The sequence below is a fragment of the Spirosoma oryzicola genome (assembly GCF_021233055.1).
Lineage (GTDB): Bacteria > Bacteroidota > Bacteroidia > Cytophagales > Spirosomataceae > Spirosoma > Spirosoma oryzicola.
Window position 1 is genome coordinate 2,746,838 of sequence record NZ_CP089538.1, and the last position, 57,073, is coordinate 2,803,910.

Consider the following 57,073-nt stretch of genomic DNA (forward strand, 5'->3'; position numbering starts at 1 on the left):
AAGCACAAACGCATTCCTGCATTTACTAGAAGTTCTGTTCTTATCTCGTTTACCAAAGAGTAAGGATGTAACGTTTATTTTACTGGATTGACTATTTCGTAATACTAAGCTGAGCGACCTACCGTTTAATCAACAAATAGACGGTTTATCTGCTTATGAAAATCACCTACCTGTTAGGCGTACTTGCCTTAGTTGGCGCTACTGCTGCCTGTCAGTCCGACCGGGAAACAACGCAAACGCCCGCACCCGTAACCTCGTCCGTTTACAAAGAAGGGGGCGCTGGCGAAACCCTTGGTATGGCACCCGATTTGTCGGGGGCTCGGGCGGCAGTATCGACCTCAACCCAGCAGCAGGAAGTATTAACCTACATCAATCAGGCTCGCTCGAAGCCTTGTCAATGTGGGACAACCGTTTACCCGGCGGTTCCGGCCCTGGCGTTGAACAGCCTGCTAACGTCGGCTTCGGACAAACACGCGGTCGATATGGCGACCAACAATTACTTTAGCCATACCGGTAAGGATGGATCGCAGCCGTGGGACCGTATGACGCGCGAAGGATACAAATGGCGGGCGGCTGGCGAAAACATTGCCGCTGGTTACGCAACAACGCGTGCGGTTGTCGATGGCTGGCTTAAATCGGAAGGCCACTGCAAAAACATTATGAGCGCTAACTTCAAAGAAGTAGGCGTCGGCTACGGATACTCCGCCAGCAGTACCTACAAACATTACTGGGTGACTGATTTTGGTACGAAATACTAATTGAATAGACACTCGTTTATGTAGAAAACCCCCTGACTTCAATCAGGGGGTTTTTCTATATCCGTGAATTGCTTTGTAAAGCTTAATAGGTTGTCGTCCGCGCGGGCGGCCCCGCCGACACCACGGATGGTACCGCTGATCCCACGCCTATACGTGGGTTTGTCATTTCGACGATAGAAGCCATGCCAAAAGGAGTAAGAAAGACCATTTTAGACGACCTATTAAGCTACGAACTTCCGGCCCGAATTAACTTTACTTTTTCAGCGGGTGCCCCAGATAAATCAAAACCAGCGGAATCAGTAGAAACGGGATCTCAAGTAAAGCCGTTTTCAGATTACCTACATTCAGGGACAGCGCCATAATGAGTAGTATGATGCCTGCGTTGATGAGATTACCCGCAAAAAACGTCTGCGGAAACAGGACCAATAAGGCAACGCTTAACGTAAGTACGCTTATCAGATAAAGGATGGTTCTGTTGGTTCCTAATCCCAGCTCGGTAAGCATATCGGATGTTTCCGGTTTCATGGAAAGTCCTGCCCAGCCATGCCGTACACTCAGGATAACAGTGATGATCAGCAGTGCCCCGCTCAGTAGTTTCATGGCTGATTAGATCGCTTGACCGCCCGATACTTCAATGCGTTGACCGTTGATCCAGCGGGCGTCATCCGTACACAGAAACGCGACCACGCCCCCAATGTCGTCGGGCAAACCTACGCGGCCCAGGGCGGTCTGACTGGCTATTTGTGCGTTTAGATCCTGGTTATCCCGTACGCGCCCGCCACCGAAATCGGTTTCAATCGCTCCGGGAGCCACTACGTTCGCAGCAATACCTCGGGGGCCTAATTCTTTCGCCAGATAACGCGTAAGCACTTCGACCGCACCTTTCATGGAGCCGTAGGCCGATGAACCCGGATAGGTAATGCGCGCAAGTCCCGACGAAATGTTGATGATGCGGCCCCCGTCGTTGATAAACGGTAATGCTTTCTGGGTGAGGAAAAACACACCTTTATAATGAACATTCAGGACCGTGTCGAACTGTTCTTCGGTGGTTTCGGCAAATAAAGAATAGAGAGCTGTTCCGGCATTGTTGATCAGGAAATCAAAGCGGGGAGCGCCGTACGTATCGTTCAGGTAGGCGGTCACCTGCCCGAAAAAGCCGTCGAACGATTTCACGTTGCTGGCATCCAATTGAAAGGCGCTGGCTTTCTGGCCGAGTGCCTGGATTTCCGCTACTACTTTATCCGCTTCCTCCTGATTGCTGTTGTAGGTAAGTACGACATCAATCCCTTTTTTGGCAAGGTTGATCGCCATATTCCGGCCTAACCCTCGGCTTCCGCCGGTAACCAATGCGATTTTACTTTGTGCGTCCATATCGTTGTGATTTGAGTAGGACAAAGTTGGCGCATTATCTGGTTTAAGCAGTTGCAAGCATCAATCCATTGTTTGCAAGATTCAAATGCTGCCCCGTTTTCAGGCTCGGAAAGCGAGTGGAGAAAACGAGGTTTGTTTTCGGAAAAAGTTGGAGAAATGGGCGACTTCCTCAAAACCCAGGCTGTAGGCAATTTCAGTAATGCTCCAATCCGTTTTCTTCAGGAGGATTTTTGCTTCCTGAATGACTCGGCTACTGATCAGACTGGTCGTGGTTTTCCCCGTATTTTCTTTCAGAACTTTATTCAAATGATTGACGTGGACCGACAGTTGATCGGCGAAATCTTTAGCGGTGCGGAGGTTGAGCTTCTGGTGGGGCGATTCGATGGGAAATTGCCGCTCAAGCAATTCGATAAACAACGAGGAAACCCGTGCGGAAGCGGTATGAGTCGGGTAAAGAGCCGTAGCGGGCTGTAATTTCTGACCATAGTGAATCAGTTCCAGCACGTAGTTACGCAGTAGATCGTACTTGTAGGCGTAATCCGACGATAGCTCTTTGTGCATTTTCTGGAAAATATACAGCAACTCAGTAACCTCTTCGTCAGACAGTTGAAAAATAGGGTAGCCCCCCGGCTTGAAAATCGGTAGCTCGTCTAAGATGACGCTACTTTTTGACTGGACCAGGAAATCATCCGTAAAAATGCAGAAGAAGCCGGATTGGTTGTCGTCCTGTGGCAGGTAGTGATACGGGATTTTCGGCGTGGCAAACAAGAGCGCATTCTTTTCAATGTCGATAACCTTGTCAGCGTATTCCGCTTTATTGTGCCCAATGATCAGACTGATTTTATAGTAGGACCGCCGGTTGTAAGGCATAAACGGCTTCAGCTTGTATTTAGCGCTTATGTCCGCTATTTTGAAAACGTTGAAATGCCCGATCTCTTTGTTTATATCCTGGGGAATGAGATCCGAAATTTCTTTGTAAAATCCTTCCAGCGTTGTCGTTTCCATACCAGGTCCGATTTGTAAAAATCAAATGTACGTATTTTCGCTACTAGTCCGTATATTATTGCATAAAGCCGTGTTGGATGAGTGATGTCGGTTTTGAGAACCGCGCGGGCGGCCCCGCCGACATCACTCATCCAGCATCACATCACGTTTTTTTTGCGGATTCCGGACGATACTGTTTCTCAAAAACCGACCCGGTGAGAAATCTTAACGGTCAGGTTTAAGAACCTGACCGCACGCTAGTTCAAATCAGTTTAGCTATAAAACCAAACAGCCGGGCGTACTGCTAAGTAGCCCGGCTGTTTGGTGTATGGTTGTGATGATTATTTCGGCATCGCCAGCAGGAAACCAATCGTGAAGTTCGAATCCCAGTCGAACACGAATTGATCGCAGCCGGTCGCGTCGGCGATGGCTTTGTAGATGTTTAAACCCGCTTTCGACTTAGCGTTGTCCAGCTTGTAAGCAGAAGGTGCATCGAGAACCGTGTAGCGCTCTTTGCCTTTCCGAACCGCTTTGGCCAGTTCGAAGGGTACGCCACCGATGATAAAACAGGTTTTGCGATGATCGTCCGGTACTTGTTTTGCTTTGGCTTTTACTTCCGTAGCAACCGCTTCGTCGCTCGTGCCGTTCTGAAAATACTTGGCTCCGTACGTTTCCAACGCTTTGGTCGAACCACCTTCTTTCCATGAAATTTTGGTGTTTCCCGAACCGATATCAACAACGAATGAATTGCTCTCGTAATCGGCGGGCAACACCGACCGCAGGCCCAGCGAACCCTCCTGCTCCGGCGTTACGGTATTGACGAAGTAATTAAGCGATTTCAGCGCACGGATAATCTTCTGCGTTCCATCCGCTTTCACTGCGCCCGAGCTGACCACAAAGTGAATGTCGCGGCCACTCACGCCGAAGTCAAGCATTTTGCCGATGTAGCTTTTCAATCCCGAACGGACATCGTCGTCGGACGCCATATTCTCGATAACGAGGCTATTGCCAAATTCCGCTTTTTCGAGCTTCCAGTTTTTCTGATCGTCAACGCGAATAATGAACGAGTTGAATCCGCTGGCTCCCAGTTCGACCACGCCTTTTAACTTTCCACCGTTGGGAGCAGGAGGGGTATAATTGAACGACCGCCCGGCATTACTATTGCTAGATGCTTCATCCGATGACGAACTTGACGATGATCCATTGTCAGAAGCCGACGATTCATCCGACGAGGCTGTGGAGGTCTGGTCGTCAGACCGGGGAAGGGTAGCGGACTCTTCCGATTGTTTCGGGGATAGTTTGCGCAGGGCATCGTTGCCGCCAAAGTAGCGGAATCCGAAAAAGATAGCGGCTAAAATGAGAGCCGTAATAAGCAGCCGACCGGCTACGGTTAATCGTTGCATAGTTTTATTGAGTGATTGGGTGAATGAGCGATTGTGTGAAAAAAAAGCGGCTGAGTGATAATTCGCTGCATCACTCATTCACTCAACCGCTCGATGAAATTAGTCTAGCAAGTTCCGATAACCAGCATCTTTGGGAGGGTTCGGAGCCGTGATGACTGGCTGAGCGGGGGCGTCGAGCTGCACCATCTTGAACTCGCCTTTGTTGTAAGCTTCCAGCAAGGCTTCCCCTTTGTCGGACAGGATACCGTTCTGGATATCTACGCCATTGATGAAGTCCATCGACAGGTCCATCGCCCGTTTCATCTCGCCGAGTTTCTGGCTCATATCGTCCTGAATGTATTCCATCGACTGGTCGAAATAAAACTTCTTGTCCGGGTCGCCTTTGAAAATACTCACGGCAGTTTTTAGCGCGTTCGAGCTTTCTTTAACGATCTGGTATTCCGTTTCTTTGAGCCGGACTTTGATTTCGGTTTCTTTAATGATGTAATCGGCGCTCTGGTTTACTTTTTCCATGAAAGCCAGCACCTGTTTCATGTTCCGCTGAAGAGGCAGTAGCTTTTCGTTCATCTCCTGCAAGCCTGCGCCTTCGATGGTCGCCAGTTGAGCCGACTCGCGCATACCCGGCTTATCGCTCATCGAGTTTGCTTTGTTTGCTTCCGCAAATTTCTGCTTGATCGATTCGTTGTTTTCGTTGATGCGCTTGTTGAGTTTCACCAGTTGCCCCGCCAGCGTGTTGATCTGGCCCTGCATTTTCTGACGCTTGTCTTTTAGATCCTGCACGTAGATTTTCATGATGGCAATCGGGTTCAACTGGATGACCGTACCCGTAATGCTGCGCATCAACGATTTAAAAAGAAAGAACATCGCCGTCCGCACGTCGCGGCTGGTAAATAGAAAAATAAGAACGCCTAACGCGCCCAGTAGAAGCGCCAGTTCAAGCACGTTTGAGGTGGCCCGAATCAGAAATTCGAGAATTGCGTTCAGGTGATAGAGGCTGAAACCGGCAATGCCAGCCAGCACGATCATACCAAAAAGACCTTCGGGGCGGCTCCAGAACGAACGTTTTTCGGCGTCCGTACTGCCACCAAGTTGTGAAAAATCAGGAGTAGCCATGTATGTAGTAGTACGTTTAGGGGTTCTGCTTATAAGCTTATAATAGGCTCAGCGTGCGTTAGTCTCTGAAAACTAATGTCTTGAAAACAAAGTCCTTATTTCAGATACTGGGTTAGTTTCGCCATATCGCTTTTGATCTGCTCGGTGAAGTGCGCAAAGGTCACTTCGTAATTCTGCCGATTCTGCGTAATCTTCGCGCTTTGCTCGGTAATCTCTCCACCAATGGCCGACAGTCGGTCGTTGTTAGCGTTGATCTTCTGCTGAATCTCAACCAATTGTTTGGCCAGCGCTTCGTTTTCGGTTTGTAGCCGCTTTTCCTCGTTCTGCAAACCGCCAACCCGATCTGCTAGCGCCACATCGACGCTTTTGCTGAACGCATCGCGGTCGTTGTTGAGCGCTGCAATATACCCATTTGCCGTTTTGGTCAGTACCGAAATGTCGTTCGGCCCGCCAAGCGCTTTAAAACTCGCCCAGGCTGCCTGAAACTGTTTATCTTCGGGTAGTCCCAGATTGGACAGGCTTCGCAGGGTTTCGCTAAACTCAAAATAATCGGGACCGGGCGGGTTGTTCTGAGCCAGCACATTCGCCAGATGTTCCGCAAACTTCGAGTCTACGGTACCCGTCGGGGTTACCGCTGTGGGCTGCGTGGGTTGCGGATTGGGGGCACTGGCTGGACGTGGTGCCGTCGGGGCAGGGGTAGGTTTAGTGCCTGTGGCGATTCCCGGATCTTCTTCTTTTACGAAGAAATTCAAAATTTTTCGACCGAGCGATTTATCAGGTTCTGGCATAGTTTGTTTTCATTTCGGGGTCACCCGTGTGTGAAATACAGAACAATGTTACTAGGTCCGGACCGATCATGCGGTATGATTCTGGCCGAACGGTTGCCTAGCCTGATAATAAGTTCTAGGGCGGGCCGAATGTTTGATTAATCGTTTTAGAAAGCCACAAATAAGCTAAGTAGTGTAATCAAAATTTTTGTCATGCTGACGTAGGAAGCATCTTCGAAGGTGACCTTTTTGCCTGCTACCGAAGATGCTTCCTGCCGCACCGGCGGACCGGTCAGCATGACAAAAACGCTCTTATCATGCAAGCTAGCCTATCTATGCATGAATACTCATTCTTTCAGGTGATTCCGCATCCGTTCCTCAAACTTCTTTACTTTCGGTTCCGAAACCAGATGAATATACAAGCTGTACGGATGTTGCTCGTAGTAGTTCTGGTGGTACATCTCTGCCGGGTAAAACGCGGTAAAGGGAACCACCTGGGTGACGATGGGCGCTTTGTGATTGGCCGATTCACGCTGGATAGCGGCTTCGATTTGCGCTTTTTCGACGGAAGTGCGGTAAAAAACAGCTGAGCGGTAATGCTTGCCCACGTCAGGACCCTGCCGGTTAAGCTGGGTCGCATCGTGACCCGCGAAAAAAGCATCGAGTAGGGTATCGTACGAAAGTTGGCGAGGATCGTAATAAACCTGAACCGTTTCGGCATGGCCCGTCTGATCGGTGCCGACCTGCTCATACGTTGGGTATTCCAGATCACCACCCGCGTAGCCCGAAATGACCGCCCGAACGCCCTTCAATGATTTCATTTCTTTTTCCGTCGCCCAGAAACAGCCGCCCGCCAGCGTGGCAATGGCCTCGCCCGGTTTTAATGCCGGAAGTGTTGCCAGGCGGGTATCGACTGGATTGGTGTTCTCCGTAGCTGCCGTTGTCGGAGCCTGCTGGCAGGATAAAAAAAAGAGATTTGTTCCTAAGAACAGGCTTATAAAAACCCAGGCGTTTTTCCAGTACATCATAGCGTAAACCGTACCTATAAAACAGCGTAGCTCCGGTTCAGATTCCGGATCGGTGACCAAAACCTCAATTTTTATCCCATAAGCTGGACTCGCTGCCTGTTTGGAAACAAAAGAACGAGTACGCGGATGAAGACCTAACAATCAAATTGGATATCTCAACGCTCTATGAAAACAACGTACTGGCCAACCCGGCTCCTGGCGCTGGCATTTTTTGCCGCAATGGGCTGTAACACCAAAGACGAAGATGGTCAGGACCCGCTGCCGGGGGCTACGCTGACCGAAGTGGCAACGTCGCAGGTGCAGTGGACGGGGGTTGCCGTAGCGCGGGATGGACGCGTTTTCGCCAACTACCCCCGCATGGAAACCGACACCATACCGTACTCCGTCGCTTACGTAAGCGGAGCGCAGGCGACGCCCTTCCCCAATGCGGACTGGAACAACTGGAATCCGTCGCTGCCTCCGCAGGATCATTTTATCTGCGTGCAAAGTGTCCACGTTGATGATCAGAACAACCTGTGGGTGCTCGACCCGGCTTCTCCCCAGATGCGGGGCGTGGTGAAAGGTGGGGCCAAGCTGCTGAAGTTCAATCCAGCGACGGGTGCTCTTATTCAGCGCATCGTTTTCGAAGACGAGATGATCGTTTATCCGACCAGCTACTTGAATGACGTACGCATCGATACGCAGAAAAACTACGCGTACATCACGGATTCGGGCCAGGGTGCATTAATCGTGGTAAACCTAACTACGGGGAAAGCCCGGCGGTTGCTCAGCCGCAGTCCGACCACAAAATCGGAAGGGGTTGTCGTTACGGCCGAGGGACGCGTCTGGCGCAACAATGCTGGTAAGGTTCCTTCATTCGACGCCGATGGTATCGGTCTGACACCCCAGCGCGATTATGTATATTTCCACGCTATCACCGCGCGGCCACTGTACCGGATTGCAACGGCGGCTTTGCAGGACGAAAGCCTGTCGGAAAGCCAGCTGAACCAGCGGGTCGAAAAAGTACGGGATACGGACCCCGTTGACGGCATGTTGTTCGACCCAGCCGGAAATCTGTATCTGACGTACATTCAGCAAAATGCCGTTGAGCGGCTGACCCCCGCCGGTGATTTACAGCGCGTTGTCGAAGATACCCGCCTGAAATGGCCCGACAGCTTTGCGTACGATCCCGACAGTTCGGTGTACGTGACGACTTCGCAATTACACATCCCGCGTCTGGAGCGCACTGATCCGTATCGGCTGTTCAAATTCAAAGCGCCGAGATAAGCGTAAAAACAGATACGCATCGGTCGGTAGTCGTTCGTCAAATGTGGCTAACTTTGTTTCGTTTTAATTGACAAACGACTACCGACTTTTTTCATGTCGCTTACAACTTTAGGACTCGAACTGCCTACCGACCCGCGCTGGGTGAACATTGCCGAAATGAACATCGGCGAGATCCTTATTGATCACGCGTACTGCGAACAGAAAGCCGCTTCATCGTGCATTTCGCTAATTTTACAATACTTCGACAAAGAAGAGTTGGTGGAGGCACTGACGCCAATTGTTGCCGAGGAGTGGGGGCATTTTCAGCGGGTGCTGAAAGAGCTGCGCAAACGAAATATTCCGTTGGGTCGTCAGCGGAAAGATGAGTACGTGAACCAGTTGCGGTCCCGGTTGCGCCGGTCGACCAATGATCAGAAAGAGCAGTTGATGGATAACATGTTAATGAATGCGTTGATCGAAGCTCGCAGCTGCGAACGCTTCAAACTGCTTTCGGAAAACATTGCCGATGAAGGCTTGAAAAAGTTTTACCGTGAACTGATGATTTCCGAAGCGGGTCACTACCGTAATTTCATCGAACTGGCCGAAACGTACCTGCCCGCCGAACGGGTACGGGAGCGGTGGAAAGAGTTTCTGGCCGTGGAAGCCGACATCATAGCGAATCTGGACGTGCGGGGTGACCGAATGCACTAAAAATAGCTGAGCGGGAAAGAAAGCGGTCAGGCAGTGCCCAACAAGTTGTACCTTTACTGTCTGACTAACGAGTAATACCAGTTGACTTTTCTTCAACAAACCGCTCAACGCATATTTGACACGCACGGCCCTAGCCTTAGCGATGTTTGGGTTATTTTGCCTACGCGCCGGGCTGTTTCCGTCTTTCTGGAAGAATTGGCCGCGCTTTCGGATCGTCCGTTTCTGGCTCCTCATGCCTTAGCCGTCGATGATTTTATCACCCAGGCGGCTGGTGTACAGCTCACGGATTCGGTCAGTCTGTTATTCGATCTCTACGACGTTTTCCGGGAAATAGACCCGCTGGTTGAATTTGAGCAGTTTATCGGCTGGGCATCAGTATTGTTGACCGACTTTGACCGGATCGATCAGTATCTTATTAGTACGAGCGAACTGTTTAGTTACCTGACGGCGGCTAAAGCCCTTGAACGCTGGCAGGTCAACCAACCGTCGTCGGCTAAACCAATTGTTGAGACGCCCGGTACCGCCCGCTACTTCAAGCTCTTCGAAAATCTGCAAACGGCGTATCACGCCCTGCAAAAGCGTCTCATGGATCAGGGGCTGGCTTACCGGGGTATGGCCTACCGACAGTTGGCCCAAAACGTTGAATCGCTGATTCGGGATAATCTGGCGTACGAGCGCGTTTATTTCGTGGGGTTTAACGCTCTGAGCCGGGCCGAGGAACAGATTATCCGCGTGTTGGTAGATGCCAATAAAGCCGAGCTAATCTGGGATGCCGACCAATATTACATCAACGACTGGGGGCAGGAAGCCGGTGAGTTTTTGCGTCGCTACCGCGACAACGGCTGGTTATTCTCCAAACAAAACCGGGAAGATCTGGATCAGTTGTCCAACAACCTGCTCGGTACCGAAAAAAATATCCGCGTAGTAGGCGTACCCAACGCCAGTATGCAGGCGAAGGTAGCGGGCAAGATTTATCAGGACTGGCAGACTACAGGAGGCCATAAGTATAACACGTCACGGCCTAAAACGGCGATTGTGCTGGCTGACGAAACGCTGCTGATGCCTGTCCTGTACGCACTGGACGAGAGCGTGACCGATCTAAACGTAACGATGGGTCTTTCGCTGCGCAGTTCCCTGCTGTTTACGCTGGTCGATACCCTGTTCGAGATGCAGCGGACGGTGCACGAGTTCCGCACAAAAGATGGTCGTAACCTACGGATTCCGAAGTACCACCACCGGCACGTTGTCAAGGTGTTGAACCACCCCTTCATCAAACAGTACGAACGGATCCATGGGCTTCAATGGCCGGGTGAGGTGCTTGAATCAGGGGAGGTATTACCACCGGAACCGTTATTTCAGTGGATTGCCAAAACCATCGTTAAGGACCAGCGTGTATACCTGACCGAACGCGAGATGGCCGAACTGGGTCAGAATGATCCGCTGGTTCGGGTGTTGTTTTCGCGCTGGCCCAACGAAGAGCCGATAAAAGCGATCCAGTGCCTGTATGACCTGATTGAATTGCTGCGCGAGGTGTACCGAACCAGTCAGGATGCTATTGAAATCGAATACCTGTACCTATTTTTTACGCTGCTCAAACAACTGGAAGCCACGCTCGAACGGCAAGACCAATCCGTTCATGCCGACACCGCCGTTACGGTACGGAGCTTCCGGCAGTTTTTGTACGAATTGATCCGGCAGACGAGTATCCCGTTTACGAGCGAAGGCAAAAGCCAGTTGCAGGTGATGGGGATGCTGGAAACGCGGGCGCTCGACTTTGAACGGGTTATTATCTTATCCGTCAACGAAGGTATTCTGCCGCAGTCGCGCAAGTTGAATTCGCTGATTCCATTCGACATTGCCAGCGAGTTGGGCATGCCTACCTACCGGGAGCAGGAATCCGTCATGGCGTACCACTTCTACCGATTGCTGCAACGAGCCAGCGATATTGTATTGCTGCACACTACCTCCACCGACGCTTATGGCAGCAGCAAAGGAGAGCCTAGCCGGTTTATTCGGCAAATCGAGCATGAACTGGTTCCCCGTGCGAATGGTCTCATCCGCATTAGCCACCCGACGGTGCGCTTTGGTCGGGCGGGTACGGGGCAGGCGGTGGATACAACCGATCTAAGCGTCCCCAAAACGGATAGCGTTCGCGCGGATCTGATCAAGCTACTGACGACCAAAGGGTTGTATCCTTCGTATCTGAATCAGTTCGTTACCTGTTCGATGCGGTTTTATTTCAGCCGGATTGTGAACATCAGCGAGGAAGAAGAAATCGAGGAAAAGATGGGGGCGGCTGAGTTCGGTAGCTGGCTGCACAAAGTGCTCGAACGCATGGATGTGGATTACCGGCTCAAAGGCGAACCCGTTGACGAATCGATTGTCCAGAAACTGCTGGAAGAAGAGTTCGCCGTGTCCATGAAAGGTCGGGTAATCGAGTCGGGTATGAACCTGTTGCTGTACGATCTGGCTAAAAAACTCATGCTCGACTTCTACCGCCAGCAAAGCGAACAGACGGACCTGACGGTCATCGGAACCGAGCAAACCCTCGAAACCTACCTGACCGTACCGCTGTCAACCGGTGAATCGATTCGGGTGCGCATTGCCGGAAAGATTGACCGCATCGAGCGCGTTGGCGATCAGATTCGCATCGTCGATTACAAAACCGGCAAAGTCGATTTGCCCGAAAAAGCGCCCAAAGACCTAGCCGAAAAACTGTTGAACGACGGTCGGGAGGATAAAATGCGTCAGCTTTGGCTGTATCGGTATCTGGCGCTCAAAAACATCAACGATCACGGCGGCCTGCCCCGCGACCGGGCGAAACAAAATATCTATCCGGCCACGAACCTGCCTGTAGAAGCCGGATTTTACTCATTTCGCGATCTCAAGGGCGGATTTAAATCCAATCCGGTTGCCTTCGGGACGGACGATAGCCCGGCGCAGTACATTACCGATTCGGAAGCGCTGCTAAAGGCATTGATCCAAAAAATGCTCGATGGCGCGGAGCCGTTCCGCAAGACTGATCAGATTGAAGTGTGTCAGTACTGCGATTTTAAGGGGATCTGCGGTCGATAAAGCGCGCTTCTTTTGATCTGAAATTCGCGTAAAAACGATTGACTGTGCTGTGAGCCTTGTGTGCGGTCAGGTTCTCAAACTAGTATTGTCTGAAATCCGTAAAATGCTTGATATGATGCCGCGCGGGCGGCCCCGCCGACACCACCAAAGAAGAGAATAGGACCGGAGCAAACTCAACATTGTGGACAATACTGGTTCTCAAACCTGACCGCACACAAGGCTCACACGTTTTGTTATGATCCGAACGGCTGTCACCTTTCTTGGACAGGTCTTACCAGAATTTTTTCTCGAACGACATCTATTGCTCCGACTCAAACGTATGTGTAATAAAATGATAACTAGCTGTTTATCTGGTAGATAGCTTTTGTGGCGTCAATGGATACAAATTCGCTTGTTATCGTTTTGGTTCTTTAGATTATAGGAGCTAGTATTTACGTTTTGTCGCCTATTTAAACTTAAAACGTTATGAAAAATGTCCTCATGCTTTTGTTAACCCTGTGTGCTGCACAAATGCCGGGTCATGCACAAAACGCAAAGAATTTAACGCAGGCCATTCAATACATCAAACTGGCGAATACTCTTCGCGAAGTGGATAAGTCGCAGGAGTCCATTAGCCTGTTGCAACGGGCGATGCCAGCGGTTAAGTCGAAAAATTTATACTGGGAGGCCATTACCAATGAATTGATGGGCCTTTCGTTCAAGGATATTAAAGACACCACTAGTGCGCTTCGCTATCTGGAACTTGCACGAAGCCAGTACGCCAAGCTCAAATACGTAGCCAGCGGTTGGGCCGTCAACGAAGTGATCCGGGATATTTCCAGCAAAAACGTTTACGCCGGTATTCAGGTGGGCGCTGCGGGGGTGAAGGTAGCTATCTTCAAAACCAGGTACGAAAGCGATTTTTATGAGAAAGATATTCGCTCCAGCTTTACGATTCCGACCGAGGTGCTGGTTGCTGATGCTTCTAAATCGTTTAAAGGTGGTCAGGATGCGTTACGGATCGGCCTGGATTCGATCCGGCGGTACAACATTCCCAACGAGCGCATCTTCATCGTCTTCAACAGCGACGTAAACGAAGGATTGACCCGGTCGCCGGAAAGCAAATTGGCCCTCTACCGACAGTTGATGCGCGTGATTCCGAACGGAGCCGTTCAGATCGATACGACACTAACGCCCACCCGTGAAGCCCAGTTATTTACAGTAGGTGCGATTCCCCGTAAAGTATGGCCGACTACCTCGGCGCTCAATATCGGGAGCGCGAATACAATGGGTGGCTATTTTGACAAAGAAGCCAGCCGAAAGGATATCAACCAGGTCGATAAAGGGTTCCATGCCTTAGCCTTGCCCGTTGGGGTCAATACCCTTGTCAATCAGATCGACAGCAAGCGTTCGCTGGGGATGGATGCCTACAAGCGGGAAGCACAGCGAGTCGTTGATAATCTGGCTAACACTGACCTCAAGGCTCGTCTGAAAGAAGCAGGAGCCGGTCTACAGAATCACCAGACGGTAGGCGTTGGGGGCGATGTGGCGCTGGCACTGGTTACCTACCTTTATCCTGATCGGTCGAACGTAGCCGCTGTTGCCATCACTACTGAAGATGTTGAGCGATTCAAGCGTTTAGCCCTGACGGATTATAAAGCATTGATACAGCCTGATTTAGCCGATGTGACAAACCCTGACGTGCGCAGTAAAGCCGAAAAAGACGTAATTGCCCTCCAAAGTCAGTTCAATGAGAAACAGTTGATTGCCGGGGCGTTGTGGCTGGAAGCGATTATGAAAGCGTACAACACCGGTTCGGAACCGAAACGATTTGTGTTTGTCCGCAACTCGGATATTGGCTGGGTAACCGGTAAATTCCTGGAAACAATCAGCGGTGAATACGAATCGACCATTGCCAAAGGTAATCTGTATACGCGCTAGAACCTCACTGGGTGAGTGGTGTCGGCGGGGCCGCCCGCGCGGTTCTCAAAACCGACACTAATAGCTAACATAAAATGTTGGTTTTGAGAAACAGTATTGTCCAGAATCCGTAAAATGCGTAATGTGATGCTGGGTGAGTGGTGTCGGTTTTGAGAACCGTGCGGGCGGCCCCGCCGACACCACCGAAAACCGACACCACCCGTCTGCCGTTTATACTGTCTGAGAGAACAGGCGCGTTTGGGGTTGGGCGTAATTGAGCCGTTCATCGAAGGCCATGCAGATGTTGCGTAGAAATGGCCGCCCTTCTGAATGGACGCGCAAGCCTTCCACATCGTAATCCAGCAGTCCGTCGAGCCAGAACGATTCCAGTCGGGCGCTCAACACTTCCCATTCCTTTCTTGACCAGCTGCCCAGCGGCCATTGCGTCTGCCCCTGACACATGATGTTCAAGATCTGTCGGCGTAAAAACTGGTCCTGATCATCGAGGACGTGCCCCCGCAGCAGCGGAAGTTCTCCGGCATTGGCCCGGTTTATATACGTATCCAGGTCTTTCTCATTCTGGGCAAACGCCGACCAGACATCGCTGATGGACGATGCCCCAAGACCGAGCAACAGGCGCGTCTGGGTCGTGGTGTAGCCCATGAAGTTCCGATGCAGTGTCTTGTTTTTCAGGGATTTGTACAGGGAGTCGTGAGAAAGGGCAAAATGGTCCATTCCGATCTCGACGTATCCCGCCTGTTCCAGTAAGTCGCGTCCGGTTTCGTAGAGGATGCGTTTCTGATCGCCGGTGGGCAAATCCTTGTCCTGAAAACCCCGCTGTCCGTTGACGCCTTCGATCCAGGGGACGTGTGCGTAGGAGTAAAACGCGATGCGGTCGGGGCGGAGCGTCAGCGTTTTGTAAATGGTGTTGGTGATCGCATCGGCGGTCTGAAAGGGTAGCCCAAACATTAGATCATGGCTGATCGACGTATAGCCAATCTGCCGCGCCCAGTCCGTCACCTGCTTCACGTTCTCGAACGGCTGAATGCGGTGAATGGCCCGCTGGACTTTCGGGTCGTAGTCCTGCACGCCAAAGCTCACGCGCCGGAAGCCAAAATCGTAAAGCGTTTGCAAATGCTCGCGGGTGGTATTGTTGGGGTGTCCTTCCCAGCCATAATCGGTCGATTCGGCTGGCGTGGCCTGACTGAAAATGCCGGTTAACAAGCGGTTAAGCTGGTCCGACGAAAAAAAGCTCGGCGTACCCCCGCCCAGATGAAGTTCGGCAATGCGCGGGCGTTCCGATCCGGCACTCTGAAGTAGATCACAGTAGGTATTCCACTCGGTCAGCAGTGCGTCGACGTACGGACCTTCGACATTGTGGTTCCGGGTGATGCGCTTGTTGCAACCACAGAACGTACACAGGCTTTCGCAGTAGGGCAGGTGAATGTACAGGCTGATGCCCGTTGTGCTGTTGCTGACCGAAAAAGCCCGGCGCAGGTTGCGTACCCAGGCCGTTTCGCTGAACATAGATTCATCCCAGAATGGTACGGTTGGGTAACTGGTATAGCGCGGACCGGGAACGTTGTATTTCTGAATGAGTGCGTTCATAGCGATTCGTTGGTTCGGTAGACAAAGTTTGCCCGAGACGGCTACCCAAACGTTGAGCCGTATCAGGTCAGCGGCTGATAAACGTCAGGGTTTAACGCGCTGGCGGTTGCCAACTTGCTTTAAATTTCTGAGGTATGAATACGGCAACGATTGCATCAACGACCTGCTACCACTGCGGTAACGACTGCACCGATCACGACATCCGGTACGAGGAAAAGTACTTCTGCTGCGACGGCTGCAAAACGGTGTACAGCATCCTGAGCCAGCACCAGCTTTGTCAATACTATACTCTGAAAGAGAGCCTTGATGACCAGTCCAGATCAGGAGTCAACCATAAGGAGAACAGGGCCCGCACCACCCAATTCGATTTTCTGGATCATCCCGATATTGTAGCGCAGTTGCTGGAGTTTTCTAATGAGTCGGTCGCCAAGGTTACGTTTTACGTACCGACCATTCACTGTAGTTCGTGTTTGTGGCTGCTTGAGCACCTGTATCGAATCGACCCCGGTATTCAGCAGTCGCGCATTGACTTTCTGAAAAAGCAGGTTCACCTGACCTACCAGCCTAGTAAGCTAACGCTTCGGCAAGTAGTCGAACTGCTTACGTCGGTTGGCTATGAGCCGTTGATTAGCCTCAACGACGTGGTCAAAGAACAGCAAAAACCGTCATATCGTCCGTTGCTGTATCGGCTGGCGCTGGCGGGTTTCTGTTCGGGAAACATCATGCTGTTCAGCTTCCCCGAATACCTTGGCCTCGACGACCCGTCGTTCAAGCATTTGTTTGGGATTGTCAATATGCTACTGGCGATTCCGGTCGTGGCGTATTCGGCGTCAGGGTATTTCGAATCGGTTTGGACGAGCTTGAAGAAAGGCATGATCAACATTGATTTGCCTATTCTATTGGGTATTCTCGTGGCTTTCTTTCGGGGGAGTTACGAAGTGCTGTTTATCGATGGCGCGGGGTATTTCGATTCGCTCACCGGACTGGTCTTCTTTCTGTTATGCGGAAAATGGTTTCAGCAGCGAACTCACGAATTTCTGTCCTTCGAACGTGATTATAAGTCGTATTTCCCGCTGGCCGTAACGGTTTTGAAAGCGAGTGGTGAAACTGCCGTTCCGGTGGCGCAGCTGCGTAAAGGCGACCGAATCCGGGTGCGAAACCACGAACTGATTCCCGCCGATGGAATACTGTACAAAGGGCAGGGGATGATCGATTACAGCTTCGTAACGGGCGAGTCGGAGCCGGAATCCCGGCAACCCGGTGCGCTGCTTTACGCCGGAGGCAAGCAGATTGGTGAAGCCATCGAGCTGGAAGTCGTTCGGAACGTATCGCAAAGCTACCTGACGCAACTCTGGAACAACGACGCCTTCCGCAAGGGCGACAGTTCACGCATCCTGACCTTCGCTGATGCAGTCGGTAAGTACTTCACCCTAACGGTCATTACGCTGGCGACGCTCGTCAGTTTGTACTGGTACACCCACGATCCGGCCCGTGCCATCAACGCGTTTACGGCGGTACTGATCATTGCCTGTCCCTGCGCGCTCTCGCTGTCGTATCCGTTTGCGCTCGGCAACGGTCTGCGCAAATTGAGTAAACAAAAGCTTTACCTCAAAAATGCGGAAGTCATCGAGCAGATGGCCGCCTGCGATACAGTCGTTTTTGATAAAACCGGCACGCTGACGACTACGACACCAACCTTGGTAGTGGACTCGTTCGACCAGCCGCTGACCGCCTACGAACGGTCGTTGGTCGCGTCGCTGGTGCGGCAGTCGGCTCACCCGCTGAGCCGCAAACTGACTTCACACCTAACGGATGCCCTGCCGTTGCGGATTGACGGATTCACCGAAATTCCCGGCCACGGTATCCAGGGGCTCGTTGACGACTGGCTGATCAAAGTAGGTTCCCGCACGTTTGTCAATGGGGGAGACGATGCACCAACGGACGGACACCTGTCGACCGGCACAACCGTTCATCTGTCGATTGAAGGCAAATACCGGGGCTGTTTTTGCTTTCCGAATCAATACCGGCCGGGCCTGGATGCGATGCTGGATGCGCTGAAAACGACGCACGCGCTTTACCTGCTTTCGGGCGACAACGATACGGCCCGACCCGAACTGGCCCGCTGGTTTGCGCCGGATGCGATGACGTTCAATTGCCAGCCGCAGCAAAAACTTACCGTCGTTCAGCAGTTGCAGCAACAGGGGCGTCGCGTCATGATGATTGGTGACGGACTGAATGATGCCGGGGCGTTGAAACAGGCCGACGTAGGCATTGCGCTTACCGACGACACCATTCAGTTTACGCCCGCCAGCGATGCCATTCTCGAAGCGTCGTCACTGCCCAAACTGCCCGGTATGTTGCGTTACACCCGCTTCGGTATGCGGGTAATCCGGTTCAGCTTTATCGTGTCGCTGTTGTATAATTTTGTCGGGCTGTCCTACGCCTTGACGGGTAATCTGTCGCCGGTAGTAGCGGCTATTCTAATGCCCGTCAGTTCAGCGACGATGCTGCTGATTGCCACCATTGGCATGCGTTGGAAGAAGCTTAGCGTGTAGTCCCGGAGCAAGCGGATGACCGTCACCTGTTCGTGCTGAATCGCTATCTTTGGGGATGTTTTTTTCCTCGCGCGTCAATGGTCAGTTACTGGTTGTAGTCTTTGCCCAGTTTGCGGGTACGTCGCTTTGGTTTGCCGGTAACGCTATTTTGCCTGAGCTGCAACCGCTGCTGAAAGCAAACACGCTGATTAGCTGGATTACGTCCTCGGTTCAGATTGGCTTTATTGCCGGGACGCTGCTTTATGCGATACTCGCCATTCCCGACCGCTTTCGGTCAACGACTGTTTTTCTGGTGTCGGTAGGGCTGGCGGCACTGGCGAATCTTGTCTGGTTGATTTTTCCAATCAACGCAACACTCATTTTAGCCAGTCGATTTATGACCGGCTTTTTTCTGGCGGGTGTCTATCCCGTCGGAATGAAAATTGCCGCTGACCGCTTCAAAACCGGGCTGGGTCGGGCGATGGGCTTTCTGGTTGGCGCGTTGGTGTTGGGTACCGCTTTCCCGCATCTGATCCGGGGATTGGGCGCAAGTATACCGTACCGAACCCTCATGCTGTCGGTTAGTTTGTTAGCCGTTAGCGGGGGTATTTTACTGTTCCTGACTGTGCCCTCGGAACCAGCCCGGAACAGGAATAGTCTCTTCCGCTTTCAGGCGTTACTGGCCCTGGGTAGGCCCTCGGCCTTTCGACCGGCCATGCTCGGCTATTTCGGGCATATGTGGGAAGTGTACACCCTATGGGCTTTCCTGCCCGCTTTAGTCAGTTACTATAGCCAACTCCATCCCGACACACGAATAGACCATTCGGTATGGGCGTTTGGGGCGATTGCTTCGGGTGCTATCGGCTGCGTAGGAGGGGGTTACCTTGCCGGGCGAATCGGCAGTACGCGGGTGGCTCGGTATTTTCTGCTGATCTCAGCAATCTGTATTCTGCTGCTGCCGTGGTTGCTGGCCCTGTCTCCGTTGGGATTCGGATTGTTTCTCCTTGTCTGGGGTGCTGCCGCTGCGGGCGATTCTCCGCAATTTTCGACGCTTGTCGCCAGCCGGGCTACGATTGACAGTCGGGGCAGTATTCTGACGCTCGTTACCAGTTTGGGCTTTCTGCTGACAGTCCTGTCCATTCAACTGATGGCGTGGTTGCTGACCCACCTCGGTCTATCGGGCGAATTGTTTTACGTGCTGCTGCCTGGGCCACTGCTGGGACTACTAGCGATGCGCAAATGACCCGGCCATGTATCGGCAATCCGATCTGACCGGGTCATCTGGAGAATGTACGGGCTGTCGAAGGCTACATGTACGCTTCGTCGCGGCCAACGCGCAACTTGATCACGTTCAGCGAGTCCAGTATCTTGAGAAGCGGGTAAGCGGGATCAAATTCGTGCCAGCGGAAGCCGCCGAAGTTCGGGCGACCACCGAATTTGTGGTGATTGTTGTGGTACGATTCGCCCATCATCAGAAAATCAAAGGGCAGTAAATTCTTCGCGGTATCGTTTACTGTGAAGTTCGTGTAGCCGTAGCGGTGGGCGTACCAGTTGATAATCGCTCCGTGAACCGGTCCCATCAAAAAATGAACTGGTAGCAGCAGAAATAACCAAGGGGACACCGCAAACTGCACGTAAATCAGCGTGTAAACCGCGATCCAGGTCAGTCGCACCGGCCAACGGTCTCCGAACCGCTCCATCCATGCCCAGTTGGGCACCCCCTTTTTGAACCTGGCCGGAATCGAATCCCGGTTGTTCAGGATGTCGTTGTAATACTGCCGCGTCTTCCACATCATATCGAACAGATTCTTGGAAAACTCGGGCGAGTGCGGGTCCTGCTCGGTATCGGCGTGGGCGTGATGTAAACGGTGCATGATACCGTACGCGCGCGGACTCAGAAACGATGACCCCTGCCCAACGAAGGTCAGTACGTAAAAGACTTTTTCCCAGCCTTTGCTCATCGTGAACATCTGGTGGGCCGCATAGCGGTGTAAGAAAATGGTCTGCATCAGAACCGACAGGTACCAGTGCGCGAGGAAGAAAAAAAGAATAACCATCAAGGAAAAACGTAAGCCGGTGGGGTAAAACCAAGTGTGGATTAAAGCAGATTCAAGGTGACCATGACCGATAAAAACTGGTAGCATCCGGCCTGGATTCGGTTCAGGTCGTCGGTTAGCGCGTGGAAACGGGATTCGATGGTCGCATACAGACTGAACCGGGGCTCCCGGCAGCTCTGCCGCTGGGTATGCGAACAATCCATCGTCTGACAGATTGTATCCAGTCGCAACCGTTGAAAGCCGCTTTTCAGGTGGTTCAGATCGCCGTAATAATTGACAGCGCGGTGGCGCAGACTTTGGTAATTGTGGTGTTCCAGTAAATCGTTCAGGAGAGCCAGGAGCTGGTCAATTTCCTGTTCGTGCTGAGCAATGGTAGCAGCCCAGGTCTGGTGTTGGGTGCGGCAGGTCTGAACCAGCGCGGATTCTTCGCCCAACGGCGCGTTGATGGGTGTATCGGTCATGGCGTAAACGAGAGAGGTGAGAAACTTTGTGGGGTAAAAGTAGACGGTTCTTCGAGCCTTATTCCTGACGGCTGTCAGCAGACCGGCTGAGTTTAATCACCCCGATTTCTGCTTGAATTTTATCAGCCGTTCGCCTGACGAATCTCATAGATCGCCCGCCCAATTACCCACACTTTTGAGCCAGCAAATCGATACGCCCATGAGCATTATCTTTTTTATGATTGGCATTAGTCTGCTGCTGGCCCTGGGTTTTTTAGGCGCTTTTCTGTGGTCGATGCGTACCGGTCAGCAGGATGACCTCTACACCCCGTCGATCCGAATGTTGCTCGAAGACGATGCGCCCGAGACCAGTCAACCTCAATCTAACGCTTAGTAACCCCTGTACTCGTTCAGCTATGAATGTTTCGTTTAATCAATCCACTACGCTTACGTCGCCCGAGCGTGACAAGTCGGGCCGATTGACGCCTGGCCAGGCCGATATCGGTCATCAGCCGCCTGGTCATGAAACGCCCGTCGAGCGATTCGCCTACGACAACCTGATTGTCCGCAATTTTGCCGTAGCAACCGTTATATGGGGCATCATCGGTATGCTCGTCGGGGTGCTGATTGCCAGTCAGTTGTTTGCGCCCGCCGTCAACCTCAACAACCAGTACACAACGTTTGGCCGGATTCGTCCGCTGCACACCAACGCGGTCATTTTTGCCTTTGTCGGTAACGCCATCTTTATGGCCGTTTACTATTCGTTGCAGCGGCTGTGCAAGGCGCGCATGTTTTCGGATGCACTGAGCAAAATTCACTTCTGGGGCTGGCAGCTGATTATCCTGTCGGCCGTGGTTACGCTGCCGCTGGGCTTTACTACCTCGCACGAATACGCGGAACTCGAATGGCCCATCGACATTGCCATCACGCTGATTTGGGTGGTGTTCGGTATCAACATGTTCGGCACCATTATCAAACGGCGCGAACGGCACCTGTACGTGGCAATCTGGTTTTACATTGCGACGTTCGTCACCATCGCGGTCCTGCACATCGTCAACTCGTTTGAGATGCCGGTTAGCCTGTTCAAAAGCTATTACCTCTACGCCGGAGTGCAGGATGCGCTGGTGCAGTGGTGGTACGGGCACAACGCGGTCGCGTTCTTTCTGACGACGCCTTACCTGGGGATGATGTACTACTACCTGCCCAAAATGGCGAATCGCCCCGTTTATTCGTACCGACTGTCGATCTTACACTTCTGGGCCTTGATTTTCATCTACATCTGGGCCGGTCCGCACCACTTGCTGTACAATTCCGTACCCGACTGGGCGCAGTCACTGGGGACCGTGTTCTCGATCATGCTTATTGCGCCATCGTGGGGTGGTATGATCAATGGTCTGCTGACCCTGCGGGGTGCCTGGAACAAAGTGCGTGAAGATACCGTCCTGAAATTCATGGTGGTCGCCCTGACCGCTTACGGGATGGCAACGTTCGAAGGGCCGATGCTGTCGCTCAAAAACATCAACGGCATTGCCCACTTTACCGACTGGATCGTCGCACACGTGCACGTGGGGGCGCTGGGCCTGAACGGTTTCCTGACGTTTGCGGTGCTGTACTGGCTTATTCCGCGTATGTACCGTACGCCCTTGTATTCGCAGAAATTGCTGAATGCGCACTTCTGGATTGGCACGCTGGGCATCCTGTTCTACGCCGTACCGATGTACATCGCGGGCTTCACACAGGGGCTGATGTGGAAAGAGTTTACGAATGAAAGCGTTCTGAAATACCCGACGTTCCTCGAGACAACGCTGCAAATTCTGCCGATGCACAAGATGCGGGCCATTGGTGGTGGCCTTTACCTGATCGGGGCGATTCTGATGGCGTATAACCTGTTCAAAACGATGGCCGTCGGTAATCTGGTTGTCAACGAAGAGGCCGAAGCGCATGCACTGTCCAAGGTCTACAAACCAACGGGTTCGGATACGTTCCGGCACCGTTGGATCGAGCGTCGGCCTTTCCAGCTGCTGGTCGCGTCGTTGCTAACGATTCTGATCGGTTCGATGGTTGAGCTGGTTCCAACGTTCATGGTGAAGTCGAACATACCCACCATTCCGTCGGTACAGCCTTACACCGCGCTTGAGGTTCAGGGCCGCGATCTGTACATCCGCGAAGGCTGCGTAAACTGCCACAGTCAGATGGTCCGTCCGTTCCGCTCCGAAACCGAACGCTACGGTGAGTACTCCAAAGCGGGCGAGTTCGTGTACGATCACCCGTTCCTGTGGGGAAGCAAGCGAACCGGACCGGATTTGCACCGCGAAGGCGGGAAGTACCCGGACTCATGGCACTACCACCACATGAACGAACCCACGTCGATGTCGCCGGGCTCTGTAATGCCTCCGTACCCCTGGCTGATTACACAGCAACTCGACATCTCCAACACGTCGGCTAAACTGAATGCCCTGCGTAAAGTAGGTGTTCCGTACGACGATCAGGCGATTTCGTACGCCAACGACGACCTTAAAATCCAGGCCGATCAGGTGAGCGCCCGTTTAGCGAAGGAAGGAATCAAGGTTAAATCCGACCGGGAGATTGTGGCCCTTATCGCGTACCTACAGCGGTTAGGAACGGATATCAAGAAAATGGAAATGACCGATAAATAGCGGTGGGCAGGGGTTGCGGGGATAGCAGGGACAATAACTACCCCGCAATCCCCGCCATTCCCAGCACCCCCCGCAATCCCCTGCTATCATGTTCAAGCAATTCATCTCAACACTTCCCGGAGCAGACATCTACATGGTCGGCTCGTTCCTGACGTTTTTCGTCTTTTTTCTCCTGGTCGGTCTGTACTTACTGCTGGCCGACAAACGCCATCTTCGGCAAATGGGCAACCTGCCGCTTGATGAGTCGTCCACCCACTAACACTACGTACTACTCATGAATCAAATCGTATTAGTCGGTCGTGTCCTGATGATTCAGGAGCCCGCTACATCCATGTGGGCTATCTCAACCGGTCAGGATCTGGCGTTGCTCGTCTTGGCAATTGTCGTGCTGGTCGGCGCGGTGCTGGTGGGAGCCGTAGCCGTGTACCTGCTCGTTATCCTCAAAAAAGTGCTGGAACCAACGGAAGCTACTAAACCGGTTGATACCCGGACCTGGTGGCAACGGGTATCGGGTCTGCGTCCATTGAGTCAGGAGAAAGAGCTGGAAATGGAACACGCGTACGATGGTATCGCCGAGCTGGATAACCCAACGCCCCCCTGGTTTATGGGCCTGTTTTATGGAACAATTGCCTTCGCGGTCATCTACTGGCTGGTCTTTCACACCTTCCGTACGGGCAGTATCATGGAGCAGGAATACACGCAGGAAGTAGCCATCGCCGAAAAAGAACGCGCAGCTTACATCAAACTCGTGGCGGGTAAGATCAACGAAAATACGGTGACCATGCTGACCGACAAGAAAGGGATTGAAGCGGGTCAGGCCTTGTTTACGCAGTACTGTACGGCCTGCCACGGTCAGAATGCCGAAGGTAAAGTCGGTCCAAACTTAACGGATGAGTACTGGCTGCACGGCGGCACCGTCAAAGACGTGTTCCATACCATAACGGAGGGGGTTCCCGATAAAGGAATGATCTCGTGGAAACGTCAGCTGAACCCGCTCCAGATTCAGCAGGTGACCAGTTATGTACTCTCGTTGCAGGGTACTAAACCGGCGGGCGCGAAAGAGCCGCAGGGCGAAAAGGTGGCACCCGCAGCTGCGCCGACGCCTAAAGTAGCCATGAACTAATCGATTGGTCATCCATTGTCACTGACGGCAAGGGCAATGAATGACCACCTATTGACAACAAAACCAATGAACTCCCAACTCAACGTTCAGGCACCGGACGACGGACCTATTCGTCAATTGACAACCAAACCGGCCGACAACCGCCAGTGGCTTTACCCGCGCGTGGTAAAAGGTCGTTATTACCGCTGGCGGACCGTCGTCGCCTGGGTTTTGTTGACCGCCTTGTTTGCCGGGCCGTTTCTACGGTACGATGGTCAGCCCTTGTTTCTGTTCAACGTGCTCGAACGGAAGTTTATCTTTTTTGGCGTAACCTTCTGGCCTCAGGATTTTTACCTGGTTGCCATCGGATTGCTGGCGTTCATCGTCTTTATCGCCTTGTTTACGGTTATTTACGGGCGTGTTTTCTGCGGGTGGGCGTGTCCGCAAACTATTTTTCTGGAGATGGTTTTTCGCCGGATCGAGATCTGGATCGAAGGCGATCATAATAGCCGCAAACGACTCGATGCCGCGCCCTGGACGACGGAAAAGATTGGAAAGAAAACACTCAAACACAGCCTGTTCTTTTTGATCTCATTCGCTATCAGCAATACGTTTCTGGCCTATACCATCGGTACGGATGCGTTGCTGGCGATCATGACCGACAACCCGGCAAATCACCTAGGCGGCCTGGCATCGATTCTGATTTTTACGGGTGTGTTTTACGGGGTGTTTGCCCATGTCCGTGAAATCGTCTGTACCACCATCTGTCCCTACGGTCGGCTGCAAAGCGTCTTGCTGGATAAGCAATCGGTGATGGTTACGTACGATGATGTACGGGGCGAGCCGCGCGGTAAAATCAAAAAGCACAACATTCGTACGGATCGCCAAACGCAGACAAACCGCCTGACTGGTAGGCCGGTTGCGGAGCGTACAACGGTGGCTGCCCGGCTGGATAAAGCCTTTCTCGAATCGGGCGTAACCGACGCGGGAACGGTTGAAACGGCTCCTGTCGTTGGCGATTGCATTGACTGCAAGCTGTGCGTGCAGGTCTGCCCGACGGGTATCGACATCCGCAATGGCGTTCAGATGGAATGCGTAAACTGTACCCTTTGTATCGACGCCTGCGACAGTATCATGGACAAGATCGAGCGGCCACGCGGTCTGATCCGGTACGATTCGCTGGAAGGGATTCAAACCCGTCGGCCCTGGCGGATGACCCCGCGCATGATCGGGTATAGCGTGGTGCTGGTTTTGCTGATGAGCGTTTGGGTGTTTCTGCTGGTGGACCGTAGTGATCTCGATACCACGATTCTGCGGGCACCGGGTCAGCTTTACCAGCGCGAAGCCGAACGTGGACCGATGGGCGCGATGGTATCGAATCTGTATCTGGTGGAACTGGTCAATAAAACGCATCGGACCAAGCCCGTCTCGTTTCGCGTAAATTTTCCCGGCGCTACGCTGCGGATGGTGCAGCCACTGACCGAAGCACCCGCCGATGAACTGACCAAAGGTATGTTTTTTATTTTGTTGCCCGAAAAGGCCATTCACCAAAGCAGTACAAAGCTTACCGTCGAAGTGGTCTCCGAAGGTACCGTGCTCGATGAGGTGGAAACCACATTTTTGGGGCCGGTAGAGTAGCCTGGGGCGCGGAGCAGAAAGATTAAACTCGCCGTTGCTCTTGGCCCACCAAACTGTCAATCCTATGAACTGGGGAAAAACAATCATTCTTGTCTTTGTGCTGTTTGCCGGATTTATCGGCACCATGGTGTACCGGATGACGCGCGAACGGGTCGATCTGGTGAGCGATAATTATTACCAGAACGAAATTGACTATCAGCAACACATCGACCGGGTGACCAACGCCCGGACCAACGATTCTGTAACGATGACCTATCAGGCCGACCTGGAGCGGGTAGTCGTGGTGCTACCCAGCGACCTTCGAAAAGGAGAAATTAATTTTTACCGCCCCAGCGACCGGCAGCAGGATTTTCGGGTCGCCATTCCCGCGAGACACGCCATTCGGCAGATTATTTCGACCAAAGACCTCGACAAAGGCATCTGGCGCGTTCAGTTCACCTGGTCGGATGGGCAGCGGGAGTATTACAAAGAAGAACAATTATTTCTGTAAACGATGTCGCCCTGGCTTGCTACCGCTTTCCTGACCGGTCTGATCAGCAGTCTCCACTGCGTAGGTATGTGTGGTCCGCTGGTGGCTGCGTTGCCCGTTGGCCGACTACCGTACCCGCACCGGTGGCAGGCCATCGGTCTGTACCATGCCGGGCGGATTGCCACGTACGGCGTACTAGGCACTTTTGCCGGGACCATGAGTCTGGGCCTGCACCTGCTCGGCTGGCAGCGACCACTGGCCATTGGCTGTGGTGTATTGCTGTTGATAAACTTCGTCTGGCGAAAAGGCGTACCCGCCCGCTTGCGCTGGTCCTGGCTGGATCGGCAGATTGCCCAGCGCTTTCGTCAGCACCTGCGCCAGCCGGGTAGAGCGGGTTTCGCCGGGCTCGGCCTGTTGAACGGCCTGTTGCCCTGCGGTTTTACCTACCTGGCGCTGGCCGGTACACTCGCTACCAACACGCCCCTGGCGGGGGCATCGTACATGCTCTTGTTTGGTTTCGGTACGTTGCCTGCGCTGTTGGGAGTCAATCTGGTTATGGGTTGGCTAACGGTGGTAGGTCGTCAGCGGCTGAACCGGCTTCTTTCGGTCGCTACAGTGGTGGTCGCGTTGCTGCTGATCGGGCGGGGTGTCGCTCAGTACCCGGCGCTGGCTCACTCGGTCGATTCCATTCCCATTTGCCACGGTCTACTGACGGAGTAAGGGGGTGATGTAGCCCGCGAACAACGGAGCAAATGGGCACTGACGAAGATCAGTTCGTGGGCTAATCACCATCAACCGCTAGCCTGGAGCGCCCGTGTATTTTTGATCGTACTCCAATCATTTCAGAAAAGTCTGGTTCTATGCATACACGAATAAGTAAGCTGTTGATTTTAACCTTGCTAATGGGCTGTTCGGCAGTTTTTGCGCAAACGATTGACTCGCCCAAAACGAATACCGCCACCAGCGCAGCCTCCGGTCAACCGTTGAAAACAAGCCTGCTGCCACCGATGCAGGAGATGGCCCAAAAGTTAAAGACGGTAAAAATCACTGGTGATCCCGACGCGGATTATATCACTCTGGCAAAAATTCATACGCAGGGGACGCACGATTTGTTGAAAGCCGTTCTGGAAGTACAGTCGGACTCGGCCTTGACGCAGGCGGCTAAAACCATGCTTTCCACCGCCGAGACGGATCTGGCGTCGCTGAACACGATTCAAAAAGAGCTGAAACCGGGCAGGGCGAATGCCGCTTTCGCGAAGCAGCAACGGCGTGTGGTGGCCGCCATCCAGGAAAAAATAAAGCAGTCGGCGTCGAGCTATAAACTGACTGATCAACCCGGTAAAAACCTGGCTATTGTATTAAAGGATCAGCGGCAGGATGCAGCGAATCTGGCAACCAGTTACCTACAGTTCGGGAAGGAAACGGAACTGCGCAATTTTGCCCAGCAATCCATTGAGAAAGTAAAACTCGATCTGGGTATTATTGAGAATCTGTTCAAGTAAACGAGGCCAGGGTTGCGACAAACGGGTTCGTGATAGCCAGTTTGCCGCAACCCTGGTTTTGTGAAAATGCACACGATTCATTACTACTGTGCGTATCAGTGGGTATCGATCAGCGCCATCAGGTTAGGGGCGTTGACAACGTCCTCTCCCGTCGGTGGAATACCTTCCTGCCGCCATAGTTCGATGCCCTGCTGTACCAGTATAAACGCGGGAAACTGTCGGACATCAAAGCTGCGAACGACATCGGGGTGCATGGTTTCGTCAATCTTTAACACGCGAACCGAGCTGCCCAATTTTTGCTGTAAGGGCGAAACCAGCTTCGTTACCGCCAGGCTTTGGCCAACGCTTTCCTGAGTAGGAGCTGCCGGAATAAAAACCAATAGGACTGCCGTTTTTGCCGGAATCAGTATGGGTTGATGGGTGCTTAGTGCCATGATAGCTGTATGCGTTCGCCAGTTGATGTCGAGATCGTAGAATCGACTGTAAAAATGGGATTTCCCGCTAGCACGCTGTATGATGGTGGTCAAAAAGTTGACTGATTTTCGACATATTTGCCCGAATAGACGTTAAGTTGGTGCGGTTCATTGCTTTCATTTTTCGAGAATAGACTCGCGTAGATGCGTTCCGCGCTTATCCCTCATAATCCGTTTGACTACACCCTCCATGAATCTAACCGACTTACTTTTTGAGCAGAGCGATGATTTTATCGGCGTCTATCAAACGGATGTAGAGCGGTTTACGCGGGTCAATCGGGCGGGTGCTCGTATGTTGGGGTTTGCGTCTGAACAGGCGTTTCTGGACAATCCGATCTGGTCCCGCTCGCTGCCTACGCCCCCGCAAACGAACGAACAACGCACGGCGCTCATCAACGAAATTGTTCACGCAGGGCAGTACGAACACGAAACCGAACTAAACCGACAGGACGGGACCCGATTCTGGGGTCGGGTGGTCATCACCGCCGTCAATGAAGACAAATCAACCTTACTCGTCCGTTTGATTAATCAGGGGCGGTTGCGTCAGGCCGAGCATGAGTTGGAACAAAGTGTCCAGCGCTACGAAGCCGTATTTACGAATGCCACCATCGGAATCATTGTTTCCAATCAGCAGGGCAAGATCGTCTCGGTGAATCGACTGGCGAAACAACTGTTCGGTTATCCAAACGATGAACTGATTGGTCAGTCAATTGATGTATTGGTTCCAACCCAAGTAAGTGAGTACCATGAACGACTACGGCAGTCGTTCAACGCGAATCCGCAGGTGCGGGCCATGGGGCACAACCGGGATCTGCACGCCCGGCGGAAGGACGGCTCCGTGTTTCCGGTCGAGGTTAGTCTGAGTTATTTTCGGCTGGATGATGATCTGCACGCCGTTGCCTACATCATTGATATCACGTTCAAGAAAGAAGCGGAACAGCAACTACTAGCCCACCGTGATCGCATCGAGCGGCTCAACGCCGATCTGGAGCAGAAAGTAGCCGACCGGACCCACGCCTTGATGAATACACTAGAACAACTTGAACAATCGAAGGACGAACTTGCGAAAGCTCTGACCGACGAACGGCAGTTGGGTGAGCTGAAATCACGGTTTGTGTCGATGGCGTCGCACGAGTTTCGTACCCCGCTCACCACCGTACTTACATCCGCTACACTCATCGAGAAATATCCCGGCAGCGACCAGCAGGACAAGCGCCTGAAACACCTTGAACGCATCCGCTCGTCGGTCAACCACCTGAACGACATTCTGGAAGAATTTCTGTCGGTCGGTCGCCTGGAGGAAGGCCGAATCGAACCCAACCCGGTGCAGGTCGACATCACCCGGCTGATTGGGGATACCATTGCCGACCTACAGGGTATGCGCAAAGCCGGGCAAACGATTCAGTCCCATATCCAGTGCATTGTTCCGGTTTGGGTCGATCCGTCGTTGCTGCGTAAGGTGCTGGTCAACTTACTGTCCAATGCAATCAAGTATTCTAAAGCCGATTCGGTCGTCACGGTGCGGGCAGATTGCACGGATAATCGGTTGACCATAACGGTAACCGATCAGGGAATCGGTATTTCGGCGGACGATCAGAAACACCTGTTCGAACGCTTCTTTCGGGCCAAAAATGTCGTCAATATTCCGGGTACCGGCCTGGGACTGCACATTGTAGCCCGCTATGTTGACTTAATGGGCGGAACCCTCGATCTGCAAAGTGAGCTGAACCAGGGAACGACCGTCACGATAACACTACCGTATGAAAACCTTACTGTTGATTGAAGACAACGACGACATTCGCGAGAATACCGCGGAGATTCTGGAGTTGGCGGGTTATGCCGTCTTAACGGCGGAGAATGGAAAGATCGGCGTCGAAAAGGCTCTAAGCCAACGCCCTGATCTGGTTATCTGCGACATCATGATGCCCGTGCTGGATGGCTATGGGGTGCTACATATTTTCAACAAAAATCCGCAATTGGCGGGAATCCCGTTTATTTTCCTGACGGCCAAAACCGAACGTACCGATTTTCGGAAAGGGATGGAGCTAGGCGCGGATGACTACCTGACCAAGCCGTTTGACGAAAGTGAACTGTTAAGCGCGATCGAAGGGCGGCTCAATCGCTTCGAGAAAGTCAGTGGGGGACAGACCCAGCCGCTCACTGCCAACTACGACCTGCAACACGACGGACTGAATCAGTTTCTGAACGATGCCCGACAGGTCGGTAATCTGGAAAGCTTATCGGCTGACCGTAAAACGCACCCGGTTCGCAAAAAACAATACATCTACACCGAGGGCGACGATCCGACGAGATTGTATTTGCTAAAGTCGGGAAAGGTGAAGACGGTACGGACCAACGCCGATGGGAAGGAATTGATCACGGGTTTGTACAACGCCGGGGAGTTTTTTGGGTATTTAGCCTTGCTGGAAAATACAGAATATACTGATTCGGCTATTACCCTGGAAGATTCCGAGCTGATTTATATTCCCAACGAAGATTTTAAGCAACTGCTATTAGCCAATAACGATGTCAGCCAGCAATTCATTAAACTCTTGGCTGGACGAGTCAGTGATCGGGAGCATCAACTGGTTGGTATGGCGTATAGCTCGTTACGACGGCGTGTAGCCGATACCTTGCTGCGGTTGCACGAGCAACAGGCCGCCGAGCACCCACAAGGATTGATTCAACTGTCGCGCGACGATCTGGCATCGGTCGTCGGTACGGCCACCGAGTCACTGATTCGTACGCTGAGCGAATTCAAACAGGACGGATTGATTGAACTGGTCGGTGCGGGTATCCGGGTGTTACAACCCGACAAACTTCGCCGGGCCAATTGGTAAGGTGTATTGATGGCACTTGAGGTGGTGTCGGTTTCTCAAAACCGACACGAGTTGCTGACGCCGTGGTGTCGGTTTCTCAAAACCGACACCACCCGGCACTACTGATAATAGTTAGTGCATTGGCTGATTCTGCTCATAGGCTACCTCCGGGTGGGTGACTAGTTTTGTTAAGTCTTACCACTATCCAAAGATGGCTTTATGAAAACGGTTTTTTTTCTGACTGACTGCTCGGTTGATTCCGCTCTTTTTGTGCGTCGCTGGCTCACGGACCAGAACGAAGCAGTAATCCGTCTGACGATCGTGCATCCTTATGATATTGAAGCTGGAGATGCGCTTACGAAAGAAACCCATCGAGTGGCTAAACAGCAGGCGGTAACCCGGCTGGCGCGTTGGCTGGACATGATTCCTGCATCAACGTCAGTCGAGTTAAAGCCGGAAACGCTACTAGCCTCGCCCGAACTGGCTGCCAAGATTCATCAGCATCTGCGCGCTTACGACTATATACTCGTTGATGAGCCAGCTGGAGTTTTGATGGCTTAGCGCATCTCCCTGGATAAAAATAGTCTTCAATAAGCCCGTGCTGACAGTACACGGGCTTATTACGTTGGCGGCCTACTTGTTCGTGACTGCCGCAGGTACGCCCGAGGGTTGTTTTTGAGGCTTTGTAGTGGGTCCTGAGATCGTTATTTTGCCGTCTTTCACCTGCATACGGTCGATGAACACAACCCGTTCGTCGCCGGTTTTTTCGGTTCTGCCGTGGTAGACACAAAACATTTCTTTACCATCCGGTGAGTACGTGACACTGTTATGCCCGGTACCCGTCACCTGGCCTCCTTTGTCGCTGTTTTTCTGCAAAACAGGATTGTTAGCCGCTTTTTTAAACGGACCCAACGGCGAGTTAGCCGTCGCGTAGCCAATGGCGTAATACTGACCGCCGAAATGATTGGCTGAGTACATGATGTAATACGTATTGTCTTTTTTGAAGGTCACAGAACCCTCGGTCCATCGGCGGTTTACTTCGCGGGCTGTAACCGACCGGCTTTCCCATTCAGACTGTTTATCGCTGAGTTGGACGGGGGGGCGCAGGAGTAAAACCGGTTCGCCGATGACGCCGGAAAAATCAGGCTTAAGTTCGACACCGTACACCCAACTTTCTTCAATCTCCTTGTACCAACCGTTCTTACGCGCTAGATCCGCCACTTCGCTTTCAACCGGGTGTTTGTAGCAGCAGCGTGAAAAATAGAGATAGGCTTTGCCGTTGGTATCGAAAAACACATTGGCATCGATAACGGGATAGCCAGGATCAAAAACGGGCTTGTTGGCCAGGTCGATAAAAGGGCCAGTTGGCTTGTCGGCGACGGCGACACCGATGCGAAAATTTTCGGCTTCCTGGGTGGGATTTTCCTTCCACTGAGCACTATAGAACAGGTAAAATTTACCATTAACCTCATACACTTCAGGCGCCCAGTAAGCACCTCCCCAGTTCGCTTTCGGGTCGCTCCAGCCATTTTTATTATCGTGGAAGTAAACCTGACCTTCGGCCTTCCATTTCATAAGATCTTTTGACGAATAAGCCGCAAAACCTTTGTCGGCACCTCCGCCCGTACCGTACATATAATACGTACCTTTTGAGAGCAAGATGTAAGGATCGCCAAATTGTACCGGTAGAGGATTGGCAAACGTGGCTTTATCAACAGCGATACGCTGTGCCGTTTGAGCAAGAGCCGGACGTAGAAACAGGCTGGCAAAAAAGAGGGATAGGAAAGCTACTTTTTTCATTACAACGATTTTTTTTTTTTTTTTCGTCAACGCCAGAAATTTCTGCATAGTTTCTGAATAAGCACGAATGGGGTAAATCGTAAAACCTTCAGGAAGATTGCTTTGCACAAGAGCCGTAAAAACCATGAAAAATGCTTCAAATTTTTTCTTTCTGAGATGATACTGGACCAAGTAAAAAGTTTGGGAGGTTTAAGAATAGGACAATCATCTACTATAACAAAGCGGTTTCGAACCATTCAGGTAGGGGTAAATGCAGAAAAGTATCTGACTGACAAGACAGAAAATTTTGCCGTTTTCATAACGGCCGGTTTTCAGGCTCATATCTGTGGTATGAGCCTGAAAACCGGCCGTTGGAAGGTATCAACCCGAGCCATTAACTCAACACAAGAAGCTGGACACCCTTAGAAACGATCAGGAACTGATGAGTGCGATTAAAAAGCCAACTCAAACGCACTTCCTATTTACGGCGAAGATAACCAGACGCTGCTGGGACTAGCTGCAAGCAAGGATGGAGTATAGACAATGAAAAGCCTTTCAAAGAGGCTATTGTTGATAGAAACGGCCTCAATACGATTGACCCAGAAAGTCGAATTATAAGGTGGTTAACTTGGAAAACAAAATTTATATCAATTCCCAGAGTTTCAACGAGTGGCAGTAGGCTGTTGACACCCGTGACCACAAGGCTTCGCTCGGGTACAGATCGAGTTAGACGACAATAAGACGCTGCCGACGCGGGACGAATTAAAGGTGTTGATTTAGACGGGTAATAATCGCACGATTTTAGGAAGTTTGTATCAACGTTCGTATGCATCACTTTCTGCCAGTCGTTAGAGTGAAAGCGATGCATGCATTTTTCTAGAAGTTAAAAATTAGTTCCTATGAAAAAATCGATTTTGTCTTTTCTTTTATTTACGATTTGCAATGTGTCTTTTGCCCAGTATCAAATACCTTCAAAATCGTTTCGTGTAGCCATTGAAGCTAATCACGTAGGCGGTAATGCATCTGGACAAGCCAAGGCAGTGAAGTATTCATATATCTATAGTGAACAGATTAAGTTAAGTAGATGGGACTATGAGATTAGTGTAGGTTACATCAACTATTATCGCAAAGAAAAATTCTCGCCATTTGATTATTACTACAAGGGGAACCATTCCCAGCGCGTAGTGGGTGATGCGAGCATCTTATACAGTATTCTCAAAAAAGAAAGGCACGCTTTTCGAATCGGTCTAGGTCCGTCTGTTTGGTATCAACGCAATGGTGATGTCACAAATTTATCGGCAACAACCAATGGTCAGCAAATCGAAAATCTTACCTTCAATAGAGTATATAGTTCTGAATTCAACGTTGGAGCCAATCTGAAAACTGATTACGAATACTTAATAACTCCTAATTTGATCGTTGGTCTCAGAGCTGGAGTAACCACCAACTTTCTAACTCCTGATGCAAGAGCTAGTCTATTGGGCACATTATCCTCTGTGGGGGTCAGCGTAGGATATCGTTTCTGATACAGAGAAAAATCCCGACGAAGAAAGTCAATCGGGATTAAGTAGTTGCCACACAAAAGGAGCTATAATGGTACATGTATTGAAGTGAAGCTAGAAGCTATATGTCCCTATATAATTTAGATTGCCCATCCGCAGATACTTCAATTCGTACGTCGTTATGGACGTTTCCTCCTGTGGCTTGTCGTGTTCTGTGTACCTTTCCATCAGGGGTCTTTTCGTAGACAACGATAAGCCCTCTTTCCTCTTCTAATCGCTGGAACTTCCCTTCAACGATCTTATCTATCTCTTCGTAGTAAGCCTTGGAAAACTGTAATTTGTTCTCAACTCCGGAACGAATTAATACGAGGACACCATCAAAGTAAGCGTATTGGGATGGAACACAACGGGTTGTGAAGTAGGAGTGACGTTCTTTGTCAATAAGACTTAGCAGAAGTTGGTGCCCATTTAGCTGTCGGTTATGTTGTAGAACAACGATACCTGTTGAATCTTTAATTAGATTCAATAGCCTACATTCAGCTATGTAAGTACGTAAATGCGTTGTTAGTTCTTTATCCTTAATTTCAGTCTTTGGAAGGACTTGAGCGAACAAGCTAATATTTAGTAGTGAGAGTAGTATAATAAGGTATTTCATAGTAATAAATGAGTTAAAAGTATTAGCGCCAAAAGTTTTCATTTTAACGCTGACACTGAAAAAATTACTGACAATCAATGCTTGGTGTGGACGATTCAACAGTGCTATTAGAATTACATGGAATTAAGTTTCACATGTAAGTATATAATGATTCGGTTTCGGATCACTAATGGCTATGGTATTCATGTCTTCAGCACTAAGTACATCGCTTGAATGATCAGGCCGGTTGATCCATGGATGTGTATGTACCGTACCTATGTGTTCTTGATGCTGTCTTGATAACCACTTGATGCGCATTTTGTAGGGTAGGATGTCTGTTTTCAATGGCTGACTGAAGACCGCGCTTGAAGCTTGTCAACCGGGCCGTTTACAACCGTTTACTAAGTATGGCTTTGGGGAGGTTTAGCCAAGATGTCTTACCTATAAAGAAAAAACGCCCTCAATTCGTCAGAAGAAGGCGTCTTTTACCCGTATTTGAATACAACCTGAATTGAAAAAAGTAATGTCGGCGCTACTCTTCAAGCGAGAAGCAAGTGGATCAAAATTGGTAAATAAAAAGAATTAATACAACTTTTTGGGTAAATAATATTTAAGACGTCAAATAGCCGGTTGCTCGGCCCCAAGATTTATTCGAGCCTACCTTATGCATCTGGTTGATTATCAGAGAAACAGATAAGAATTACTGGTTTGCTATTTCGAAGGGGACGAAATGTTTCTGATTTAACGGTAGATTCTCGGCTGTCCAGTCTACATCCCGCAGAAAAGCAGAGGCTCTTACCGGACAGTCGGCTACCCGGCAGTAGTGACAGCACTCCTTCACGCAGGGGTCAGTATGCACGAAGATCTCTACTTCGCCCTGAAAACCGTCTTTGAGCGTGTCTTCAAAATGATGCACTTCATCGTGCACCTGCGTCAGCTCCCAGTAATACGGTAGCGTTAGGTGACAATCAACGTGAAGGTCAGCGCCGTACTTCTGCACGCGCAGGTTGTGTACGTCGATCCAGGTGCGGTCTTTATGCACATTCAGCAAAGCGGTTACCCGTTCGAGGGTTGGTGCATCGGTTTCATCCATGAGCCTGGCCACCGACTGGCGAATGAGTTGAAAGCCGTTGTAAACAATGGCAAACGAAAGCAGCAAGGAGAGCGCAGTGTCGATCCAGAGTTTGCCCGTCAGCGCTACCAGCGTTACGCCGATCATAACCACGATACTACTGAACGTATCGGTAAGTAAATGACGCCCATCGGCGGTTAGCGCCAGCGAGTCGGTTTGTTTGCCCGACCGAATGAGCATGTAGCCAACAAAGGCATTCGCCAGCGCCGTCAGCCCCACCAGTACTAAACCCACATCCAGGTTGCTGAGCACTTTGGGCTCAAAAAAATTAAGAATAGCCTGCCAGAAAATGACAATACCAGCCGACAAAATCATGGCGCCTTCGAAACCCGACGACAAAAACTCAATTTTCCCGTGACCGTACGGGTGATTCTGGTCGCGGGGCTGACCAGCCAGATAGATACTGTAAAAGGCAAATCCGCTGGCAATGACATTGACAATCGACTCGATTGCATCGCTGAGGATGGCCGTCGAATAGGTCAGAAAATAAGCGGTAAACTTAAGGATCAGCAAGACGATGCTTAGTCCCAGCGACACGCTCATCCAGCGGTATTTTGTGCGTTGGTGGGTGCTCATCCAGCGTTACGGACAATGGTTAGAAAAGGACAAAGGTAGCAATTCGTAGCCGTATTGTTTGTACTTTCGTCCCTATGAACGAGACTGAAAACCCCTGGCAGACGCTGGAATCGTCGGTTAAATACGAAAATCCCTGGCTTTCAATTCGACACGAAGAGGTCATTACACCCGCCGGTACACCGGGTATCTACGGTGTTGTGAGCTTTAAGAACAAAGCGGTGGGTGTTATTCCGATTGATGCCGAAGGCAACACGTATCTGGTCGGCCAATATCGGTATCCCTTAAACGAATACTCGTGGGAAATACCGGAAGGTGGCTCACCGCTCGGTACCGATCCACTCGAATCCGCTAAGCGTGAACTCCGCGAAGAAACGGGGCTCGAAGCGCGCCAATGGACTAAAATTGCCCGTATCCATACCTCCAATTCGGCAACTGATGAGGAAGGGTTTCTTTACATTGCAGAAGACCTTGCGCAGGGAGACCACGAACCCGAAGAGACCGAAGACCTGCGTATCTGGAAGCTGCCTTTGGCCGAAGCCGTTGAGATGGCTATGACGAGTCGGATTACCGATGCGCTCAGCGTTAGTGGCCTGTTGATCGTTGCCCGGCTGCGAGGAATCTAAACACCGTCTGTTATTTATAGTTACCGGTTTATGTCGTATGGTTTAATAGAACCATGCATCTGCATTCAAAAACCGTAAACCAGCTTCTATCTGTGTTTTTACCTATTCTTTTTGGTTTCTTAGTTGGCGTTGCCCTTTGCCTGACCTTCGGTACGGTTTTTTTTGCCCTGATTCAGAACAGCGTTGATAATGGCTTTCGCTCGGGCTTGAAAATTGTTTTAGGCGTCATTACCGGTGATACGCTGTTTGTTTTGGCCGCTCTGCTGGGTACGGCCTTTCTCCCGAAAATCGATGGTTTTGAAACCCTGATGGCCCTTGTCGGAGTCTTGTTTCTGACGGCAATGGGTTTGGTTAATATCTTCAAAGGCACCCCCCGGCTGGCGTATCCCAAAACCAGCTTTGGTAATTTTGTTTACTACTTTACAACGGGTTTCTTTCTGAACGCGCTTAATCCCGTCAACTTCGTGTCGTGGGTGGCGATTGTTGCTTACATCCGGTCGCACCTGCACTACAGCGTAGGGCAGCAGTACGCTTTCATGGCTGCCAGTCTAGTCGGCGTGTTCGTTACAGAAACGGCACTGGCTTATTATGCCAACCGACTCAAACGATTTTTTACGCCCCGCGTTGTTACGATCTTTAACCGGACGACCGGTGTGGTGTTTCTGCTTGGAGCGATCAATATTGCCTATTCGCGCTTACTGGAACCACTGTCAAAAGCAATGAACTGGTAAGCAATGCCTGTATGCCGTATGATACAGCGGTAGATAAAGTGCCCTGTATCATACGGTACACATGCTACGTCATACGTTTTTCAAAAAATTCTCCCACTCGGCAATCAGGTTCTTTTTCAGAACGCGCGGGAACTTGTGCTGACCACCCATTTTGCCGCGTGATTCCATCCAATCGTAAAAGGTTTTGACCGGCAGTACGGTCACCGTAATTTCTTTCAGGGCATGCCGACGTTCAACGGCGTAATCGTCGTTAAGCTCGTTTAACTTGGCGTCGATTCGGTCGCGGAGATCCGTGGCGTCAACGGCGTCGTCGGTGCCAACGTACCAGTGGTGCGCAAACAACGTGTCGTAGGATACGCCCGCAACGGTAAATTCCCGGATTGAAATGCCCAGATCATGCGATACCAGCTCAACGGCCTTGTTCATGTTATCAACCGACAGGTGTTCACCGCATAGACTCAGGAAATGCTTGGTCCGTCCGGTGATGACGATCTCGGAGCGCTTTTTACTGACAAACCGGATGGTATCGCCGATCAGGTAACGCCAGGCTCCCGAACAGGTCGATAGCAGCAAGGCGTATTCTTTGCCTTCCTCGACCTCATCGATCATCAGCGTCTGGGGCTTTGCTACCAGCTCCCCATCGGAAGAGAAATTTTGCTCGTTGAACGGGATAAATTCGAAAAACAAGCCATTGTTAAGGACCAGTTGCATGCCTTCCGCGTTGGGATGAGACTGGTAGGCAATAAATCCCTCCGACGCCAGATAGGTTTCGATGTACGTGATGGGGTGGGCGAGAAGTTTTTCAAATCCCTGCCGGTACGGTTCAAACGACACGCCACCGTGGCAGAAAACCATCAGGTTCGGCCAGACATCGTGAATCGTTTTCACGTTGTAGCGAGCGATGATTTTTTCCATCAGCAGCTGAATCCAGGCCGGAACGCCTACCACGTAGCCAATGTCCCAACTGCCCGCCTGCTCGGTGATCTCGTCCAGTTTAAGCGCCCAGTCGCGCTCCTGCGCGATTTCCCGACCGGGTTTGTAGAAACGCTGGAACCAGAACGGAATCTGACTGGCCGTAATGCCGCTCAGGTCGCCTTCGTAGTGGCCTTCCCGTGCGTTCAGCTGGGTGCTTCCTCCCAGCATCAAATACCCTTTTTCGTACAGCGTTGACGGTAGGTTCTGGTAGCGGCCCAGCGTCAGAATCTGGCGGATGCTGGTGCGCTGGATGGCTTTCGACATCGATTTCGTAACCGGAATGTATTTCGAGGCCGCTTCCGAAGTGCCCGAGCTAAGCGCAAAATACTTTACCCGTCCTGGCCAGACAATGTCTTTTTCGCCCGCCAACGACCGTTTCCACCAGCCGTCGAACATCGAATTATAATCGTGGATGGGGACGAGTTGTTTGTATTTCTCGTAGAACTCGCGTGGCGTTCCAAACTCCGCCGAACTGAGTAATTCTTCGAAATGATAAGCCTTGCCAAACTCCGTAAAGCGTGCTTTGCTGACGAGTTTACGGAACGCTTTGCGCTGTTGCTTGAACGGATTCGTTTTACGCAGCCGGACGGCATTGGTCAACCGAATACCGTTTTTGAGCATACTGCCTAATAGAGCCATAGTCTACGGTGTGCTATACGATGTATTCTGATTACACCGTAAATTCTTATAAGTTCCAATTCTTCAACTCGTTTACCATCGCGTACGAAGTCAGATCGTACTGGCAGGGGACAACGGACGTGTAGTTCTGCGAAAGCGCGTACTCGTCGGTGTCTTCGGCGTGGGTATCGAAATTGACGAAATCGCCCGCCAGCCAGAAATACCGGCGTCCGTGCGGATCGCGCCGTTCGTCGAACACTTCCTGCCATTTGGCGTGCGCCTGACGGCATATCCGAATGCCTTTCAGCGGCTCGGCTGCTTTGGCCGGGAAGTTGACGTTCAGCGCGGTACCGCGTTTTATGCCGCGTTCCAGCACGGTTTGGGTAATGGCCAGGATGTGCTCGTGGGTATGCGAAAAATCGGCCTGCCGCGTAAAGTCGCCCAGCGAAAAGCCGATGGCGGGAATGCCTTCAATGGCGGCTTCGATGGCTGCCGACATCGTACCCGAATACAGAACACTGATAGCCGAGTTGCTGCCGTGGTTGATGCCGCTTACCACCAGATCGGGAGCGCGATCTTTCAAAACGTGGTTCTTGGCTATTTTCACGCAGTCGGCGGGCGTACCCGAACATTCGTAAGCCGGTACATCGCCGAAAATGTCGGAGGGGTACAGTCGAATCGGATGAGCAATGGTGATGGCGTGTCCCATCCCCGACTGGGGGCTGTTCGGGGCGACCACCACCACTGAACCGAGGGTTTTCATCAATTCAACGAGTGTCCGAATGCCGGGGGCGGTGATACCGTCGTCGTTCGTTACTAAAATCAGAGGCTTATGTTCGGCCATAAAAAGTTGCTAATCGTCCGGTATCCGTCAACAGTCGCTGATCGGCAGGGTAGGTGCCACCACACAGTGCTATTGATGGACTTAGTATATTTGCTACAAAACTACGTAAATAGACCAAACGTGCCGTTTAAACTTCGTACTGCTTCGCCCGACGACATCCCGGCCATTATCCGGTTGCAGGAACAGATTTGGGAACCGACCTACCGATCCATTTTGGCGCCCGATCAGATCGCGTACATGTTTACGATGATGTACTCGCCCGAAGCGCTTCAGGAACAGATGACTACACGGGGTCATACGTTTGTGCTGCTCGAAGTGGAGCATGACGATCAGGCGCCGGAACTACGCGGATTTGCGGCTTTTTCGGCGTACAGACCCGACGATAAATCGTTTAAATTGCATAAGATCTACGTGCTGCCCGCCACGCAGGGAAGCGGTTTGGGTCGAGCGCTCCTCACTGAAGTTGAAGATCGATGCCGGGCAAAGGGTGGCGAGGAACTGCTGCTGAATGTGAATCGGTACAACAAAGCGCGGACCTTCTACGAAAAGGTAGGCTTTCGGGTGGTCGGCGAAGAGGATATTGCCATCGGTCCGTACTGGATGAACGATTATAGCATGAGCAAATCCCTGGTTAATCAGCCCGCCCGTAATTCCGCTTCGGTATGACGGCTCCTGTGCTGGTGTCGGTTGTCGTGCCGCTGTACAACGAAGCGGATAACGTCGGTCCGCTGCTGGACCGTATTCGTGACGCCCTGGCGACGCTTTCGTACGAACTGATTCTGGTGGATGATGGATCGCGGGATGAAACCGTGGCCAAAGTCCGGCAGTTGGCTGATGCCCAGACGAAGCTGATAATTCTGGCCCGTAATTACGGACAGACAACGGCCCTTGCCGCCGGTATTGATGCCGCAACCGGTACGTATGTCGCGACGCTGGACGGCGATTTGCAAAATGATCCCATTGATATTCCCGTGATGCTACAACATGCGCAAAGCGGCAACTGGGATGTGGTGGCGGGTAATCGGGCCAACCGACAGGACGGCATGCTCCTGCGCAAACTACCGAGTCGAATGGCCAACGCGCTGATCCGGTGGCTGACGGGAGTTTACCTACAGGATTACGGCTGTACGCTCAAAGTATTTCGTCGGGAGGTGGCCCAGGCTTTGGGGCTTTATGGTGAGCTGCACCGCTTCATTCCCGTGCTGGCCGCCATGCAAGGAAGCCGCATGACACAGATGGACGTTCGGCATCATCCCCGTATCCACGGCGTTTCCAAGTACGGTCTGGGACGCATTGGTCCCGTATTGAACGATTTACTGCTTGTCCTATTCCTGCAACGGTATTTCCGCCGACCCATGCGGTTGTTTGGCCCCGCAGCTGCGCTTTCGCTGCTAACCGGACTGGTAGTGAGTGTTTACATCCTCGTCCAGAAACTGATGGGCGAAGCACTCAACCTAACCGCCTGGCTAACCCTGGTAGCCGTACTGATTCTCGGCGGATTACAGTTGCTTGCCTTTGGCCTGATTGCCGAAATGCAGATGCGAACCTATTTTGAAGGTGGACGCAAACCGACGTATCGAATACGTGAAGTCGTTCAGAAATAAACGCTTAGTCTGCTTTCGTTAATGTCAAGGGTGTGGTATTCTTTTGACCCCGCTGGCTAACGAAACCCTGCATTGGCGAGTAACTTTGGGTTTGTTTGCCGTAATAACCCGTTCCATCGTAAGGCCGTAGTGCCGGGTCTTGTTTGCAGTCGTCCGAGCAGGTACCCTGGTGTTCATGACCGCAGTCGTCGCACAGCGTAACGTGGTTGTTGCAGACCGGACTCGCGCAGTTGATCATCCGGTTGGTTTGGCTACCGCAGCGGTAACAGGTCGATATCGTTTCGGGGTTGATGTGGTTAACGGGAACCGTTACGCGGTTGTCAAAGACGTAACACTGCCCATCGAAGTCTTCTCCGCCCGCTTCCATGCCGTACTTGATGATGCCACCGTGCAGCTGGTATACGTTTTCAAAACCCTGGGCCAGCAGGTAAGCCGACGCTTTTTCGCACTTGATACCACCCGTGCAGTACGTAATGACTTTCTTGTCTTTGAGGTGTTCGATTTCGTGGATATGCTCTGGCAGCTCGCGCAGATTTTCCATATCGAACGTGATGGCTCCTTTGAACTTGCCGACCGCGTGTTCGTAGTTTGACCGCATATCGACCAGCACAACGTCGGGATCGTTTTTAAGCTTTTTAAACTCGTCGGGCTCCAGATACTGACCGGTCTGCCGCAATGGATCGACAGGAAGGTCGGAATGGACGATTTCGCTTTTGATCCGAACGTGAAGTTTCTGAAAAGTATGGTCATCCGCTTCGTCCACTTTAAACTCAATACCGGCAAAACGCGGGTCGGCGTGTAAAGCGGCCATGTACGCTTCGCAATCGGCGGTCAGGCCGGAAACAGTTCCGTTCAACCCTTCGGGCGCGACAATCACACGGCCCAGCAAGTTTAGTTGCAGACATAGCAAATGATGTTCCTCGCGGTATTGGTCGGGGTTCTCGATGGGCGAATAGATATAGTACAGAAGAACGCGATATGGTTTCATTGTCGAAAGCGGATGCGTGAAAAAGCAATCGTTACGGTTGCCGATCGCTCGTTTTGTTCACAACTCTTGAAATTTCCTACAAAAATAAACCCATTTCGTTGAAGTTCGTTCCCTAATTTAGTCGTTTGCTTTCCGTTGTCCGGCCTCAGAAGCCGAGGAAGGGCGACCACTTAACTGCTACCGCATGCACATTGCAATAACCGGAAATATTGGCGCTGGCAAAACAACGCTGGCCGAACTGCTGGCCCGGCATTATGGCTGGGAGGTTTTGTACGAAGCCGTCGATGGAAATCCGTACCTGTCCGATTTCTACGAAGACATGCCCCGCTGGGCGTTTAACCTTCAGATTTACTTTCTGAACAGCCGGTTTGCGCAGATGCGTCGGATACTGGACCTTAGCAGGCAACAACAAACATCGGTTATCCAGGATCGGACCATCTACGAAGACGCGTCTATCTTCGCCCGTAACCTGTATTTGCTGGGTACGTTGAGCGAGCGTGATTACCAGACGTACTACGGCGTATTCGAAAACATGATGAGTCTGGTCCGCCCCCCTGATCTGATGATTTACCTCCGGGCCGATTTACCCAAACTCCGCCGGCAGATCCGGAAGCGTGGCCGCTCCTTCGAACAGTCAATCAGCGACGAGTACCTGAGCAGCCTGAATGAGCTTTACGAAGAATTTGTGGCTGCTTACACCATCGGCGAATTATTGATTGTTGATGTGAACGAGCTGGACTATACGGAGCACCCCGCCGATTTTCTGGAGATCGTGCGTCAGATTGATGGGCGGCTGGCCGAGCTACGTAGCGTGGAGCGCCCAGCTTAGGGCAGTAGGAGCGATGCCTTTGTAAAGTGATCCGGGTAAGTAAACGAGAAACGTCAAGAAGAAGTAGTCGGCTGAACTACTTACTAAGGTTAACCTTGTTTTTGGGCAGTTTATTGAGAACCAGCCAATATGTGCATACTGACTCGTAGAGCGTCTGGAACTGCGTGAGTCCATCCGGTTTTCCAAGGAATGAGTTAACGCCTGCTTCGTAGCAGGAAGCGATTTCGGCCTGATCAACGGTATTGCTCATCATAACGACCGGAATATGCCGCCACTGCGGATGTTGCTTTAAATACCGCAATGTTTGGTGACCGTTTAGAACGGGCATGTGCAGATCCAGGATAATCAGGGCAGGCTGCTCGGGTGGTTCGGTCAGTATATGCTGTTGTAATTCACTACCAGACGTAAAGAATCGAACGGGGTACTGGGGCAAAAAACGCGTAAAAACCTGACCAGTCAAAAACCGGTAGTCGGCTTCGTCATCGACGATAAAAACTCGGAACTCAGTCTGCATAAAAATTCATATACCGTATTGACGTTAGCTAATTTGCAATCAACTTGTATTTGTCATTCATGGCGAGAATGAATCCTAATTAGTTATGCACTGGACCACCTGCATTTGAGCTCGTATACAAATAACGATTGAACCGATTCGTACCATATATGGCCACAAACAATGGAGAAGTGAAAATTAATTTCGGCGGGCGTAGGGGTTTACCGATAACTAGGTGTCTTAGGACAGACCAGGCGCATCTGTAGCGAAAATGATAGCTTTGCCGTATCCAACCACTCACCCCCCTACGTCAGTGCAACCAACTGAAGAGGACGTATTAGCGGCTATTCGGCAGGGCAACGAGCGCGTTTTCGAAACCGTCTTTCGGCTGCACTACGCGCCGTTATGCCGGTACGCCCGCCAATTTCTGCCCGATGCCGACGATGCCGAAGAAGAAGTGCAGGCTATGTTTCTCGCGTTCTGGGAAAAGCGTGAAGGGCTGCTGATTACAACATCGCTGAAGTCGTACCTATTTCGGGCCGTACACAATCGGTGCCTGAACCGGATCAAGCACCTTGCCATCCGCGACGAACACCGGCAGCATACGCTTTACACGGGCGACACGACAGCGGAGTCACCGGTACAGGCGCTCCTGGGCGACGAACTGTCCGACCGGATACAGACGGCCATCCAAAAATTACCCGAACAGTGCCGGCTGGCCTTTACGCTAAGTCGGTTCGACGAACTGAAATACCAGGAGATTGCCGATCAATTGGGAATTTCGGTGAAAACGGTCGAAAATCAGATTGGCAAGGCACTCCGTATCCTACGCACCGAATTGAGCGATTATTTACCACTGGCTTTACTGACGTGGCTGTTAAGTCACCCCTGAATCATGGCAGACCAACGACCCATAGATGACGCTTTGCTGGCAAAATTCCTGGCGGGCGAAACCGACCTTAGTGAGTCGGCGCGGGTACAGCAGTGGCTCGCCAGTCAGGATTCAGCCCCGAACGAACCCAGCCAGGCGGATTTTGAGCGCTTTGCGCAGCTATGGCAGAACGCTACTCCCGCCGACAAGAAGCCAATTGATACCAATGCGGCCTGGCTGTCAATGCAGCAGAAAATGCAGGCGACTGAATCTCGCACTTCGGCGAAAGCCGATCCTGTTGTCAAACCGATGCCCGTTCAAAAACCGCAACCGGGTAGGTCAGCCGAACCCCAGCCGCCACGTCGTCAGCCGATCTGGAATCGGGCTATCTGGCGGGCCGCTGCCGTGCTGGTCGTAGCCGTTGGGGTAGGGTGGCTGGTCTTTCAATTCCAGAACAAGCAGCGTCCGGCGGAGGCTTACCTGACTCTTACAACAACGGATCAACGGGCTGAGCGAATCCTACCCGATGGCACGAAAGTGTGGCTAAATCACCACTCGACCCTGCGTTATCCGACCCTTTTTGACGACGATATCCGAGCGGTCACGCTAACGGGTGAAGCGTATTTTGAGGTCATGCCGGATGCCGAGCGACCGTTTCGCATTCAGGCCCGGCAAACCACGGTGCAGGTGCTGGGGACTTCGTTTAATGTTCGGGCTTACGATGCAAACGTCAGCGTGGCCGTTCAGACGGGGAAAGTGCGATTCGCCAGTAAACGCAAATCGGTGTTGCTGACCAAAAATCAGCAGGCCACCTTCGATCCGAAAGGGGATACCATTCGCCGGTCGCTTCAATTGGCTACGAATGTGTTTGCCTACAAAACGGGTCAGTTGGTGTTCGACAATGAGCCGCTCCGGGACGTAGTGAAAACGCTGAATCAGGTGTATAACGCCGACGTACGACTCGGTAATGAGCCGCTGGGCAGTTGTCGGTTAACGACCCGCTTCGACAATGCACCGTTGAACGCGGTCGTTGCAATCACCGCCGAAACGCTTGGCCTGCGGGTCCGGCACGTTGGCAGGCAGGTAATTTTAGACGGAACCTGTCAGTGAGTAGGGGATAAGTCCCCATCAGCTGTCTTGGTTGAAAATTAGCTGTACAATGACTTTGCTTCGTTCCTGTATTTCTCTGTTTTTCTTTTGTTCCGCCATCGGGTTACGGGCGCAATCGGCACCCCCGCTCGAACGGCTGATTACGGTCGATATTCGAAACCAGCGGGTTGAGGAAGCCCTCCGCCAGATCAGCACTGCCGGCCATTTCGCGTTTTCGTACAACCCGGCGCACATCGACAAAAGTGCTGTTGTAAGCGTTCGGTTGACGAACGGGACGGTTCGGCAGGTGCTAAATCAGGTGTTTGCCAATGGTATGACCTTTAAATCGCGGGGGAATCACGTCATTCTGCTGCGGGTGGACCCAACCGAACCGACGCCCAAGAATCTGCTGCTGGACGGTTATATCCTCGATGAACAGACCGGAAAGCGAATTGCCCAGGCCAGTATTTTTGAAAAAACAACCCTTGCCTCAACCGTCAGCAACCCATTCGGCTACTACCGCATCAAACTCCCCGCTGATTTGCCAAGCATTCGGCTCGACGTGCGTAAACAAGCGTACGTGCGGGAGACCGTTACGATTCGCGGTACGTTTACGCATACGGTCAATGTCCGCCTGAAACCGCTACCCCAGCAAATCAGCGTCGAAACCATACCCATTCGCATAACCGACGATACCACCCGGTCGGCGATGGCGTTGGCCGTCAATAGCGTTCCTGTGGAGATGCCTGCGATGGTTAATGACACAACACCGGAACAGAAACCCTGGTCAATAATCGAACGTGGTCGAATAGGTATCATGAATTTGTTTGTATCGACGCAACAAGCCATTCACGACATCAACCTCAGCCGCGATACGCTTTACCGCGACTGGCAGGTGTCTCTGGTGCCTTACATCGGCACGAACCACCGGCTGAGCGGTCGAATCATCAACCGGCTTTCATTCAACGCCTTAGTGGGGTATTCGTTTGGTGTCCGTTCGTTTGAAGTGGGTGGGTTGCTCAACCTTGTACAAGCTGATGTTCATGGTTTCCAGGCGGGTGGACTCGGTAACCTTGTCGGACGCAACGTGACAGGAGCGCAGTTTGGCGGCTTGTTTAACGTCGCTGGAGGGCAGGTAAATGGCTTTCAGGCGGGTGGGCTATTTACCGTCAATTTAAAGCAGGCGTCGGGTGTTCAGGTTGGTGGTTTGTTCAACGCTACCCTGGGCGACCAGCCGGGGATGGTGCAGATCGGCGGTTTATTAAACTTCGCCGGTGGCTCGATCGACGGAGTGCAATTAGCTGGATTGGTCAACTATGCGCGCAATGACGTGCGGGGCTGGCAAATCGGCGGGTTGCTGAACCGGGCGCGGACCGTTACGCGGGGGCACCAAATCGGGTTGATAAACCTGGCTGATTCCGTCGAAAAGGTGCCGATTGGCTTATTTAGCCACGTACGGAAAGGCGGTTATCGACGGATCGAGGTAGCCACGGGCGAGGTAAATCTGCTTAATGTAGCCTACCGAACGGGCGTCCGGCGCTTCTATAACATTTTCACCGCCGGGACGAGTTTCGAGCGAATCGGTAGCCCTACAGTAAGTGCGGGTTACGGGTTAGGAACGGCGTTTACCCTGTCCCGACGGACGATGATGAGCCTTGAAGCGACAGCGCATCACTTGTTCTACAACCGGGGTTATTACGAAAATAATCAACAGATTCGTCTAGGCACGTTGATCGAGACACGATTCAGCAAACACCTGTCACTTGCTTTTGGCCCTTCCGTCAACTGGTATTTTAGCGAGGACGAAGCCAGTCGCCCCGTCACGCAGCCGACCCTTTCGCTTTTCGATAACCGCGTTTCAGCTTTCGGCTCTACCTACCTCTGGGGCTGGATTGGCTTTCAGGCCGGACTACGGTTCGGTAATTCGTGACCTTTTTTTTCGAGCAAAAAAAAGCACGGCGCATAGGGGTATTCGCCAATTCGATTGTCCTGATTGCGAAGTCGGAGATTTGGGATCACTACTTTGCTACAAAACGGTATAGGTTCCTGAAACGACTCGCTGTTAGGGAAACAACAATGAATTAACACCATGAAGCGTAAATCATTTTTTCAGTTCCTATGCACTGCCTTTCTGATTATCAATCTTAGTTCCTGTGGCTGGCGTCGGGAAGACATCGGTCCTTTCCAAAGCGATCAGCGAACGTTCGGTCTAGGCAATTTTGACCGGCTCGACATGGGCAGCGCATTTACGATAATGGTTCAACCAGGAAACGACTACCGCATCCTGGCCGAGGGCGACCGACGAAACCTGGATGATCTGGATGTGTACACCCGCAACGGAACCTTGTATGCCCGCTACCGCAATTCCCGCAACCGGCAGTACGAAACGTCGTTTACGATTACCATGCCGACGCTGCGGGGCGTTGCCTTTTCGGGAGCCAGTCAATCGTCGATAGCGGGTTTCTCGGATCTGAACGAGTTCGATATTGAGCTGTCGGGGGCCTCGAAGGGTCAGTTTACGGTACAGGCCAGACAAGTGAAGGTTGCGTTATCGGGTGCGTCAAATCTGCAACTCAGTGGTGCCGGAACTTCGCTCGGAACGGATTTGTCGGGAGCGTCGATGCTCCAGGCGTTTGCGTATCCGGTCGATGCGGCAAACCTGAATCTGTCCGGGGCCAGTAAAGCAAATGTGAGCGTATCAGGTTCGCTGGACATCGAGGCCAGCGGAGCGAGTAACGTTCGGTACCGGGGAAGACCTTCGGTGCGGCAGCGGCTTAGCGGAGCCAGTTCGGTTGAGACCGATTAACCCAATCGAACCGTGGCAGCGTCGCTAAGTTGACTTGTAAACGTACGAGTAGCGACGCTGCCAGTCAGAAATGGGGCCTTCGGCACAATCATCGAGGTTTGTTCAGATCGGCTTTCAGAGCATTCAGCCTGCGAATGGACTGCACCACGGATCGTACGGTATGGTAGTTGATCTTCCAGGAATGACTCATGTGCGTCCAGATCGGAATGCCCTGCCGGGTCATCAGCGGCCACCATTCACCAACGGAGTGATTGATCATGTTGTCCATGACAAAGCGGTGAACGTTCTCGTAAGCCTGCCAGTAGCGTTCGTCGCCGAATAGGCGGTAGGCGTCCAGAAAGCCAATGAGCACCTCGGCCTGCTGCCAGAATTCTTTTTCCCGGTCATACACCTCGCCCGCGTGTGACCCTTCGACGAAGACCCCGCCAAACGCCCAGTCCACGCCATGCTCAACGGCGTGGACAAAGGATTTCACGAACTGATCGCGGTATAAATCATAAGTCAGATTCAGGACGGAGAGCGCGTGGAGCAGGAGCCAGGCGAATTCAACATTATGGCCGTAACTGGTATTGTCTTCGGCGGCTCGCTTAACCCCGTCTTCCGTGAAGCGGTCCCAGCCCCAGATAACATCGAATTTGATTTGGGGCGCTACTTGCCAGTCGGCCCAGAACTGCGGTATGCCCGTTCCGTATACCGGATGCATGATTCGCTTGACCAGCAGTTCGATCACTTCCAGCAACTTTCGCCGATGAAGCGGTTGACGCGTACACTCGTACAAGGTGGTGAACGCTTCCATCAGGTGCATGTGTACGTCGAGCGTTTTGCGGTCACCGCCACCAGCCTCCGGTCCGCTGAGTGTCCAGTCGCGGTGAAACATCTCGAAATAGCCGCCGTAGGTCGTATCGGTGGCGTGTTTCTGCAAGAGATCAAACACGTTACGGGCGTATTTTATCCCGCGCGGATCGCCCGTTGCGAGCGTGTACTCACTCAGGCAATAAATCGCGAAACTTTGCCCGTACACAATTTTCTGGTCGTTCAGCACCTCGCCTTTTCGGTTGGTCATCCAGTAGAAACCGCCGTATTCTTCATCCCACATCGAGTTTAAAAGGTAATCAACTCCGTGCCGGGCCAGCTCCGCCAGGGTTCCCTCGCCATAACCCGCCCGATGGGCCGATGCGTAGGTGTAGATGGACCGGGTCTGGGCAATGAGCGATTTTTCGTCTTCGCCGGAGTCGTTGCCGTACTGATCAAAATGAGTGATGAAACCACCATTCACTGCATCGACGGTTCGGGTTGTCCAGAAGGGGAGCAGTTCGTTGGTCAGGTGCGCGTGGAGTTCCTGAATGTGCTGGTCGAAGACTTCGTTAGTCATGGGCGTAGTGGCTATGGTGTAACGCGAGGATTTCGGATAAACAGGCCGTACCGGTCTGATTGCACTTCTGGACGGTCACGGCGGCTGCCAAGTTCGCCAGCGTCAGGGCCTGGCTCATGGACGCGCCCGCTCCCTGACAAGCCGCCCAGGTCGCAACGACGGTATCGCCCGCGCCAACGGTATCCAGTGGGCCCGCCAGTGTCAGCCCGTCGACGCGCTTCGTTTCGGCCTGGTCGATACACAAAATACCGGCTGGCCCACGGGTTATCAGCAAGGGACCACCGATTCGTTTTTGCAAAACTTCCCCGTGTTGGAGACACCAGTTCAGGTCTGGTTCGTCCGGGTGGTCGATAGCCAGGAAACGGGCTAGTTCGGCGGTGTTTACTTTTAGCGTAGCCCCCTGCACCTGCGTTCCTTCCCTGCGCATATCAGCAATGAACCGCACGTTGGGAAATCGGGCGATCCGCTCGTTCAATTGGGCAACCCGCTCGCCCGTGAGCAGCGGGTGGGCAAACTGCTGATTGATAACCAACACGTCTAGTTTGGGCAGCAACTGGTCCAGATCGGCCGATAGCGACCCAAAAAACAGGTCGGATACGGTATTACCCGTGCCGAAATCAATCCGATTGGCCTCCCGACCGTTTCGCGCTGGCTTGGTATACAGGCAGGTGTCCCATCCGTCGGCGATCGTGTACAAGTACCTCGTATCAACACCCAGTGAATCGAACAGGTAGCGCATTTCCCGCCCGAATAGGTCGTTACCCACGCAGCCGATCACCTGAATGCAGGATACGCCCAGGGCAGCCAGGTTTTGAACGACGTTGCCTGCTGCTCCCAGTGATGCCCTCGGATGGCTTCCCCAGAACACATCCAGCCCCGTTTCCAGCGATTGTTCACCGGTGTCGGTCCGGAGGTCGACGTACAGATCCACCGCAAAATCGCCAATAACGCCGACCCTGACGCCCGTGAACCGGTCGAAAAGAAGGTTGATGTCGGTACTCGTCATTGAATCAGGACCACAGTCGGGCGGGCAACCAAATTGGCTAGACAACGGGGTAGTAGCGGCTGAATTCTTTGTCATCGAAAAGGCTACAGATTCAGGATGAGGCACTTTGAGTATAAAAGGAGGTTTGTATCAATTTATAACTAAATGGGTCAGTTCAGGCTGCTTTTCCGACATTTCGGTAGCGGTCAGCGCTGGTCTGCCGCACCGCAGCGGTATATTTAGTCGCGCATGGAAAAGCTGAACGACCGATGGATGCGGCTGGTGGGAGTGCCACTCATCTGCCTGGTATCCAATTTTATTTTCTTTCAACCCGACAACGATGCCCACCACATCAGCCGGTGGGTTGCCCTGGGTGCGAGTCTGGTGGAGTGCCTATTGATTTGGGAAATCGCCCGGCTGGGTATCATCCGGGCGCGTCGGCATCACCCGACATTGAAGCAGACAACACCCCGCATTATCGAACAGGTGCTTTGGTTTAGCGTTACGACCGTTGTGCAGCGGCTTGCCCTTGTTTATCTGTACGATGTGACGGAGTTTTGGGGGTACCCCATGACGGAGCGATCTTATTGGGTCAATACGCTGATTCCGTTTCTGTTCACCGTGCCGCTGGCCGCCATTTACGAAGCCCGTTATCTTTACCGCCAGTGGTGGGCCACGTACTACGAAGCTGAACAGCTCAAAAAACAAGCGTTGCAAAGCCAGCTCGATTCGCTCAAAGCGCAGATAAATCCCCATTTTCTGTTCAACAGCCTGAGCACACTTTCCTCGCTGGTCAGCGAAAATCCTAAACAGGCCGAGCGGTTCATCGAAGAATTAGCCTTGGTGTACCGCTATGTCCTGCAAACCAACGAACAGGCCCTAACAACACTCGACAGTGAATTGCAGTTTATCCGGGCTTATTTTCACCTGCTGCAAATGCGTTTCGGACGAAGCGTAGAACTCTACATCGCCGTGGACGAATCCTGTCGTTCGCTACTTATCCCGCCCCTGACGCTGCAACTGCTGGTCGAGAACGCGGTCAAGCATAACACCGCCTTACCCAATCGTCCGTTGCTTATTCGCATTGACACCGATCCGGACCAACGGTTGTTTTTGCGCAATACGTTGCATAAAAAACAAAATCGGGTGCCCTCCAACGGAACCGGGCTGGCGAATATCACCGCTAAATACAGGCTTATGGGCCAACCCGCCGTTGTCATCGAACAGACCGACACGCATTTTCAGGTAATGATTCCGCTTATTCACCAAACCCGCTATGACTACGCTCATCATTGAAGACGAAGAACTGACGGCCCGTAAACTTGGGCGATTGCTGGTGGAGGTTGACCCCGCCGTCCGGGTGGTCGGCACGACTGTCAGCGTAGACGAATCAGTTGAATGGCTTCGGGCCAATCCGCGTCCCGACCTGATTTTTATGGATATCGAACTGGCTGATGGGCAGAGTTTTGCGATTTTCGATCAGGTGCCGATAACGAGTCCGGTTATTTTTACGACCGCCTACGACGAATACGCCATTAAAGCCTTCAAGGTCAATAGCATCGACTACCTGCTCAAGCCGGTCAAAGAAGACGATCTTCGGCAGGCGTTGGCTAAATTACAAACGCTTAGACACGTACTGACGTCCCAAACCGCCGGAATGGGATCGCTGGAAGGAGCACTGGCTACGTTGCTTCAACAAGTGCGTGACGCATCGGTAGCCGCGCCCGTAACAACGACAGCCGTTCAAGCACCCACGCCTACAAACGGAACCTACCGGGAGCGGTTTATGATCAAGCAGGGGCAGCGGTTGTTTTCGATTGGTGTTGACGAGGTGGCTTATTTCGTGACCCGCAACAAGATGTCGTTTCTCAAAACCCGCGACGATTCGGAATGGCTGCTTGATTATACCATGGACGAACTAGCGCAGATGCTCGACCCACAACGCTTTTTCCGGCTCAATCGGCAGATCATTGCCGAGATGCGGGCCGTGGATAAAGTGCACCTGTATTTTAACGGAAAACTTAAGGTGATACTCCGTCCCGCTTTTGACGAAGAAGTGGTGGTCAGTCGGGAGCGGGCGGGCGATTTCAAGCGTTGGCTGGGTGAATAAAACCGACACTCCGGCCCTAAATCCGGGCAGTTCAGGTGGTGATAGATTTTCTTTACGGCCCGCACTAGCCATGTTTGTGTCGTTCACCCAAAAACAACGACGACTGATGAACCGCATTGGATTAATCGCTTTACTCGGCATTACGCTTCGCTTGCCACTGTTCGGCCAGACGCTTACGCCGGAGCAGCTACAGGCTGATTTTACCCGTTTTCGAACCGCCCTGGCGGAGGTGCATCCCGAAATGTACCGCTATACACCCAAGGCCACGTTCGATTCGCTTTTTACCGCAACGGAGGCCCGGCTCAACCGGCCCATGAGCCAGCAGGAATTCTACGTGACGATGGTGCCCCTGCTGGTTGCCCTGCGCGATGGGCACATAAAATGGATTGTTGCGGGCCGGGATGAACATTATCCATTTGCTACCGATAAGCTGTTTCCGCTGAAGCTTTATTTCCTTGGTCAGAAGGCGTGGGTTGTCGGGAATTACGGCCCAGACACCGTTCCTGCCGGAGCCGAGATTCGGTCGATCAATGGCCAGTCGATTGCCGCTATTATTGAAAAGCTCTTACCCATGATGACGTTTGCTGACGGTAATCGCATCGGTGGGAAATACGAAGACTTAAATCAATACTTCTCCGGTTTTTACGCGACGTTTATAGGGGCACCCGACGCATTCACGGTGGTTTACAAAACGGGTGATGAAGAAAAAACAGTCATCGTATCGCCCGTTGCCGAAGTAACGATCAAGGACTACGTTACGAAAAAGAAGCCGGTTGCGCAAAAGCCGTTTCGCCTGTCCTTCGTCAATCCGCAAACTGCGGTAATGACCATTGAGCGCTTCTGGTCCGATAAAACCGACCCTGACTTCAAGGTGTTTCTAAAAGAGTCCTTCCGGGCGATCAAGCAGAACGGGGTGCAAAAGCTGGTGCTTGATCTGCGCAGCAACGAAGGAGGGGAGGAGTCGTGGGGGATCAGGCTGGCTTCTTATCTGGCCGATAAGCCGTTTCGCTATTATGACCACATCAGCGTGCGACAAAAGAAAAAATACTCGTTTCCGGTCTGGACATCAACCTTGTACAAAAAATTCCGGTGGCTCGCCGTACGAAAACGGGGTGATGGCTATGTGTTTACCCTACAGCGCGGACTCCGGCAGCAGAAGCCGAACCGTGACGCGTATCGGGGTAAAGTATACGTGCTGATCAATGGAGCCAGTTTTTCGGTTACCACTGAATTAGCCGCTCATCTGCACGCCAACCGGAAGCAACGCGCGGGTGAGGTTGTGTTCGTCGGGCAGGAAACCGGCGGAGGGTACAACCTCGACGTTAGCGGTCTCTTCGCCATTACGCAATTGCCCAATTCAAAAATCGATCTGGGTATTGGCATGTTTGGTTTCAACATGGCAAACAGTACCGAGTACCCGCACGCGGATCGCGGAATTATCCCCGACCAGTTGATCGAGCCCACCATTACCGATATCCTGAACGGCTACGACCGCACACTCGATTATGTACTACGAATCAGTCAACCAGAAAAATCGGCGCTCAACCGGACGGATACAAAGTAAGTCGCTGGTTTACAAAAGAATCGGCCAGGAGCGTTTCCTGGCCGATTCTTGGACTTTTAGGTGAATAGTTACGTCTTCGAGCTAACGTTCATTGTGTCAATTAATTAGAAGATACTCTTTATTATACAAACTCTATAGTATATTTATGGTTTAAAGTACTATACCTTCCCTATTTAAGGAAAATGGCTACTCTTAAACGAACCAACGTTAGCAGGACCAATTCTAAATGTACAAAAATCTTTGCGGTCGAAGATAACGATGATCACTGGACGCTTATTCAGCGGGCCATCCAGCAAGTGATACCCGAAGCGGACACGATACGGGCTTCGTCGCAGCAGGAAGCCTCGGCGTATCTGGACGATTGGGCCGTTCAGGAGTGGGACATGCCCAATTTGGTTCTGCTGGATCTGTACATTCCAGAACGCACCGGCGGATTGCAGTTACTTGAACAGGTTCGTGCCATGCCTGTACCCTGCAAGTGGGTTCCCGTCATTGTTTTCAGTAGCTCCACGGTTCAGGACGATATTCTGGACTTGTACGAAAAAGGCTGTTCATCGTACATCGTCAAACCACTTGACTACGGCGATTGGCTTCTTTACTTCCAGCATTTGCGTACGTACTGGTGGGGGACATCTACACTGCCCCCCACCCGTATGCTAATCTAATTCGTTGTCCGGTATGTCGATAATTGGCAACGCAACGGTTTGCAACCAGAACTGCCCGATTCGCTCGGCGACGGCTACCAACGTCGCGGGCTGGTCGGGCAGTGCAATTACTGAGTTTGCGTAGCGCTCGTATCCTTCCGCAATGGCGTTGTGATTCGTTGAGGTAATCAGCAACACCGGAATCCGACTACAGTTTGGTAATTCTTTCAGCCTCCGGAGTGCGTGCAACCGTTCCGCTCTGGCTTTTCGGGCGTCCATCAAAATAAGCGCCGGTCGCTCGTGGGCGGGTAGATCGGCCAGCATTTCTGGCAAAAGGGTACCATGCCGCATGGCGTGTAGAATGAACCGGGGCCATTTCGTTTCAATAATGTGTTTGAACGCCTGAGCGTCGTCGGTCTCGTCTGTAACTAGCAGGATGGAGGCCTGGACCTGTTGAGCCGTTGACGTAGTGGCAGCGCTGTTGGCGACGTATTCTCGGTCAGAGATCTCGTTGTCAAGGAAAGGTTGCAGGACTTCGGCTACCTGCTGCCAGCGTCGGCGGCTAACCGGCAATTCAACCCCGTTTTCCAGTTGAACCGCTCCCGGCATCCGGCGGCTCGGCGGGCTTTGCAGGCTTTTCACGCAAACCGG

Annotated in this window: 54 protein-coding genes (2 of these 54 cut by a window edge); 33 read left to right on the forward strand and 21 right to left on the reverse strand. The window is 52.0% G+C overall.

Annotation, left to right across the window (positions count from 1 at the left end):
- Window positions 1-2, forward strand: a 2-nt sliver of a protein-coding gene (locus tag LQ777_RS11595; RefSeq protein ID WP_232562685.1) for a SanA/YdcF family protein. The gene continues 694 nt to the left of window position 1, outside the view; a 2-nt sliver of its 696-nt coding sequence is all that appears in the window; its start codon lies off the left edge, out of view; its stop codon straddles the left edge of the window (only 2 of its three bases are visible, at window positions 1-2).
- A 153-nt stretch (window positions 3-155) separates the two neighbouring features.
- Complete coding sequence (locus tag LQ777_RS11600; protein ID WP_232562686.1) at window positions 156-758, forward strand: CAP domain-containing protein; 603 nt, start codon at window positions 156-158, stop codon at window positions 756-758.
- Window positions 759-1,010: 252 nt separating this feature from the next.
- Here the strand turns inward: LQ777_RS11600 and LQ777_RS11605 are convergent, their stop codons facing one another.
- The 7 genes from LQ777_RS11605 to msrA form a co-directional block, all read right to left on the reverse strand.
- A complete protein-coding gene (locus tag LQ777_RS11605) occupies window positions 1,011-1,358 on the reverse strand; it encodes a hypothetical protein (RefSeq protein ID WP_232562687.1) in 348 nt (115 codons plus the stop codon).
- Window positions 1,359-1,364: 6 nt separating this feature from the next.
- Window positions 1,365-2,129 carry an SDR family NAD(P)-dependent oxidoreductase gene (locus tag LQ777_RS11610; RefSeq protein WP_232562688.1) on the reverse strand — a complete coding sequence of 255 codons (765 nt, stop codon included), beginning with the start codon at window positions 2,127-2,129 and terminating at the stop codon, window positions 1,365-1,367.
- A gap of 99 nt (window positions 2,130-2,228) precedes the next feature.
- Complete coding sequence (locus LQ777_RS11615) at window positions 2,229-3,134, reverse strand: helix-turn-helix domain-containing protein (protein WP_232562689.1); 906 nt, start codon at window positions 3,132-3,134, stop codon at window positions 2,229-2,231.
- A gap of 320 nt (window positions 3,135-3,454) precedes the next feature.
- Window positions 3,455-4,516 (reverse strand): acetate and sugar kinases/Hsc70/actin family protein, encoded by a 1,062-nt coding sequence (locus tag LQ777_RS11620; RefSeq protein WP_232562690.1) that lies wholly within the window; start codon window positions 4,514-4,516, stop codon window positions 3,455-3,457.
- A 99-nt stretch (window positions 4,517-4,615) separates the two neighbouring features.
- On the reverse strand, window positions 4,616-5,629 hold the full coding sequence (locus LQ777_RS11625; protein WP_232562691.1) for a hypothetical protein: 1,014 nt from the start codon (window positions 5,627-5,629) through the stop codon (window positions 4,616-4,618).
- Between the two features lie 95 nt (window positions 5,630-5,724).
- The gene (locus tag LQ777_RS11630) at window positions 5,725-6,417 is read right to left on the reverse strand and encodes a hypothetical protein (protein WP_232562692.1); all 693 of its coding nucleotides are present in this window, start codon (window positions 6,415-6,417) and stop codon (window positions 5,725-5,727) included.
- Window positions 6,418-6,743: 326 nt separating this feature from the next.
- Complete coding sequence (gene msrA, locus LQ777_RS11635; protein WP_425276934.1) at window positions 6,744-7,424, reverse strand: peptide-methionine (S)-S-oxide reductase MsrA; 681 nt, start codon at window positions 7,422-7,424, stop codon at window positions 6,744-6,746.
- 165 nt (window positions 7,425-7,589) lie between these two features.
- Here msrA and LQ777_RS11640 point away from each other — a divergent pair, with 165 nt between their 5' ends.
- From LQ777_RS11640 to LQ777_RS11655, 4 genes are all read left to right on the forward strand, one after another.
- Complete coding sequence (locus LQ777_RS11640; protein WP_232562693.1) at window positions 7,590-8,690, forward strand: SMP-30/gluconolactonase/LRE family protein; 1,101 nt, start codon at window positions 7,590-7,592, stop codon at window positions 8,688-8,690.
- A 93-nt stretch (window positions 8,691-8,783) separates the two neighbouring features.
- Window positions 8,784-9,380: a MiaE family protein gene (locus LQ777_RS11645; protein ID WP_232562694.1), complete on the forward strand. Its 597-nt coding sequence runs from the start codon at window positions 8,784-8,786 to the stop codon at window positions 9,378-9,380.
- An 81-nt stretch (window positions 9,381-9,461) separates the two neighbouring features.
- A complete protein-coding gene (locus tag LQ777_RS11650; RefSeq protein ID WP_232562695.1) occupies window positions 9,462-12,455 on the forward strand; it encodes a PD-(D/E)XK nuclease family protein in 2,994 nt (997 codons plus the stop codon).
- A gap of 465 nt (window positions 12,456-12,920) precedes the next feature.
- Entirely contained in the window at window positions 12,921-14,375 is a 1,455-nt protein-coding gene (locus LQ777_RS11655) for a tetratricopeptide repeat protein (RefSeq protein WP_232562696.1), read from the forward strand.
- 210 nt (window positions 14,376-14,585) lie between these two features.
- Here LQ777_RS11655 and hemN read toward each other — a convergent pair whose 3' ends face one another.
- Window positions 14,586-15,962: an oxygen-independent coproporphyrinogen III oxidase gene (hemN, locus tag LQ777_RS11660; RefSeq protein ID WP_232562697.1), complete on the reverse strand. Its 1,377-nt coding sequence runs from the start codon at window positions 15,960-15,962 to the stop codon at window positions 14,586-14,588.
- A gap of 134 nt (window positions 15,963-16,096) precedes the next feature.
- Here hemN and LQ777_RS11665 point away from each other — a divergent pair, with 134 nt between their 5' ends.
- Window positions 16,097-18,517, forward strand: a complete 2,421-nt coding sequence (locus LQ777_RS11665; protein WP_232562698.1) for a heavy metal translocating P-type ATPase — start codon at window positions 16,097-16,099, stop codon at window positions 18,515-18,517.
- 55 nt (window positions 18,518-18,572) lie between these two features.
- A complete protein-coding gene (locus LQ777_RS11670; RefSeq protein ID WP_232562699.1) occupies window positions 18,573-19,739 on the forward strand; it encodes an MFS transporter in 1,167 nt (388 codons plus the stop codon).
- Window positions 19,740-19,803: 64 nt separating this feature from the next.
- On the opposite strand, the gene LQ777_RS11675 is transcribed toward LQ777_RS11670, so the two are convergent.
- Both LQ777_RS11675 and LQ777_RS11680 read right to left on the reverse strand, forming a co-directional pair.
- Complete coding sequence (locus tag LQ777_RS11675; RefSeq protein ID WP_232562700.1) at window positions 19,804-20,553, reverse strand: acyl-CoA desaturase; 750 nt, start codon at window positions 20,551-20,553, stop codon at window positions 19,804-19,806.
- Window positions 20,554-20,594: 41 nt separating this feature from the next.
- Window positions 20,595-21,014: a hypothetical protein gene (locus tag LQ777_RS11680; RefSeq protein WP_232562701.1), complete on the reverse strand. Its 420-nt coding sequence runs from the start codon at window positions 21,012-21,014 to the stop codon at window positions 20,595-20,597.
- Window positions 21,015-21,189: 175 nt separating this feature from the next.
- Between LQ777_RS11680 and ccoS the strand changes: the two genes are divergently transcribed.
- From ccoS to LQ777_RS11720, 8 genes are all read left to right on the forward strand, one after another.
- On the forward strand, window positions 21,190-21,387 hold the full coding sequence (gene ccoS / locus LQ777_RS11685; RefSeq protein WP_425276935.1) for a cbb3-type cytochrome oxidase assembly protein CcoS: 198 nt from the start codon (window positions 21,190-21,192) through the stop codon (window positions 21,385-21,387).
- Between the two features lie 22 nt (window positions 21,388-21,409).
- A complete protein-coding gene (gene ccoN, locus LQ777_RS11690) occupies window positions 21,410-23,650 on the forward strand; it encodes a cytochrome-c oxidase, cbb3-type subunit I (protein ID WP_232562702.1) in 2,241 nt (746 codons plus the stop codon).
- A gap of 88 nt (window positions 23,651-23,738) precedes the next feature.
- On the forward strand, window positions 23,739-23,909 hold the full coding sequence (locus tag LQ777_RS11695) for a hypothetical protein (protein ID WP_232562703.1): 171 nt from the start codon (window positions 23,739-23,741) through the stop codon (window positions 23,907-23,909).
- Window positions 23,910-23,924: 15 nt separating this feature from the next.
- Window positions 23,925-24,773: a cbb3-type cytochrome c oxidase N-terminal domain-containing protein gene (locus tag LQ777_RS11700; RefSeq protein ID WP_232562704.1), complete on the forward strand. Its 849-nt coding sequence runs from the start codon at window positions 23,925-23,927 to the stop codon at window positions 24,771-24,773.
- A gap of 66 nt (window positions 24,774-24,839) precedes the next feature.
- The gene (locus tag LQ777_RS11705) at window positions 24,840-26,390 is read left to right on the forward strand and encodes a 4Fe-4S dicluster domain-containing protein (RefSeq protein ID WP_232562705.1); all 1,551 of its coding nucleotides are present in this window, start codon (window positions 24,840-24,842) and stop codon (window positions 26,388-26,390) included.
- A 64-nt stretch (window positions 26,391-26,454) separates the two neighbouring features.
- Window positions 26,455-26,880 carry a FixH family protein gene (locus LQ777_RS11710; RefSeq protein WP_232562706.1) on the forward strand — a complete coding sequence of 142 codons (426 nt, stop codon included), beginning with the start codon at window positions 26,455-26,457 and terminating at the stop codon, window positions 26,878-26,880.
- 3 nt (window positions 26,881-26,883) lie between these two features.
- Window positions 26,884-27,579, forward strand: a complete 696-nt coding sequence (locus tag LQ777_RS11715) for a sulfite exporter TauE/SafE family protein (protein WP_232562707.1) — start codon at window positions 26,884-26,886, stop codon at window positions 27,577-27,579.
- A gap of 140 nt (window positions 27,580-27,719) precedes the next feature.
- Window positions 27,720-28,361 carry a DUF305 domain-containing protein gene (locus LQ777_RS11720; RefSeq protein ID WP_232562708.1) on the forward strand — a complete coding sequence of 214 codons (642 nt, stop codon included), beginning with the start codon at window positions 27,720-27,722 and terminating at the stop codon, window positions 28,359-28,361.
- A gap of 95 nt (window positions 28,362-28,456) precedes the next feature.
- On the opposite strand, the gene LQ777_RS11725 is transcribed toward LQ777_RS11720, so the two are convergent.
- Window positions 28,457-28,795, reverse strand: coding sequence for a thioredoxin family protein (locus LQ777_RS11725; protein WP_232562709.1), 339 nt, complete (start codon window positions 28,793-28,795; stop codon window positions 28,457-28,459).
- A gap of 229 nt (window positions 28,796-29,024) precedes the next feature.
- Between LQ777_RS11725 and LQ777_RS11730 the strand changes: the two genes are divergently transcribed.
- The 3 genes from LQ777_RS11730 to LQ777_RS11740 all read left to right on the forward strand — a co-directional run bounded on the left by LQ777_RS11730 (window position 29,025) and on the right by LQ777_RS11740 (window position 32,214).
- Entirely contained in the window at window positions 29,025-30,617 is a 1,593-nt protein-coding gene (locus LQ777_RS11730; RefSeq protein WP_232562710.1) for a sensor histidine kinase, read from the forward strand.
- Complete coding sequence (locus LQ777_RS11735) at window positions 30,595-31,674, forward strand: response regulator (RefSeq protein ID WP_232562711.1); 1,080 nt, start codon at window positions 30,595-30,597, stop codon at window positions 31,672-31,674. Before LQ777_RS11730 ends, LQ777_RS11735 begins: the two co-directional genes overlap by 23 nt.
- Window positions 31,675-31,872: 198 nt before the next feature.
- Window positions 31,873-32,214: a P-loop NTPase family protein gene (locus tag LQ777_RS11740; protein WP_232562712.1), complete on the forward strand. Its 342-nt coding sequence runs from the start codon at window positions 31,873-31,875 to the stop codon at window positions 32,212-32,214.
- A gap of 72 nt (window positions 32,215-32,286) precedes the next feature.
- Here LQ777_RS11740 and LQ777_RS11745 read toward each other — a convergent pair whose 3' ends face one another.
- Window positions 32,287-33,453, reverse strand: coding sequence for a glycoside hydrolase family 43 protein (locus tag LQ777_RS11745; protein WP_232562713.1), 1,167 nt, complete (start codon window positions 33,451-33,453; stop codon window positions 32,287-32,289).
- 878 nt (window positions 33,454-34,331) lie between these two features.
- Here LQ777_RS11745 and LQ777_RS11750 point away from each other — a divergent pair.
- Entirely contained in the window at window positions 34,332-34,958 is a 627-nt protein-coding gene (locus LQ777_RS11750) for a hypothetical protein (protein ID WP_232562714.1), read from the forward strand.
- Window positions 34,959-35,055: 97 nt separating this feature from the next.
- Here the strand turns inward: LQ777_RS11750 and LQ777_RS11755 are convergent, their stop codons facing one another.
- Together LQ777_RS11755 and LQ777_RS11760 are read right to left on the reverse strand one after the other, a co-directional pair.
- Complete coding sequence (locus tag LQ777_RS11755; RefSeq protein WP_232562715.1) at window positions 35,056-35,589, reverse strand: hypothetical protein; 534 nt, start codon at window positions 35,587-35,589, stop codon at window positions 35,056-35,058.
- 679 nt (window positions 35,590-36,268) lie between these two features.
- A complete protein-coding gene (locus LQ777_RS11760) occupies window positions 36,269-37,276 on the reverse strand; it encodes a cation diffusion facilitator family transporter (RefSeq protein ID WP_232562716.1) in 1,008 nt (335 codons plus the stop codon).
- A gap of 74 nt (window positions 37,277-37,350) precedes the next feature.
- Between LQ777_RS11760 and LQ777_RS11765 the strand changes: the two genes are divergently transcribed.
- Window positions 37,351-37,899 (forward strand): NUDIX domain-containing protein, encoded by a 549-nt coding sequence (locus LQ777_RS11765; RefSeq protein ID WP_232562717.1) that lies wholly within the window; start codon window positions 37,351-37,353, stop codon window positions 37,897-37,899.
- Between the two features lie 92 nt (window positions 37,900-37,991).
- Window positions 37,992-38,630 carry a LysE family translocator gene (locus LQ777_RS11770; protein WP_232562834.1) on the forward strand — a complete coding sequence of 213 codons (639 nt, stop codon included), beginning with the start codon at window positions 37,992-37,994 and terminating at the stop codon, window positions 38,628-38,630.
- A gap of 69 nt (window positions 38,631-38,699) precedes the next feature.
- Here the strand turns inward: LQ777_RS11770 and LQ777_RS11775 are convergent, their stop codons facing one another.
- Both LQ777_RS11775 and surE read right to left on the reverse strand, forming a co-directional pair.
- A complete protein-coding gene (locus tag LQ777_RS11775; protein ID WP_232562718.1) occupies window positions 38,700-40,244 on the reverse strand; it encodes a GH3 family acyl-acid amido synthetase in 1,545 nt (514 codons plus the stop codon).
- Between the two features lie 46 nt (window positions 40,245-40,290).
- Complete coding sequence (gene surE, locus LQ777_RS11780; protein WP_232562719.1) at window positions 40,291-41,067, reverse strand: 5'/3'-nucleotidase SurE; 777 nt, start codon at window positions 41,065-41,067, stop codon at window positions 40,291-40,293.
- A 120-nt stretch (window positions 41,068-41,187) separates the two neighbouring features.
- Here surE and LQ777_RS11785 point away from each other — a divergent pair, with 120 nt between their 5' ends.
- Both LQ777_RS11785 and LQ777_RS11790 read left to right on the forward strand, forming a co-directional pair.
- Complete coding sequence (locus LQ777_RS11785) at window positions 41,188-41,733, forward strand: GNAT family N-acetyltransferase (RefSeq protein WP_232562720.1); 546 nt, start codon at window positions 41,188-41,190, stop codon at window positions 41,731-41,733.
- Window positions 41,730-42,671, forward strand: a complete 942-nt coding sequence (locus tag LQ777_RS11790; protein ID WP_232562721.1) for a glycosyltransferase family 2 protein — start codon at window positions 41,730-41,732, stop codon at window positions 42,669-42,671. Before LQ777_RS11785 ends, LQ777_RS11790 begins: the two co-directional genes overlap by 4 nt.
- Before the next feature lie 4 nt (window positions 42,672-42,675).
- Here LQ777_RS11790 and trhO read toward each other — a convergent pair whose 3' ends face one another.
- Complete coding sequence (gene trhO / locus LQ777_RS11795) at window positions 42,676-43,659, reverse strand: oxygen-dependent tRNA uridine(34) hydroxylase TrhO (RefSeq protein WP_232562722.1); 984 nt, start codon at window positions 43,657-43,659, stop codon at window positions 42,676-42,678.
- 184 nt (window positions 43,660-43,843) lie between these two features.
- Between trhO and LQ777_RS11800 the strand changes: the two genes are divergently transcribed.
- A complete protein-coding gene (locus tag LQ777_RS11800) occupies window positions 43,844-44,488 on the forward strand; it encodes a deoxynucleoside kinase (protein WP_232562723.1) in 645 nt (214 codons plus the stop codon).
- A 76-nt stretch (window positions 44,489-44,564) separates the two neighbouring features.
- Here LQ777_RS11800 and LQ777_RS11805 read toward each other — a convergent pair whose 3' ends face one another.
- On the reverse strand, window positions 44,565-45,002 hold the full coding sequence (locus LQ777_RS11805) for a response regulator (protein WP_232562724.1): 438 nt from the start codon (window positions 45,000-45,002) through the stop codon (window positions 44,565-44,567).
- 292 nt (window positions 45,003-45,294) lie between these two features.
- On the opposite strand from LQ777_RS11805, the gene LQ777_RS11810 reads away from it, so the two are divergent.
- The 4 genes from LQ777_RS11810 to LQ777_RS11825 all read left to right on the forward strand — a co-directional run bounded on the left by LQ777_RS11810 (window position 45,295) and on the right by LQ777_RS11825 (window position 49,747).
- Window positions 45,295-45,873: an RNA polymerase sigma-70 factor gene (locus LQ777_RS11810; RefSeq protein ID WP_232562725.1), complete on the forward strand. Its 579-nt coding sequence runs from the start codon at window positions 45,295-45,297 to the stop codon at window positions 45,871-45,873.
- 3 nt (window positions 45,874-45,876) lie between these two features.
- Window positions 45,877-46,962, forward strand: a complete 1,086-nt coding sequence (locus LQ777_RS11815; RefSeq protein ID WP_232562726.1) for a FecR family protein — start codon at window positions 45,877-45,879, stop codon at window positions 46,960-46,962.
- Window positions 46,963-47,011: 49 nt separating this feature from the next.
- Entirely contained in the window at window positions 47,012-48,871 is a 1,860-nt protein-coding gene (locus LQ777_RS11820) for an STN and carboxypeptidase regulatory-like domain-containing protein (RefSeq protein WP_232562727.1), read from the forward strand.
- A 159-nt stretch (window positions 48,872-49,030) separates the two neighbouring features.
- Window positions 49,031-49,747, forward strand: a complete 717-nt coding sequence (locus LQ777_RS11825) for a head GIN domain-containing protein (protein WP_232562728.1) — start codon at window positions 49,031-49,033, stop codon at window positions 49,745-49,747.
- A gap of 88 nt (window positions 49,748-49,835) precedes the next feature.
- On the opposite strand, the gene LQ777_RS11830 is transcribed toward LQ777_RS11825, so the two are convergent.
- Window positions 49,836-51,119 carry an AGE family epimerase/isomerase gene (locus tag LQ777_RS11830; RefSeq protein ID WP_232562729.1) on the reverse strand — a complete coding sequence of 428 codons (1,284 nt, stop codon included), beginning with the start codon at window positions 51,117-51,119 and terminating at the stop codon, window positions 49,836-49,838.
- The gene (locus LQ777_RS11835) at window positions 51,112-52,200 is read right to left on the reverse strand and encodes a bifunctional heptose 7-phosphate kinase/heptose 1-phosphate adenyltransferase (protein ID WP_341871373.1); all 1,089 of its coding nucleotides are present in this window, start codon (window positions 52,198-52,200) and stop codon (window positions 51,112-51,114) included. Before LQ777_RS11835 ends, LQ777_RS11830 begins: the two co-directional genes overlap by 8 nt.
- Before the next feature lie 153 nt (window positions 52,201-52,353).
- Between LQ777_RS11835 and LQ777_RS11840 the strand changes: the two genes are divergently transcribed.
- The 4 genes from LQ777_RS11840 to LQ777_RS11855 all read left to right on the forward strand — a co-directional run bounded on the left by LQ777_RS11840 (window position 52,354) and on the right by LQ777_RS11855 (window position 56,443).
- Window positions 52,354-53,400, forward strand: a complete 1,047-nt coding sequence (locus LQ777_RS11840) for a sensor histidine kinase (RefSeq protein ID WP_232562730.1) — start codon at window positions 52,354-52,356, stop codon at window positions 53,398-53,400.
- Complete coding sequence (locus tag LQ777_RS11845; RefSeq protein ID WP_232562731.1) at window positions 53,381-54,214, forward strand: LytR/AlgR family response regulator transcription factor; 834 nt, start codon at window positions 53,381-53,383, stop codon at window positions 54,212-54,214. The genes LQ777_RS11840 and LQ777_RS11845 overlap by 20 nt, the downstream gene beginning before the upstream one ends.
- Window positions 54,207-55,778, forward strand: a complete 1,572-nt coding sequence (locus LQ777_RS11850) for a S41 family peptidase (RefSeq protein WP_232562732.1) — start codon at window positions 54,207-54,209, stop codon at window positions 55,776-55,778. Before LQ777_RS11845 ends, LQ777_RS11850 begins: the two co-directional genes overlap by 8 nt.
- Before the next feature lie 182 nt (window positions 55,779-55,960).
- Window positions 55,961-56,443, forward strand: a complete 483-nt coding sequence (locus LQ777_RS11855; RefSeq protein ID WP_232562733.1) for a response regulator — start codon at window positions 55,961-55,963, stop codon at window positions 56,441-56,443.
- Here LQ777_RS11855 and LQ777_RS11860 read toward each other — a convergent pair.
- Window positions 56,435-57,073, reverse strand: the 3' portion of a protein-coding gene (locus tag LQ777_RS11860; RefSeq protein ID WP_232562734.1) for a LytTR family transcriptional regulator DNA-binding domain-containing protein. The gene runs 180 nt beyond the window's last position; the window shows 639 of its 819 coding nt (coding positions 181-819); its start codon lies beyond the right edge, outside the window; it ends in the stop codon at window positions 56,435-56,437. The two genes, LQ777_RS11855 and LQ777_RS11860, sit on opposite strands and share 9 nt — an antisense overlap.

What these genes read in the sequence shown, in the direction of transcription:
- LQ777_RS11600 (WP_232562686.1), top strand. Translation starts at nt 156, where the DNA reads ATGAAAATCACCTACCTGTTAGGCGTACTTGCCTTAGTTGGCGCTACT.
- LQ777_RS11605 (WP_232562687.1), bottom strand. Translation starts at nt 1,358, where the DNA reads ATGAAACTACTGAGCGGGGCACTGCTGATCATCACTGTTATCCTGAGT.
- LQ777_RS11610 (WP_232562688.1), bottom strand. Translation starts at nt 2,129, where the DNA reads ATGGACGCACAAAGTAAAATCGCATTGGTTACCGGCGGAAGCCGAGGG.
- LQ777_RS11615 (WP_232562689.1), bottom strand. Translation starts at nt 3,134, where the DNA reads ATGGAAACGACAACGCTGGAAGGATTTTACAAAGAAATTTCGGATCTC.
- LQ777_RS11620 (WP_232562690.1), bottom strand. Translation starts at nt 4,516, where the DNA reads ATGCAACGATTAACCGTAGCCGGTCGGCTGCTTATTACGGCTCTCATT.
- LQ777_RS11625 (WP_232562691.1), bottom strand. Translation starts at nt 5,629, where the DNA reads ATGGCTACTCCTGATTTTTCACAACTTGGTGGCAGTACGGACGCCGAA.
- LQ777_RS11630 (WP_232562692.1), bottom strand. Translation starts at nt 6,417, where the DNA reads ATGCCAGAACCTGATAAATCGCTCGGTCGAAAAATTTTGAATTTCTTC.
- msrA (WP_425276934.1), bottom strand. Translation starts at nt 7,424, where the DNA reads ATGATGTACTGGAAAAACGCCTGGGTTTTTATAAGCCTGTTCTTAGGA.
- LQ777_RS11640 (WP_232562693.1), top strand. Translation starts at nt 7,590, where the DNA reads ATGAAAACAACGTACTGGCCAACCCGGCTCCTGGCGCTGGCATTTTTT.
- LQ777_RS11645 (WP_232562694.1), top strand. Translation starts at nt 8,784, where the DNA reads ATGTCGCTTACAACTTTAGGACTCGAACTGCCTACCGACCCGCGCTGG.
- LQ777_RS11655 (WP_232562696.1), top strand. Translation starts at nt 12,921, where the DNA reads ATGAAAAATGTCCTCATGCTTTTGTTAACCCTGTGTGCTGCACAAATG.
- hemN (WP_232562697.1), bottom strand. Translation starts at nt 15,962, where the DNA reads ATGAACGCACTCATTCAGAAATACAACGTTCCCGGTCCGCGCTATACC.
- LQ777_RS11665 (WP_232562698.1), top strand. Translation starts at nt 16,097, where the DNA reads ATGAATACGGCAACGATTGCATCAACGACCTGCTACCACTGCGGTAAC.
- LQ777_RS11670 (WP_232562699.1), top strand. Translation starts at nt 18,573, where the DNA reads ATGTTTTTTTCCTCGCGCGTCAATGGTCAGTTACTGGTTGTAGTCTTT.
- LQ777_RS11675 (WP_232562700.1), bottom strand. Translation starts at nt 20,553, where the DNA reads ATGGTTATTCTTTTTTTCTTCCTCGCGCACTGGTACCTGTCGGTTCTG.
- LQ777_RS11680 (WP_232562701.1), bottom strand. Translation starts at nt 21,014, where the DNA reads ATGACCGATACACCCATCAACGCGCCGTTGGGCGAAGAATCCGCGCTG.
- ccoN (WP_232562702.1), top strand. Translation starts at nt 21,410, where the DNA reads ATGAATGTTTCGTTTAATCAATCCACTACGCTTACGTCGCCCGAGCGT.
- LQ777_RS11695 (WP_232562703.1), top strand. Translation starts at nt 23,739, where the DNA reads ATGTTCAAGCAATTCATCTCAACACTTCCCGGAGCAGACATCTACATG.
- LQ777_RS11700 (WP_232562704.1), top strand. Translation starts at nt 23,925, where the DNA reads ATGAATCAAATCGTATTAGTCGGTCGTGTCCTGATGATTCAGGAGCCC.
- LQ777_RS11705 (WP_232562705.1), top strand. Translation starts at nt 24,840, where the DNA reads ATGAACTCCCAACTCAACGTTCAGGCACCGGACGACGGACCTATTCGT.
- LQ777_RS11710 (WP_232562706.1), top strand. Translation starts at nt 26,455, where the DNA reads ATGAACTGGGGAAAAACAATCATTCTTGTCTTTGTGCTGTTTGCCGGA.
- LQ777_RS11715 (WP_232562707.1), top strand. Translation starts at nt 26,884, where the DNA reads ATGTCGCCCTGGCTTGCTACCGCTTTCCTGACCGGTCTGATCAGCAGT.
- LQ777_RS11720 (WP_232562708.1), top strand. Translation starts at nt 27,720, where the DNA reads ATGCATACACGAATAAGTAAGCTGTTGATTTTAACCTTGCTAATGGGC.
- LQ777_RS11725 (WP_232562709.1), bottom strand. Translation starts at nt 28,795, where the DNA reads ATGGCACTAAGCACCCATCAACCCATACTGATTCCGGCAAAAACGGCA.
- LQ777_RS11730 (WP_232562710.1), top strand. Translation starts at nt 29,025, where the DNA reads ATGAATCTAACCGACTTACTTTTTGAGCAGAGCGATGATTTTATCGGC.
- LQ777_RS11735 (WP_232562711.1), top strand. Translation starts at nt 30,595, where the DNA reads ATGAAAACCTTACTGTTGATTGAAGACAACGACGACATTCGCGAGAAT.
- LQ777_RS11740 (WP_232562712.1), top strand. Translation starts at nt 31,873, where the DNA reads ATGAAAACGGTTTTTTTTCTGACTGACTGCTCGGTTGATTCCGCTCTT.
- LQ777_RS11745 (WP_232562713.1), bottom strand. Translation starts at nt 33,453, where the DNA reads ATGAAAAAAGTAGCTTTCCTATCCCTCTTTTTTGCCAGCCTGTTTCTA.
- LQ777_RS11750 (WP_232562714.1), top strand. Translation starts at nt 34,332, where the DNA reads ATGAAAAAATCGATTTTGTCTTTTCTTTTATTTACGATTTGCAATGTG.
- LQ777_RS11755 (WP_232562715.1), bottom strand. Translation starts at nt 35,589, where the DNA reads ATGAAATACCTTATTATACTACTCTCACTACTAAATATTAGCTTGTTC.
- LQ777_RS11760 (WP_232562716.1), bottom strand. Translation starts at nt 37,276, where the DNA reads ATGAGCACCCACCAACGCACAAAATACCGCTGGATGAGCGTGTCGCTG.
- LQ777_RS11765 (WP_232562717.1), top strand. Translation starts at nt 37,351, where the DNA reads ATGAACGAGACTGAAAACCCCTGGCAGACGCTGGAATCGTCGGTTAAA.
- LQ777_RS11775 (WP_232562718.1), bottom strand. Translation starts at nt 40,244, where the DNA reads ATGGCTCTATTAGGCAGTATGCTCAAAAACGGTATTCGGTTGACCAAT.
- surE (WP_232562719.1), bottom strand. Translation starts at nt 41,067, where the DNA reads ATGGCCGAACATAAGCCTCTGATTTTAGTAACGAACGACGACGGTATC.
- LQ777_RS11790 (WP_232562721.1), top strand. Translation starts at nt 41,730, where the DNA reads ATGACGGCTCCTGTGCTGGTGTCGGTTGTCGTGCCGCTGTACAACGAA.
- trhO (WP_232562722.1), bottom strand. Translation starts at nt 43,659, where the DNA reads ATGAAACCATATCGCGTTCTTCTGTACTATATCTATTCGCCCATCGAG.
- LQ777_RS11800 (WP_232562723.1), top strand. Translation starts at nt 43,844, where the DNA reads ATGCACATTGCAATAACCGGAAATATTGGCGCTGGCAAAACAACGCTG.
- LQ777_RS11805 (WP_232562724.1), bottom strand. Translation starts at nt 45,002, where the DNA reads ATGCAGACTGAGTTCCGAGTTTTTATCGTCGATGACGAAGCCGACTAC.
- LQ777_RS11815 (WP_232562726.1), top strand. Translation starts at nt 45,877, where the DNA reads ATGGCAGACCAACGACCCATAGATGACGCTTTGCTGGCAAAATTCCTG.
- LQ777_RS11820 (WP_232562727.1), top strand. Translation starts at nt 47,012, where the DNA reads ATGACTTTGCTTCGTTCCTGTATTTCTCTGTTTTTCTTTTGTTCCGCC.
- LQ777_RS11825 (WP_232562728.1), top strand. Translation starts at nt 49,031, where the DNA reads ATGAAGCGTAAATCATTTTTTCAGTTCCTATGCACTGCCTTTCTGATT.
- LQ777_RS11830 (WP_232562729.1), bottom strand. Translation starts at nt 51,119, where the DNA reads ATGACTAACGAAGTCTTCGACCAGCACATTCAGGAACTCCACGCGCAC.
- LQ777_RS11835 (WP_341871373.1), bottom strand. Translation starts at nt 52,200, where the DNA reads ATGACAAAGAATTCAGCCGCTACTACCCCGTTGTCTAGCCAATTTGGT.
- LQ777_RS11840 (WP_232562730.1), top strand. Translation starts at nt 52,354, where the DNA reads ATGGAAAAGCTGAACGACCGATGGATGCGGCTGGTGGGAGTGCCACTC.
- LQ777_RS11845 (WP_232562731.1), top strand. Translation starts at nt 53,381, where the DNA reads ATGACTACGCTCATCATTGAAGACGAAGAACTGACGGCCCGTAAACTT.
- LQ777_RS11855 (WP_232562733.1), top strand. Translation starts at nt 55,961, where the DNA reads ATGGCTACTCTTAAACGAACCAACGTTAGCAGGACCAATTCTAAATGT.